The organism is Candidatus Competibacter phosphatis (assembly GCF_012939995.1).
In the GTDB taxonomy this organism is placed as follows: Bacteria; Pseudomonadota; Gammaproteobacteria; order Competibacterales; family Competibacteraceae; genus Competibacter; species Competibacter phosphatis.
In genome coordinates this window covers 1-51,510 of record NZ_SPMZ01000003.1, presented here as the reverse complement: position 1 = coordinate 51,510, position 51,510 = coordinate 1, and the positions used below count along the sequence as shown (strand labels likewise).

The 51,510-nt window shown below is 60.3% G+C and carries 34 protein-coding genes and 5 pseudogenes; 9 read left to right on the top strand and 30 right to left on the bottom strand.

The genetic code is table 11. From position 1 onward, the window contains the following. Positions 1-289: 289 nt before the first annotated feature. From E4P82_RS23445 to E4P82_RS00805, 21 genes and pseudogenes are all read right to left on the bottom strand, one after another. Positions 290-544 carry an antibiotic biosynthesis monooxygenase gene (locus tag E4P82_RS23445; protein ID WP_169247140.1) on the bottom strand — a complete coding sequence of 85 codons (255 nt, stop codon included), beginning with the start codon at positions 542-544 and terminating at the stop codon, positions 290-292. Between the two features lie 543 nt (positions 545-1,087). Then, positions 1,088-3,544 (bottom strand): tetratricopeptide repeat protein, encoded by a 2,457-nt coding sequence (locus E4P82_RS00895; protein WP_169247139.1) that lies wholly within the window; start codon positions 3,542-3,544, stop codon positions 1,088-1,090. Positions 3,545-3,851: 307 nt separating this feature from the next. After that, positions 3,852-4,142, bottom strand: coding sequence for a hypothetical protein (locus E4P82_RS21625; RefSeq protein ID WP_246327275.1), 291 nt, complete (start codon positions 4,140-4,142; stop codon positions 3,852-3,854). Between the two features lie 13 nt (positions 4,143-4,155). Then, positions 4,156-4,305, bottom strand: coding sequence for a hypothetical protein (locus E4P82_RS21620; RefSeq protein ID WP_246327274.1), 150 nt, complete (start codon positions 4,303-4,305; stop codon positions 4,156-4,158). Positions 4,306-4,461: 156 nt separating this feature from the next. Next, on the bottom strand, positions 4,462-5,466 hold the full coding sequence (locus E4P82_RS00885; protein ID WP_169247138.1) for an HAD family hydrolase: 1,005 nt from the start codon (positions 5,464-5,466) through the stop codon (positions 4,462-4,464). 264 nt (positions 5,467-5,730) lie between these two features. Then, the gene (locus E4P82_RS00880) at positions 5,731-6,579 is read right to left on the bottom strand and encodes a hypothetical protein (protein ID WP_246327273.1); all 849 of its coding nucleotides are present in this window, start codon (positions 6,577-6,579) and stop codon (positions 5,731-5,733) included. Between the two features lie 102 nt (positions 6,580-6,681). Further along, positions 6,682-8,316, bottom strand: coding sequence for an arylsulfatase (locus tag E4P82_RS00875; protein ID WP_211202982.1), 1,635 nt, complete (start codon positions 8,314-8,316; stop codon positions 6,682-6,684). Between the two features lie 372 nt (positions 8,317-8,688). Beyond that, the gene (locus E4P82_RS00870; RefSeq protein WP_246327272.1) at positions 8,689-9,156 is read right to left on the bottom strand and encodes a hypothetical protein; all 468 of its coding nucleotides are present in this window, start codon (positions 9,154-9,156) and stop codon (positions 8,689-8,691) included. Then, on the bottom strand, positions 9,122-9,754 hold the full coding sequence (locus E4P82_RS00865) for a hypothetical protein (RefSeq protein ID WP_169247135.1): 633 nt from the start codon (positions 9,752-9,754) through the stop codon (positions 9,122-9,124). The genes E4P82_RS00870 and E4P82_RS00865 overlap by 35 nt, the downstream gene beginning before the upstream one ends. Then, positions 9,751-10,458 (bottom strand): hypothetical protein, encoded by a 708-nt coding sequence (locus E4P82_RS00860; RefSeq protein WP_169247134.1) that lies wholly within the window; start codon positions 10,456-10,458, stop codon positions 9,751-9,753. Before E4P82_RS00860 ends, E4P82_RS00865 begins: the two co-directional genes overlap by 4 nt. Further along, on the bottom strand, positions 10,455-12,425 hold the full coding sequence (locus E4P82_RS00855) for a VWA domain-containing protein (protein WP_169247133.1): 1,971 nt from the start codon (positions 12,423-12,425) through the stop codon (positions 10,455-10,457). The genes E4P82_RS00860 and E4P82_RS00855 overlap by 4 nt, the downstream gene beginning before the upstream one ends. After that, positions 12,419-13,018, bottom strand: a complete 600-nt coding sequence (locus E4P82_RS00850) for a DUF4381 domain-containing protein (RefSeq protein WP_169247132.1) — start codon at positions 13,016-13,018, stop codon at positions 12,419-12,421. Before E4P82_RS00850 ends, E4P82_RS00855 begins: the two co-directional genes overlap by 7 nt. After that, positions 13,015-14,019: a DUF58 domain-containing protein gene (locus E4P82_RS00845; protein WP_246327271.1), complete on the bottom strand. Its 1,005-nt coding sequence runs from the start codon at positions 14,017-14,019 to the stop codon at positions 13,015-13,017. The genes E4P82_RS00850 and E4P82_RS00845 overlap by 4 nt, the downstream gene beginning before the upstream one ends. Further along, complete coding sequence (locus E4P82_RS00840; RefSeq protein ID WP_169247131.1) at positions 14,016-14,993, bottom strand: AAA family ATPase; 978 nt, start codon at positions 14,991-14,993, stop codon at positions 14,016-14,018. The genes E4P82_RS00845 and E4P82_RS00840 overlap by 4 nt, the downstream gene beginning before the upstream one ends. After that, entirely contained in the window at positions 14,990-17,527 is a 2,538-nt protein-coding gene (locus tag E4P82_RS00835; protein ID WP_169247130.1) for a fused MFS/spermidine synthase, read from the bottom strand. The genes E4P82_RS00840 and E4P82_RS00835 overlap by 4 nt, the downstream gene beginning before the upstream one ends. A gap of 82 nt (positions 17,528-17,609) precedes the next feature. Beyond that, positions 17,610-19,222 (bottom strand): annotated as a pseudogene (locus E4P82_RS00830) (arylsulfatase). 205 nt (positions 19,223-19,427) lie between these two features. Continuing rightward, positions 19,428-19,817 carry a response regulator gene (locus E4P82_RS00825; RefSeq protein ID WP_169247129.1) on the bottom strand — a complete coding sequence of 130 codons (390 nt, stop codon included), beginning with the start codon at positions 19,815-19,817 and terminating at the stop codon, positions 19,428-19,430. Between the two features lie 283 nt (positions 19,818-20,100). After that, the gene (locus tag E4P82_RS00820) at positions 20,101-20,721 is read right to left on the bottom strand and encodes a response regulator transcription factor (protein WP_169247128.1); all 621 of its coding nucleotides are present in this window, start codon (positions 20,719-20,721) and stop codon (positions 20,101-20,103) included. Then, positions 20,718-22,733 (bottom strand): sensor histidine kinase, encoded by a 2,016-nt coding sequence (locus E4P82_RS00815; RefSeq protein WP_169247127.1) that lies wholly within the window; start codon positions 22,731-22,733, stop codon positions 20,718-20,720. The genes E4P82_RS00820 and E4P82_RS00815 overlap by 4 nt, the downstream gene beginning before the upstream one ends. Before the next feature lie 607 nt (positions 22,734-23,340). Next, the gene (locus E4P82_RS00810) at positions 23,341-24,450 is read right to left on the bottom strand and encodes a hypothetical protein (RefSeq protein ID WP_169247126.1); all 1,110 of its coding nucleotides are present in this window, start codon (positions 24,448-24,450) and stop codon (positions 23,341-23,343) included. Positions 24,451-24,963: 513 nt separating this feature from the next. Further along, the gene (locus E4P82_RS00805; RefSeq protein WP_169247125.1) at positions 24,964-25,914 is read right to left on the bottom strand and encodes a complex I NDUFA9 subunit family protein; all 951 of its coding nucleotides are present in this window, start codon (positions 25,912-25,914) and stop codon (positions 24,964-24,966) included. 214 nt (positions 25,915-26,128) lie between these two features. On the opposite strand from E4P82_RS00805, the gene E4P82_RS00800 reads away from it, so the two are divergent. The 4 genes from E4P82_RS00800 (at position 26,129) to E4P82_RS00785 (ending at position 31,896) form a co-directional block, all read left to right on the top strand. Beyond that, a complete protein-coding gene (locus E4P82_RS00800; protein ID WP_281383624.1) occupies positions 26,129-26,929 on the top strand; it encodes a sulfite exporter TauE/SafE family protein in 801 nt (266 codons plus the stop codon). Between the two features lie 40 nt (positions 26,930-26,969). Continuing rightward, positions 26,970-27,650 (top strand): DUF554 domain-containing protein, encoded by a 681-nt coding sequence (locus E4P82_RS00795; protein ID WP_246327269.1) that lies wholly within the window; start codon positions 26,970-26,972, stop codon positions 27,648-27,650. A 121-nt stretch (positions 27,651-27,771) separates the two neighbouring features. Next, positions 27,772-28,767, top strand: coding sequence for an efflux RND transporter periplasmic adaptor subunit (locus E4P82_RS00790; protein ID WP_169247124.1), 996 nt, complete (start codon positions 27,772-27,774; stop codon positions 28,765-28,767). 6 nt (positions 28,768-28,773) lie between these two features. Continuing rightward, positions 28,774-31,896 carry an efflux RND transporter permease subunit gene (locus E4P82_RS00785; protein WP_169247123.1) on the top strand — a complete coding sequence of 1,041 codons (3,123 nt, stop codon included), beginning with the start codon at positions 28,774-28,776 and terminating at the stop codon, positions 31,894-31,896. A 193-nt stretch (positions 31,897-32,089) separates the two neighbouring features. Here E4P82_RS00785 and E4P82_RS23440 read toward each other — a convergent pair. The 7 genes and pseudogenes from E4P82_RS23440 to E4P82_RS23005 form a co-directional block, all read right to left on the bottom strand. Next, positions 32,090-32,554 (bottom strand): annotated as a pseudogene (locus tag E4P82_RS23440) (YfdX family protein); the annotation flags it as partial. 547 nt (positions 32,555-33,101) lie between these two features. After that, positions 33,102-34,110, bottom strand: a pseudogene (gene cydB / locus E4P82_RS00780) (cytochrome d ubiquinol oxidase subunit II). Next, positions 34,100-35,305 carry a cytochrome ubiquinol oxidase subunit I gene (locus E4P82_RS00775; RefSeq protein ID WP_312913709.1) on the bottom strand — a complete coding sequence of 402 codons (1,206 nt, stop codon included), beginning with the start codon at positions 35,303-35,305 and terminating at the stop codon, positions 34,100-34,102. Before E4P82_RS00775 ends, cydB begins: the two are co-directional and overlap by 11 nt. 94 nt (positions 35,306-35,399) lie before the next feature. Further along, positions 35,400-35,501 (bottom strand): annotated as a pseudogene (locus E4P82_RS23010) (cytochrome ubiquinol oxidase subunit I); the annotation flags it as partial. A gap of 95 nt (positions 35,502-35,596) precedes the next feature. Continuing rightward, positions 35,597-36,666 (bottom strand): annotated as a pseudogene (locus E4P82_RS00765) (chloride channel protein). Between the two features lie 363 nt (positions 36,667-37,029). Next, the gene (locus E4P82_RS00760) at positions 37,030-37,200 is read right to left on the bottom strand and encodes a hypothetical protein (protein ID WP_169247121.1); all 171 of its coding nucleotides are present in this window, start codon (positions 37,198-37,200) and stop codon (positions 37,030-37,032) included. Between the two features lie 204 nt (positions 37,201-37,404). Further along, positions 37,405-39,228, bottom strand: a complete 1,824-nt coding sequence (locus tag E4P82_RS23005; RefSeq protein ID WP_169247120.1) for a histidine kinase — start codon at positions 39,226-39,228, stop codon at positions 37,405-37,407. Between the two features lie 174 nt (positions 39,229-39,402). Between E4P82_RS23005 and E4P82_RS00750 the strand changes: the two genes are divergently transcribed. Further along, positions 39,403-40,257 (top strand): response regulator transcription factor, encoded by an 855-nt coding sequence (locus E4P82_RS00750; RefSeq protein WP_246327268.1) that lies wholly within the window; start codon positions 39,403-39,405, stop codon positions 40,255-40,257. 240 nt (positions 40,258-40,497) lie between these two features. Here E4P82_RS00750 and ppgK read toward each other — a convergent pair whose 3' ends face one another. Then, positions 40,498-41,247, bottom strand: coding sequence for a polyphosphate--glucose phosphotransferase (gene ppgK, locus E4P82_RS00745; protein WP_169247119.1), 750 nt, complete (start codon positions 41,245-41,247; stop codon positions 40,498-40,500). Positions 41,248-41,825: 578 nt separating this feature from the next. Here ppgK and E4P82_RS00740 point away from each other — a divergent pair. The 3 genes from E4P82_RS00740 to E4P82_RS00730 all read left to right on the top strand — a co-directional run bounded on the left by E4P82_RS00740 (position 41,826) and on the right by E4P82_RS00730 (position 50,187). Continuing rightward, entirely contained in the window at positions 41,826-44,690 is a 2,865-nt protein-coding gene (locus E4P82_RS00740) for a virulence factor SrfB (RefSeq protein ID WP_169247141.1), read from the top strand. 36 nt (positions 44,691-44,726) lie between these two features. Beyond that, positions 44,727-45,851: a DUF3592 domain-containing protein gene (locus tag E4P82_RS22995; protein ID WP_169247118.1), complete on the top strand. Its 1,125-nt coding sequence runs from the start codon at positions 44,727-44,729 to the stop codon at positions 45,849-45,851. Between the two features lie 79 nt (positions 45,852-45,930). Then, positions 45,931-50,187, top strand: a complete 4,257-nt coding sequence (locus tag E4P82_RS00730; protein ID WP_169247117.1) for a PAS domain S-box protein — start codon at positions 45,931-45,933, stop codon at positions 50,185-50,187. Between the two features lie 115 nt (positions 50,188-50,302). Here E4P82_RS00730 and E4P82_RS00725 read toward each other — a convergent pair whose 3' ends face one another. Beyond that, entirely contained in the window at positions 50,303-50,893 is a 591-nt protein-coding gene (locus E4P82_RS00725) for a hypothetical protein (RefSeq protein WP_169247116.1), read from the bottom strand. 471 nt (positions 50,894-51,364) lie between these two features. Between E4P82_RS00725 and E4P82_RS23435 the strand changes: the two genes are divergently transcribed. Then, on the top strand, positions 51,365-51,510 hold a 146-nt coding region (locus E4P82_RS23435), incomplete at its 3' end, for a transposase DNA-binding-containing protein (protein WP_169247115.1).

Here is a 51,510-nt window from a genome sequence, read left to right as displayed (position 1 = left end):
GAAGCGCCAAGCAGCCATGCGGATTGTAATCCGCCGCCCCGTAGTGCGGGCGCGAAGCGCCAAGCAGCCATGCGGATTGTAATCCGCCGCCCCGTAGTGCGGGCGCGAAGCGACCACAGTACGGGGGCAAATCATCCGCTCCAAAAAGGCAGAGCGCCGCAGCGGCGCTTTTTTGGAGTCGGCTGGATTTGCCTTGTTATGTGATTATTGAATGATAGCCATTCAATATTGGTATAGTAGTAGTGTAAATTATTTACATTGCACTAAAACAGTATGATCTTCTACTTCGTCAAAATGCATCTGCTGACAATCTTTCCGCTATTGCGTGCATATTCTGCATTTCCGTTCTTGACGGATCTTTCCAGAACGCTTGCCAGTCTTCAATCTTATCCCAACGGGCAATAGTTACGAACTCTGTAGGATCTTGATGGCTTTGAAGTAGAATACTTCCTCGCGCACCAACTGTGGACTCTCTTATCCTAGTTGTTGCCTTTGCCCATGCCGTCCGAAATTTTTTCTTCGTCGGTTTTTTCGCACTTTCCACCTATAGATCACTCTTATCATACCATTCTTCACTCCCAATACTTATCCATTATGAAGATCCCATTGACTCACATAACTAACGATTATATAGTTTCTATTTATCTACGATATTTTTATCGTAGTTGGCAAGAATAACTTGATCCACCTGGACTATTTTAGCGGCATAACATTCATAACAAGCCTTTCAACCCTGGAAACCGCAATATGCTCGCCGTTCCCCCCCCGAATGTACCAGGGCCGCAGTTGATGCGGCCCCACCAGTAACACGAATCCAAACTTGGTGAGCAAACCGCGAATTTGATTGCACAACGCCGTCTAACTGTTTACCAGCCCCGCTCGCGCCCGATGAATTGACAACATCGCCTGATGTTCGGCCGATTTGATGCTCACCACCGACATCTCCGGCCACCGGGCTGCCGCATCCGCCGCATGTTGTTATTGGCATCATCGTGCCGTCGCGGGTAATCCGCGTCCCTGTCATTAAAACTCCAAAGCGCACTCAAAACCCATCAATGCAACAGCGCCAATTGAACTCACTGGAGTTTTATCTCGTGGCCCCCACTTGCTGGAGCAGCGCCCGCACCTCGGGATTCTCCGGTTCCAACGCCGCCAGCCGGCGTGCGTAATCTCGCGCCGCGCCCAAATTCCCCGCGTTGCGTTGGAATGCCACCAATGCCATGAGCGTTTCACGGTCGTTGGGATGTTTGGCCAACACCGCCTCCAGTGCCTGAATCGCCTTCGACCCTTGGCCGGTACTGTTCAGCGCCACTGCGTACACATAGCCGTAACGCGGGTTGTCCTCACCCAAGTGGGCGGCTTCCGCCAAGGCGTTCAGGGCCTCTGGTAGGCGTTTCTGGCGAATCAGCAGCAAGCCCAGCGCATGGTGCGCGGTGGCGTTCCGTGGGTCGAGATCCAAGGCTTGGCGCAAGATTGTTTCGCCATCCCCATCGCGTCCCTGAATCCGGTACAGATCGGCGAGATTGACTGCCGCCTGCGTAAAGGCGGGTTGCAGCTTCAGGGCATCACGGTAGGCGGCTTCCGCCTGGTCGAACTGGCCCTGATCGATGTGGATCAACCCGATGTTGAGATACGACTCTGGACGGTCGGCGTTGGTCATTTCAGCGGCGATATATTCCGCCACGCCCCGCTGGAGCGCCTGGCGCTGGTTTTCGGTGAGCGTTTCCTTGGGCACGTTGGCCAAGCTCTGCGCCGCGTCGATCCGCACCAATCGCACGGGGTCGTCCAACAGCGGCGCCAGGTGTTGAACCTTCAGCTCCGGCGGCAACACCGCCAGCGCCCGCGCCGCCGCGCTCCGCAACAACGGATCGGGATCGGCCAACAGCGGGCGAAGTGCCTCGAACCCGGTGGGATCGAGACGCTCGCTCAGCAACATCGCCCCGCTGGCACGCGCGATATTCGGCTGCTCCGGATTTTTGACCAGCGCCAGCAGTAACTCCCGCGCCCCGGCAGCCTCGGTATGCCCGGCATGTAGCGCCTCGGCGAACTGTTGGTGACCCGGCACCGGTTGGCCGTACCACTTCTTGATCTGCTCCGCCGCCCACTGCGCCGATCGATCTTCATGACAACGATTGCAAGCATTGGGGACGCCCATTTTTACGGTCAAATCCGGACGGGGAATGCGGAAGCTGTGATCATGGCGCGGGTCCACCACCATGTAGGTGGTGGTCGGCGCGTGACAGGACACGCAATCCACGCCCTTGGCATCAATCGGGTGGAAATGGTGTTGCGGCGACTCGTATTTCGCCGCCAAGTGGCATTGCAAACAGACTTTGCTACCCGTCGCGCGCAATTGGCCGCTGTGGGGTTCGTGGCAATCGCCGCAACTCACCCCTCTCGCCTGCATCTTGCTTTGCAGGAAAGAACCATGATTGAACACTTCATCCTTCATCTGGCCGTCAGGGTAGTAGAGGTCCGGCGTCAACAGCGACAAACGGTGGGTATCCAGCAACGGTTGGCCAAAAACGTAATCCTCCCAGAATAGTCCGCGCCGCGAGTGACAGCGGGCGCACAACTCCAGTTCGCGGCCGGCCGAACGCTGTGCGGTTGCCGGAGCGCTGTCCGTGGCCGCCTGCGTGGCTGCCGTCCAGAGGACACTGGGCTTGGGGTTCAAGAAGGGGGTCGCGAGATCCAGCCCTTTCATGGCGAACGCGCGCAACTGAAACTGTAGGCCGTGCCGCTCGTCGAGGGCGATGGCCAGGCCTTTGGTGGAATTCAGCTTTTGCCAATCCCCCTCCTTCTTGGCCCAGGCGAGGTGATCGGCGCCGGGACCGTGACAAGCTTCGCAGGCGACGTTGATTTCGGACCAGGTGGTGTTGAAACGGTTGAGCTTTGGATCGTAATTCTTACGCAGGTTCGTGGAATGGCATTCGGCGCACATGTAGTTCCAGTTCTGCTGCAAACCGGTCCAGTGCAGAGGGTCTTTATGCGTCAGGTTTTGGTCGGGATAGAGATGGAACCAGCGCTGTCCGCCCTGCTCCTTCGGGCGGCTATCCCAGGCGATGCCCAGCGCCTGATAGCGGCCGTCGGGGAAACCGATCAAGTACTGTTGCAAGGGGTACACGCCGAAGGTATAGGCGATCTCGTAGTCTTGGAGGGTTCCGTCCGGTCCGTCGGTGCGAACCATGAATTTCCCGTCGCGGCGAAAGAAGGTGGAAGTAATGCCGGCATAGCTGAAGGAGACGTCGTGGAAATCACCGAGCACACTCGATTCGGTGGCGGGCTGCATGGCCTGCGCATGCTGGGAATCCTTCCAGTGCCGATATTCGGACGTATGGCATTCCGCACAGCTTTGCGCGCCAACGTAACCGCTGTTGGTGGAGGTGATGGGCGGATGGTGGTCCGGCAGCGCCACGGGCAGGGGTTCCATCGGTTCGCTAGCGGACCACGCCCAGCGGATGGACACGGCCAAACCGCCAAGCAAGATGAGCGACATCAGCAGCAGGGCTATCCCACTGGAAAGCCATCGAGCAAAGTAAGTCATGGTTTTTTTGAAAGGCTGGGTAAAAGTTTCGGACCATACTTCGAAGCAGGTTCCGTTTTGTTAATTCTGCTAACCACTAATATTTGACAGTGGTCAAATGGGGAGTTTTAGCACGGTCCGACATTATAACGATGGAACGAGAAACGGGCGATAAAACCGTTTATGAGCAAGCAGTTGGAAATGAGGAATTTTTGCGAGCCAGTCGCCCTAAACCCTATCACAACGGCTCCTTGCTATATCATCGCATGAACCGGAGAAACCGCCAGCCAGCATATAACTGGCGGCTCCTGCCAAATACATAATGAGGTTACTCCATCGTGATCGTAATACCACTGGAGGATCCCACATTCAATTGCAAGCCTTGGGTCCGCGATTCCAGGCGCATGATCACGCCATTCTCATTTTTGAGTCGCAATCCACCCACACCACCGCCCAACGCGATACCTACGTCCAGCTTGGTGTAGATGCCAGGAAATTTCGAGATATCTTTCAAATCGTACACTTCACCGGTAGCGCTCATCTTTGAAACACCCACATTGGCGCCTGCGGTGATGCCGCCAATCTTGAAGGGATATTCCTTGCCATGGAACGTCAGCATACCCCCGCCAACGCTACCGCCCAGAATGAAGGCGAATTGTGTTTCGTCGATCGAGACGGTCCCGGACGGCTTTTTTGGCGTCCGCCGCCAGCGCCAGCCCCCCTGCCAGAAGCGTGGCGGCCAGCACGACTGAACCGGTCATCTTGCGCATATTCTTCATCATCCTATTGCTCCTTACAGTTAAGTGGATCCGGAGTTTGGAGTCCCATGGGAAAACAGCATCCGCTAAGCGTATGCGGATGCAAGCGAAACTCTTTGATATGTCGATCTGGAAAACAAACGTCAGCGTATCGGCGGACGTAATGCCGAAATCAGCGCCTTATGGTTCAAAGGCGAAGATCCGCTTCCAGTCGTTCTTCATGCTGATGACGACCCAACTCTGCTGCTTCGCTTCGGCCATGAGCGCATCGCTGAACGTACCGATCTTCGACTCCGCGCCGTAGGCCCATTCGCGCTCGGCGTCGTCGTGGTGCACCAGCATCATCAGCCGCGCCCCGCCGCCGGCTTGCGTCCACTCCAGCATCTGCTGGTCGCCGACCGAGTTGCCGAACGCGGCGATGGGCCGACGGCCGATGTGCGAATTGATGCCGACCGGTTTGCCGGCCTTGTCGTCGATGAAGTTGATTTCAGGCAAGCGCACCAGCACCGGCTTGCCGTCGCGCAGTTCGTACTTCGTCTTGATGCTGCTGCCCACCACCTGTTCGGGCGGGATGCCATAGACTTTTTCGGTCCACGGCCGCATGAACTCGATGCCCCCACCGGACACGATGAAGGTTTTGAAATGGTTTTCACGTAGATAGGCGAGCAGCTCAAGCATCGGCTTGTACACCATCTCGGTATAAGGCCGGCCGGTCTTGGGATGTTTTGCCGTGGCGAGCCAGTCCTTCACCGTTTGTTCGAATTCCGCCGTGGTCATCCCGGCATGGGTGGCCATGACGATCTCGGCGATGGCTTTCTCGCCACCCTCCAGCACACCTTTCATATCGCCCTTGAGCAAGGAGGCGAACGGTTCCTGATCCTTCCACTCGGGATGCTGGGGCGCGAGCGCCTTCACGCGGTCGAGCGCGAACAGAAGCTGGAAATACATCGGTTGCTCGGCCCAGAGCGTGCCGTCGTTGTCGAACGTGGCGATGCGCTCGGGGATCGACACGAAGTCGGGTGAATGCTCCTTCGTCACCTTGGCGACAAATGCCACGATGGCTTGCTTGGCCGGTCCTTCCCGCCAGGAGGAAAGCGGGTCGGCGGCGCGAGCGGCCATCGCGGCAAAGGCGAGCACGCCAGCGACTATGTAGATCAAGATATGTTTATTGCTGCCTGGTTTCATGGATTCCTCTGATCTTATGAGCTTGCGGGCTACCCCGTGGAGGGAGTAACCCACGTCAACAACCGAAACGGACTGGATTCCACAGTCCCCGAAATCAATACGATACTTACTCATCCCTGACCCCTCTCCCGGTGGAAGAGGGGCATTGCGCGGCAATTCCTTGGCGCCCCAAAGTTGGCCTAGGTCATTGAAAATGGAGCGTTTCGAGAGTCGCACCTCTCAAGGCGCGAGATGGAAATGGGCGGGATGCCCATCCTTAAGCATCTAATCGAGAAATTGCATGTTGAAACCGACGAAGATCTGCCAGTCGGGCTGCCCCGGACCGCGATAGGCGACCGAGGCCTGGGGCTCGACGAAGAGATTGAAGACAGTCTTGCCCCGCTTGATGATCTGGCCGATGCCGAGCCCCAACGGGATGCTGTAGGCGTCGTTCTCGAAATTGTAGACCCAGATTGGGGTGGAGCGCAGATACAGACCCTGGCCGAGCTGGTAGAAGGCGAAGGGCTGGAAGGCGCCGGTATTGACGTCGGCGCTGTCGTCGCTGCCGGCGAAGCTGGCCTGCCAGGTGAGAAGATAACCGTATTGGAACTGCTTCGAACGCCCATCGAACAGCACGTTGGCAAAGCCGGCGGACCACTTTTCGGAGCCGAGCCGATCGTTGGGGGCGGTCGGCGCGGTGATCTGCGGTCCGATGCCGAAGCTCACCGCTGGGTTGCCGGTATCGAACAGATAGGCGGCGAAGACGTTCAGGTCGCCGACACCGGTTTCCAGGCCGCCGTCCGTCGCCACGGGAAAACTGTTGACCGGCAGGGAGGCACGCATCAGCCAGTTCGTGCCCGCCACCTCGAAGGGCTTGGCGAAACGCACCCAGAATTGGTTGCCGTCCTGGTCCGTCTCGGTGATCCGACCGATGTAGTAGTCCTGGAAGTTCAGGGCCGTCATGTTGGCCAAGGGGTTGTTGGCTTGCGCGGCGGCATCACCGCCACCTTCGGCCCCGACTGCGGACCCGGTCAACGCGACGGCGAACAGGATGCCCGCCGCGAGCCGTGACAGTATCCCTGCCGCGCAGGGCGCCAAATGTGAGGCTGTCCGGCGGGCTTGATGTTCGAGCATCGTGGATGATACCTGTCGTTTTCGGGGGTTGCGGGGGAACCGAACGAGCCCAACCGGCACCCCCAGGGGTTCCGGCCGGGCTCCCAGACGACTTCCTGACCTCTAGTTACCGGTCGGCAGCGGAATGCTGACTCCGTCCTTCTCCAGCTCCTCCCTCACCCACTTGAACCGCTGGTACTGCGTCAGTGTGATTGGACCCGAGTAGCTCTCGCTCTGCAGCTTGCGCGGCGGATACTGCACGTAGGTCTTCATCAGGTTCTTGATCGCTTCGCTGATGGTAACCATGGTCCAGGTGCGCTCGGTGTAGTTGTTCATGAAGATGTCATAGCGTTCCTGCGGATCGGCCCACAGGTCGAAGACCTGCGGTACCGTGGCGACGTACTTCTCCGCGCCCTTCCAGCCGAGGTTGCTGTCGACCGCGAGGCCACCGGTGGCCTGGCCATCGTCGCCGCGCAGGTTGAAGATGGCCTTGTAGTTGCCCACGCGCGCCGCGCCAGGGGTGAGCTCGTTCTCAGTGAAGTAGAACCACGAGGTACGCGGATCCTTGCCGGTGCCGAACAGCACGGGAGTGATATCGTAGCTATCGAAGATGATCGGTTGACCTTCGCGGTCCTTCTCAGGCAGCTTGATCCCCGCCACCGAGGCGAAGGTGGCCATCAGGTCCAGACCGCCGACGATGTCGTGGTTCTTGACCCCCGCCTTGATCTTGCCCGGCATGATCGCGATCGCCGGCACCCGGTTGCCACCCTCGCGAACTGTACCCTTGGTGCCGCGGAACGGTGTGTAGCCGGCGTCCGGATAGACGTCCTGCCAGGCACCGTTATCCGTGGTGTAGAAAACCAGCGTGTTCTGGTCGAGACCTAAAGCGCGTAGCTTGTCCATGATATGGCCAATCCGCGCGTCGAGCTCCACGATCGAGTCGGCATACTTGCTCTTGGACAGCGATTTGTGCTCGAACTCGGGCGCCGGCAAGTTCGGCTGGTGCACTTTCATGAAATTGACGTTGATGAAGAACGGCTTGCTGGGATCCTTCGCCGCTGTCTCCAGAAACTCGATTGCCGCTTTCTCCACGTAACCGTCGAAGAACGGGATTCCGACCACGCCATCGGGATAAGTGACGCCGTGGAGCGTGACGCTCTTGCCAGGCTCGTCGACATACTGCCCGTTGATCTTGAAATCCTCCTTTGCCTTCTCGCCCGCTTTGCCGGAAAGCGACCCGATGGTCACCTTGTTAAACATGGCCCGCAGTTCTGGATCCATATCCGGGAACCAGGTTGGGTCGCCGTAGGTGTAGGCGTTCAGGTGGTACAGGCCGACATACTTCATTTCGTCATAGCCCTGCGCGTTGGGTAGGGCGTAGTCGTCCTCACCCAGATGCCACTTGCCGGTGAAGTAGGTCTGGTAGCCACCCTGCTTGAGCACCGAAGCCAGGGTCCACTCCGCTTTCGGTAACCCACCGCCTTGGCCCTGGAAGGCCACCGTCGTCATGCCGCTGCGGTTCGGAATCCGGCCGGTTTGCATCGCCGCCCGGCCCGGCGTGCAACTCGGCTGGGCGTAGAATGAAAAGAATGTCATCCCCTCGGCCGCCATACGGTCGATATTGGGTGTGGGCATGCCGCGTCCTTCGCCGCCACCGTAGGGACCGAGGTCACCATAACCGGTGTCGTCGGACACGATGAAGAGAATATTGGGTTTCTTGCCTTCTGCGGCAACCGCGCTGCCGGTGGCGAGCCCCATTGCGGCGAACGTCGCGATACCCAGTAAAGCTGCCAGCCTCAATTTCAATTTCATTGGCGGACCTCACTCCTACTCGTTGGTTTACAGATAAAGGGCTATCAGTACACGGTATATTCGGGTATATCCGCTTTCAGCTTCCCATGGATCAGGTGACACACTGCTGTTTCGCAGGTACGCGCGCCGGTTTCGCCCCGACACCCATTACATAACAGTAGTTGGCAGGATCAAATGGTTCTACTCTGTTGACTACGTACGTAGCGTAAGTAGTCGGGCACCGGGCCAATGGGTCGCGCCCTTATCCCCTTCCACCGCGATCACTCGTTTGATACGTTCCAATAAGATAATGTTTGTATAAATAAGTCCTTATCATGGCTATTTCTGTTGTTGAGATCGTTCGGTGGGATTCAATGGCTGCAAATGCAATGGTCGAAACGGAGTGAACAAATCGGCCAAAACGTGGCGGAACCGGGCACTCTTACCCACGAGGAGAAGCAGAAGCGCTGCAACGGCCAGACCGGTTAGCATCCACCACGAAATGGAACGCGAAGCGGCGACAACACTTGCTGAGTCTGTACCGCTCGCTGTCGCCAACGCCGGATTTACCGCTACTTTCAAGGTTTGCCCTGGGAGCTCCGTCGTGCGAAGCTGCTGCGTTTCCAGGTCAAACCAGGTGTATTGAGTGGCGGGAATCGTGAACTCGCCGGCCCGCTTGCAGACATACGTGACGACATCGCGCCGTTCACCGCGCAATGAGCCGCCGTCGGTTTGATCGAGCAATTGTCGCTTGGTGTAGATGCCCAGACCGTCAATCTGTCCGGCGGGAAACGGTGGGAACACCATGCCGGGCACGTCCGGCGCGGTGAAGGTGATCGTGCGAGTGAACGCCGCGCCCGCCATCACGTTTTTCTTTTCCTGGCTCGGGCCGCCACGTCTCCTCGATCTTTAAATCCCGGGCGCTGATGACCTGCCCCAGGCTTTCAGCGCCCGGCGGCATCTTGACCGTGAACGGCATCGAGTCGGTCTTGAGCGTAGCCGCGATTGTATTGGTGTCCATTGGGGTGCGCGTGAATTCAAAGCGCACCGAAAAGGCGGGGACGGATTGCTCTCCCGCGCGCATCGGATAGGCCGACAACTCGTGCCGCTGTACCGTGTAGCTCGTGCCATCGATGGTTTCACTGCTCAGAAGGGGATGCCCCATGGGAGGCAAAAGCAGCACGCCTTGCGGGTCGGGCAGGTCAAACGAAGCGGCGCTGGAGAAGTATCCCGGCGCGAGCAGCTCGACCACGACCGTAACCTTCTGGCCGACCCAGATAGTGTCCTGGGTATCGAGACTCGTCCGCACCTTCGCTTCCTGCGCCAGTGAGTGGCCGCACAATAGCATCCCTGCGAGGCAGAGAAGACATCGAATAAAAGCACGTGAAACCGGCCGGGATTTCATGGTGTTCCTCCTGTCCCGGACGGTTGTCCCGCCGATGCCGCCTGGTAGGCAAACTTCGCCCGCAGAAAATCGCCTGGGGTCGTTTGCACGCGGCGCAGCCACAGGGCGCGCAGCTCGGCATCCGACATCTTTTCTCCGTTCATCTCCGTTGGCTTTCCCTCCTCCTTGTTCTCGCCCTTCAGATCGAATTTGATTTCCTGCGGTTTGTAGGCATTTGCGGACTCCTCAGCCCGGTGCTTGCTTGACTCGGCCAGCATCTCTTTACGCGCCATGGCCAATGCCTTGTTGTCCTCCGCCTCCTTCCAGCCGGAATGGAAGCCCAGGGCACGGTCATACCGCTCAATGGCCTCGTCGTATTTGCCGCGCATCAGCCACGCATTGCCCTGATCAAACGCGCCATCCGCGCCCGGCACGCGGGCAAAGGTTTTGGCCGCCGCCTCGAATTGCCCATCGCGATATTGCGCCATGCCGATGTGCCATGGATCGGCGTAAGCCTTGGCCGCTTCAGCATATTTTTTCTCGGCGAACAAGCGATCCCCGCGCTGGTCGGCCGTCAGCCAAAAGTGGGGATTACGCACCGTCCCGACAACAAGGACCAGCAAGAACAAGAGTCCGACGACCCAAGGAACAGATGAGCGCAAAGGCAGCGGGAGCTGTTTTCCTGCGCTTGTTTGGCGTCCGCGATTGCTTTGGTTGGAGGTCATCGTGTCATACCTCTTGGAACCGGAACCATCCATCCCTCACGAAAGAACAGCAGCAGGAGGGCCGCAATCATGGGCGTCAACCAGTAGCCGCTTTCCGCCCAGCGACGGTTTGTATCACCTCCGCTGGCGCTGGCAAACTTCGAAGCGCTGGCCAGTTCCCGAATATCGGTATCGTCCGCGGCAAGTCGAACGACGCTGGCATTCACGGTGCGGGCGCCTGTGATCACCGCATCCAGCTCGGGTCCCGGAAACAACGGAGGCAACAGGCGCACCGCTGTGCTGGAAGACTTCCTCCAGGACGACAAAGGCGCCTTCTGCTCCGCCGCAATGCTGTCGGTAATCCACAGAATCGACCCGCCGCCGGCCTCCACCAGGGCCTGATCCGCCAGCTTGAGGGCCTCCGCCGCCACATCGCCGACCACGGGCATGATCTTCGGGTCGAGCGCTCGGGCAAAGGTATCGATAATGCCGCTGTCCTTCGTGGGTGGCATGACCACATGGGCACTCCCCGCATAGGCAATCAGCGAAGTCTTTGCGGCGCCTCGTTCCTTGAGCAGGTCATGGATTTTATCGGTGGCGCGTGCCAGGCGACTGGGCTGCACGTCCTCCGTGGTCATCGAGGGCGAAACCTTCACCACGATGGCGATGGCGGCGACGTCATCCGCAAAAGGCGCGGGCTCCTGTTTCCAGGTCGGTCCGGCGATGGCGACCACCGTAAGCAGCCAACCGAGGCCAATGAATTCCAATGGGCCAAGGTGGGAGTTTTTCTCCTCTCCGCCCAACAGGTGTGTGAGCAGGTGCGGGGCAACGATGCCGCGCCACAGCTGCTTTGCGTCATTGCGTCGGCGCAGGAGCCACCACAGCAGCGCTGCGGGAGCGAGTGCAAGCAGCCAGGCCGGACGAATGAAATGGAAGGACAAGGGCCATAATGCGGCCAAGGAGAAGGGCGCGAAAGAAGCAAGGACACGACCAGGTGATTCTGCCTTCACCCTTCTTGAGATCTTTGGCCGCAGAAGCTGGCCAATATGGAGGAGCATCGAGACCATCAACGCCGCCGCCAGCGGCCACCAATAAATGTCGTGTCGGGGACGATGTGAGATCGTTTGCGCCTTGCGGGTTTCCAGTTTGTCGAGGTGGCTGTAAATCTCATCCAATTGCTGGGTGTCGGCGGCATGGGCGTAGAGCCCGCCGGTTGTCGAGGCGACCTGCTTGAGCGTGTTTTCGTCCAGCGCATCCTCACCCACCGCGCGAGGATCGCCAACGGCGACGGTGTGAATGGTGATGCCCTTGTCTTTCGCGATCTGGGCCGCCTTCAGGGGCGGCACCTGGCTGGCGGTGTCGTTACCGTCGGTGAGCACGATGAGCACGCGTTCCTTGGCCTCGCTGCGATCGAACAGATTGATGGCTAGGCCAATGGCGTCGCCGAATGCCGTTTGCGGCCCCGCCATGCTCACCTCCGCCTCGTCCATGAGCTGGCGGCAGACTTTCAAATCCTCGGTAAACGGCACCTGCACGAACGGAGCGCTGCCAAAGAAAATCAACGCCACGCGATCGCCCTGGCGCTTCGCCAGAAAGGCATCCAGCACTTCCTTCACGGCGGTGAGACGGTCCACCGTCTGGCCACTGGCATTCTTAAAGTCCTTCGTCGCCATCGAGCCGGACAAGTCCACGGCCAGAACCAGATCTCGCACGGGTATTTCCTTGGTGACCGGCGGCTCGATGATTTGGGGACGCGCCAGAGCGAACACGGCGCAGATCCAGCAAAAGCACACCGCTAGCCAGCGCCACCAGCCACCCCGAAGAATCACGGCGCCTTTCAGCGGGTGCTGGCCACTCTGCTCGGCCAAGCGCGCGAGGAAGGGAACGACCAACCCCTGTCGGGTTTCGCGACGTGCCGGCACGAGCCACCAGACCAGCAATGGCAACGGCAACAGGACGAGCAGCCATGGGTAGGCGAGCGTCAGCATGGGTCCTTCTCCGGCAATTGTCCGACAGAAGACCGCGCGGGCGTCGGCGGACCACCCGCTGGCTCATCGTCCGGCGTACCTCCTGCCTGCGGTTCAAGCCTAGTGTCGTGAAATTTGATCCAATGGCGAATTGCCTCCACCACGGAGTGGAGTTTCCGCGGATCGAGACTGTCGGCGGTGCGTGGATCGTAGATGGCGTTTTCCAACGTGGCGCCGAGCGCATCGCGGAAACGCGAGCCGCTTGCGGTGTGGTCGAGAAACTCAAACCATTTCGGCCCGGTCAGCGTGGCAACATCTTCGCGCGGGAATGCGGTCATCGCGGTACGCTTCAAAAGCTCGGCGCAATCCAACAGAACGCCAGGGCGTCGTTCAGGATTCTCCAGCGCCGCCTCCTGACGCGCCAGCTCGGCCAGAGCCTCGCGGCGATAGCGGTTGTGCTGCCAGCGCATGAGTCCTGTGATCAAGGTCGCCAGCAGTATGACGATCATCAGCCCCAGCACCCAATACCAGCCCGACGCAGGCGGCCACCAGGGGACGGGCGGGGCCACGATGATGTCGTGCAACCGATCGAGGCTGGTGGCGTTAGTATTCATCGCAAGCGTGCTCCCAATTGACGGCGGACTTGTTCGGCCACGTCTTCGCTGGTGCTCAACGGGAGCACCGGCGTTACCCGTTGCAGGAGAAATTTTCGTCCGGCGGCGCGTTCCTCGGCAAACGTAGCGCGGAAGCGTTCGCGAAAGCCGCGGTTGTTGGTGTCCACCTCCAGTTGCTGGCGGCCATCGCTGAACACCAACCGCCCGGCGGCAGGCAATTCCACCTCCAGGGGATCGTGGATGAAGGCGAACAGCACATCATTGTGCCAAGCGATGCGCGTGAGCAGTTGGCGCGACTGCTCATCGTGGCCGTAAGCGTCACTGATGATGCAAATGAGAACATCGTGCTTGGCCAGCCGGTCGCAATGCCGGAGCACCTCATTGAACATGCCGGGATTAGCCTGGGTACCGCCGGTCACGGAAAGCTCGTGGTTTTGTTCGACAATCGCGTGAAGAATCCGCATCACCGTAGCCTGGCTGCGCTGCGGGCGGATTTCCTCAATCTTTGAATCGTTGAACACCAGGGCGCCAACGCGGTCCTTCTGGGCCAGCACGCGCCACGCGCTGAGCGCGGCCGCTTCGGCGGCCGTGACGGATTTCATGTTCTTGACGCTGCCGAAAAACATCGTGATACGCTGATCCACGAGCAACAGCGTGGTGCGTTCCCGTTCCTCGGTAAAGACGCGGCTATGGGTCTTGCGCGTGCGCGCCGTGACCTTCCAGTCGATCTGGCGGATGTCGTCGCCCATCTGGTAGCGCCGGATTTCCTCGAAATTCAGCCCGCGTCCGCGCAGGCGCGAGGCGTGTCGCCCAGCGAGGAGTGAGTGAATCGGCTGGCGGGGCAGAAAGCTGAAACCACTGGCTCGACGCTGCGACGCGACCAGGTCCGGCAGGCTCGCATAGACGCCGGGCAAGGCAGTGCGAACGGCGGAACGATCGGAACGCGAGGGACCTGAATTCATCCCTTGGCGGTCTGTGCTGTTTTCTTCGAGCGTGCTCATACGACGGCAACTTGCTTCAGGATTTCGTCCAGCACGGTGTCCTTCGTGACGCCTTCAGCTTCGGCCTCGTAGGTCAGGATGAGGCGATGGCGGAGGCAGGCGTGGGCAACCGCTTTCACGTCGTCGGGCGTAGCGGTGTCTCGACCATCCAGCCAAGCGCGGGCACGCGCACCGCGATCCAGGGCCAGGGTGCCGCGCGGGCTCGCGCCGATTTTGATCCACTTGGAAAACGGCGCATCCTTGAAATCCCCTGGACGACGCGTGGCCGCAATCACGGCGACAATGTATTTCTCCACAGCCTCGGCCACTTGCACGGCAAGGACTTCCTTCCGCGCGTCAAAAACGATTTGCTCGGCGAGCTTGCCGTCTTCCTTGTCCTTCAAACCGGCGTCTTCGCCACGGACAAGTCTCAGGATCTTCCGTTCATCGTCGTCGCTTGAATAGCCTACGAAGACATGGAGAAGGAAGCGATCCATCTGCGCCTCCGGCAGCGGATACGTGCCTTCCTGCTCAATGGGGTTTTGCGTGGCGAGAACCAGAAAAAGCTCGGGCAGCTTGTACGTTTTTCCTGAAACCGTGACCTGGCGCTCCTCCATGGCTTCCAGCAAGGCCGACTGCGCCTTAGCCGGTGCGCGATTGATCTCGTCGGCCAGGATCAAATTCCCGAAAACGGGCCCTTGCTGGAACTGGAACTTGTCGCCTTCAGCTTCGCCCACATAAATCTCCGTCCCGGTGATATCGCTGGGAAGCAGGTCGGGAGTGAACTGGATGCGGCGAAACTCGCTTTCCAGATTGGCGGCCAGCTTCTTGATGGTGCGCGTCTTCGCCAGGCCGGGCAATCCTTCCATGAGGACATGGCCATTGGCCAACAAAGCGATGAGCAATTGTTCGATAACATGCTCCTGGCCAATGATGGCCTTGGCCATGCGATTCTTTAGATCGAGTATTTGGTTGTGAGTATTCGTAGTGTTCATGCGTCCGACGCTCCAATGAACCATAGGTAGTAGGGGTTTTCTGGATCTTGGGTGAGCAGCCACCTCATGGTTTCCTGCCATCGCAACCGATCCCGTTGGTAGGCGTAAATCCCGGCTTCGTAAAAGGCGAAGAGCTTCTGATGCTCGGTTGAGATTTCTCTCTCCGGAATGGCGTCCGCATTGACCAGGGGCGGCGCTGTGCGCAGATCGTTCAGCGCTTGCAATGTTGAGATGAATTCGCCCGGCATCACCCATGCGCCGTATTCAATGCGCGGCCGGTTGTCGGTAGTCGGTTGGGCGTTTGCCGCGTAACGTTCCAATCCGGCGCGGTCGGTCACCCAGGTGGCCAGCAGGGCGGCGGGCGAGGCGATGCCCACCTCGCGCAACGCAGCGGCAACCTCCGGTTGATTGAAACGGGCGGCGATACGGGCGGCGTCGAGCTCGATGGGGTCGAGTGACCCGACGAGCAGCATTTCGTGCAGCTCCGTCGTCCACAAGGTGGCGTAGGGAAAGACGTCGAGAAAGCTGCGGACCAGCGAGCGCGTGTCGCTGTCGGTCTGGGTGGGCAGAGGCAACCACTGGGCCATAAGGCCGTTGGTATGCAAACGGGTGGCTGCCAGTCGGTAAAAGTCCGTGGAGTACAGGTTGACCACGCCAGCGGCCGATGGCGGAGGAGGCTCAAGCGTGATGAGATCATAGCCGTCGTTGCTGCGCAGCAGTTCCCGCCGGCCATCGCGCAATCGAACGTCAATGCGCGGATCGGTGGCGACGCCATCATTGCCTTCAAACAGGGCCGCGCCACGGACCACGGCGGGCAACAACTCCGCGCAAACCCGCCGTTCCAATCCTGGATAGCGCAGAAGGCTGCCGGTGGTGATTCCCGTGCCAAGACCGATCACCAGGACGTCGCGAGGTGTACCGCGATGAATGATCAAGGGCAGCAAGGCCTGCAAGCGCATATAGCGCAAGGAGGTCATCGAATCGCCGGAATTCGAGACGCCCTGGATATACAGTCGCCGGAAGCGATTCCGTCCTGAACCTTGTTCGATGATGGCCACCGTGCCAGCGGCGCTGGCCTCGTGAAACAGCAAGCGACCATGGCGTGCCTCGGCCAAAAGGCGGGCCAGATGATCAGGCCCCAGACCGATTCCCATCGCGACAACCAAGCCGCCGCAAGCGAAAGTGGCCCACTGCAATCGTCGGGAAACCGATGTTCCTTTGACCACCGCGACGATTCCCACCGTCGCCGCGACGGCGGACATCAGCACCAGGCTACGTTCCAAACCAAGCCTGGGAACGAGGACGAACCCTGCCAGCAGAGTGCCAGCAATGCCGCCGAGCGTATTCAGCGCAAGCACTCTCCCCGTGTCCCGGCCGGAACTGGCGGGTTCGGCAGTCAAACGCAGCGCCGCCGGGAAGGCCGCGCCCAGCAGAAAAGTGGGAACGAGCACAATCCAGCCCGCCGCGACCACGAATCGCGCGGCCATGGCCAAAGACTCCTGCTGCGTCAGGTGGAACATCCAGGTCGCTGCCTTGACTTGGACGGACGAGAGCCAGTGGCCGGCAAACAGGACACCCACCAGGCCAGAAAGCCCGACCGCTGCGATGAGTAGTCCCAAACTCCCCCACGGGTCGGTGGTTCGATCCGCGCGGCGCGCATACCAGGCGCTGCCGAGAACGATTCCAACCAGGTAGGTGGCCAGGACGACCGCGAAAGCAAAACCGCGGGTGCTCGTCCATTGCACGATGGCTTGCGACCAGATCACTTCGTAGCCCAATGCCAGACCGCCGATGATGGAATACAAGCCCAAAGCGAGGCGGTTGCGGCGCGAAACCTCGGGTAAGGCGGAAGCCGTTTGGACAGAAACCCGAGCCTCGCGGGAGCGCGCAACGAACAGGGCGATGAGTGCCACGGCGACGTTGATTGTTGCGGCGACAAATGCCGAACCAAGGACGCCAAACAGCGGAATCCACAGGAAGGGGGCGAGCAATACGCCCAGAATCGCCCCTGCGGTATTGGCGGCGTAGAGACGTCCTCCGACAGCGGCCACGCGCGCGGCGGCGGGCGCAACGACACGCATCATCAGCGGAACCGTACCGCCCATCAGGACGGCGGGCAAACCGACCAGCACGAACGGAAGTGCCCAGGCGACCGGGCCGGTGTGAGTTTCCAACCACACGAACCACGGCGCGGATTGGCTGATCAGCAAAGTTGCCAATACGCCCAGGACGCCAATGCCAATTTCCACGAGAGCGTAAAGACGAAGCGGGCGGGCAAGGCGATCCGCGCGTTTGCCAAAGCAATAACCGCCAATGGCCAAGCCCGCGAAAAATGCACTGACGGCCGTCGTCACGGCGAAGACGTCGGCGCCGACCACCAGGGATAGCTGCTTTACCCATAGCAACTGATAGATGAGCCCGGCGATGCCGGACATCACCAACAGCAAGACAGCGACCAGAGTTACGTCACCGGTTGCCTCGCGCACGGCGATGCTGCGAGTGACTTTAAGCGTGGGCCGCTTCTTTTTTGCCATCGCTTCGAACCTGCCAAACTTAGAGCGCAACACAACTCGCCGGCCGCAAGGGCCGGCGAGTCCATGGTCAAACACTGCGACCCTATTTCTTCTCTTTCTGCTGTTGCAGTTCCATTTTGAGCTTTTCGACTGCCTTGTCGATCGAGAAGGAGGCTGAACTCTGGCTCGGTGGATATTCGACGAAGGTCTTCAGGAATTCCGACGCTCGCCGAATTCCCTCGAAGATCAGGTAGACGTTCTGCGTGTTCCACTCATTCCAGTTGTTGGTCGGACCGATGTCGCCGCGCTCGTAGGGATCCATGCGCAGGTTGTAAATCTTGGGTGTGCGCAGGCTGGTGAACGGGTTTCTCCAGATGTCGAACCCTCCGACCGCGCGTTGCTCGGCGAAAACGAGCTTCCAGGCGGTCGGATTGGCCGCGTCCGGCAGGACGACATCGTAGCGCATCGACACGAGTTCCCCGTCGTCGTCGAAGTAGTAGTACTCCTCGCGCGCCGACTTGTCGGTCTGACCAGTCAGCAGCGGCAACTGGTTGTAGCCGTCCAAGTGGACCTTGAAGGTCTTGTCGCCGATCTGGGCGCCCTTCAGCAGCCGCTCCTTGATGGTCGTGTCCCCGGCCGCAGCCATCAGCGTCGGGAACCAGTCCAGCCCAGAAAACATCCCGTTGACGATCTCACCAGGCTTGATGTGACCCGGCCATTTGACTATCGCCGGCACCCGGAAGGCGCCTTCCCAGTTGGAGTCTTTCTCGCTGCGGAACGGCGAGCTGGCGGCATCAGGCCAAGTGAAGAGGTTCGGCCCGTTGTCGGTGGTGAACACCACAATGGTGTTGTCGGCGATCTTCAGGTCGTCGAGTTGCTTGAGCAACTTGCCGACGTTCTGGTCCATCTCCCACATGCCGTCGGCGTACTCGTTACCCCGGCCCATACCCCCCCTTGCCGCGGTACGCCTCGCGGACGTGGGTGAAAATGTGCATCCGCGTGAAGTTCATCCACACGAAGAAAGGCTTTTGCGCCTTGACCTGGCGATCAATGAAATCCATGCAGGCGGCCGTGGTTTCATCGTCAATGGTTTCCATCCGCTTTTTTGTTGAGCGGGCCAGTGTCCGTGATCTTGCCATCGGCAAAACTGTGAATCACCCCGCGCGGGTTGTAGGACTTGAGGAAGTCGGGGTTGTTACTCATCCAGTACGGACGCTCCGGCTCCTCCTCGGCGTTCAGATGGTAGAGGTTGCCGAAGAATTCGTCGAAGCCGTGGTTCGTCGGCAGGAACTCGTCCCGATCGCCCAGGTGGTTTTTGCCGAACTGACCCGTGGCATAGCCGAGGGGCTTGATCGCCTGTGCGATGGTGATGTCGCGGGCCTGAAGGCCGATCGGGGCGCCCGGCACCCCGACCTTCGTCAAGCCGGTCCGGAACGCGGACTGCCCGGTGATGAACGTCGCACGCCCCGCAGTGCAACTGTTCTCGGCGTAGTAGTCGGTGAACAATATGCCTTCCTTGGCAATGCGGTCGATGTTCGGTGTCTTGTAGCCGACCAATCCATGCGTGTAGGCACTAAGGTTGGATTGACCAATATCGTCACCAAAGATGACCAGGATGTTGGGCTTTTTTTCCTCGGCAGCGACTGCGCTACCGGCAGCGAGCCCCATTGCGGCGAGTGCTGCGATACTCAGCAGGGCTGCCAGTTTCACTTTCATTTTCACTTGCGGACCTCCTTCTACTCGCTTACAGAATTAAATGCGGTGCTACACGGTCTATCCGCTTTCAGCTTCCCACAGGTCAAGTAGCGCATGGCCGCTTCGCAGCGGTGTGCACTGAATGTCATTCTGACGTTTTAGTTATAGTGGGTAGGGTCAAACGGTTCTACGCTGTTGACTACGTACGTAGCTGTCGGGCACGGGGTCAACGGGTCGCGCCCTCGTCTCCTCCCTCCACGACCGCCTGTTTGATGCGTTCCAATAGGATTTCGACGCGGAGAGGCTTTTGTAACACGTCCATCGCACCGTGCTTGAGCGCTTGCACCGCCGTCTGCACGGCGCCTCGGTGGACCAACACTACAACCGGTATCCTGGCGCACGCCCAAGCGAACTCCGCGAGTCGCTCCGGCTCGACCAAGTCGCCTACGCTTGCATCCAGCACCAAGCAATCCGGAAGCTCTGGCACGGTAGTTTCGAACCACATTTCCATGGAGGGCAGCGCTTCGGCGCGCAGTCCCGCCGCCACAACAAGCCCCGATAGCAAATCACGGATTGCGGGGTCCTCGCTGACAATGAAGACCGTCTTATCTGCCATGGAAGCCTCAGACTTGCCTTGGCGTAAGAAAGAAAGGAAAGGAAGGGCTCTAGCGCGTGCCCGCACGATGGGCGCTTGGAACAACGATCGCCTTCACGGCGTCTCCTTTGACGATCAAAGTGCTGATGACTTTAACCGACAAGTGGAGCGGGAAGTATTCGGCTAACCACCGAGTCTACGTACGTAGTCGAGTCGGTCATGGAGGATGGTTTTCAAAGATCCGAGCCACCACGCCGGGCGGGGAATCGGCTCGCAAAATCGATCGGTGATTCTCTTGCAAACCCTAGCGGCTTCGCTCCCGAGGAACCAGATGAAGCATCAGTTCCTTGACGGTACCAATTCCCAACTTACGCAAGAGGTTCTGACGGTGCGCCTCCACGGTCCGTGGGCTGACACTCAACTCGCGGGCAATCTCCTTGCTGGTCGAGCCCGTGAGAGTCTGATTGAGCACCTCCCGTTCTCGTTCCGTCAAGGTGGCAAGCTGGTGTTCGAGAGACTCCGCCGCATTGGACAAGTGTCTGGCGGTGGCATCCAAAACCAAGGCGGCGTTGATGCTATCCAACAAGGCTTGGTCCCGGTAGGGCTTCTGAATGAAATCGACGGCACCGGCCTTCATCGCCTGAACCGCCATCGGAACGTCACCGTGACCGGTCAGCATGATGACCGGAATTCTGAACCCCAACTCGTTCAGCCTCTCTTGCAGGGCCAGACCACTCATTGCGGCCATCCGCACGTCGAGCACCAGACAACCCGAGTACTGCGGCTGAAAGTCATCCAGAAACGCGAACGCCGAGGCGTAACCCTCCACCCGCAGACCCACGGATTCGACCAACTCCTGGATCGAATCACGCACTGCGGTATCGTCATCGACGATGAATACCATTTGCTCCCGTGCGTTCCTCATGAACCGGATCTCCGCAAGGTGAATCGGAAAATGGCGCCGCCAGTCGGGTTCGGTTCGTACCAGAGCCGCCCTCCATGGGCTTCTTCAATGATCGCTTTGGAAATGGCAAGTCCCATGCCCATGCCACCGCTGGTACCGGAATAGAGGGGCTCGAAGATGTCCGCGACTCGATCCGGCGGAACGCCATGACCCTGATCCGTCACGCTGACCTGGACTTCCCGATCATCAATCGCGTCCATGTTAACAAACACCTGTTTGTCGTATCGTTCGTTCGAGCAAATACTCCGCATCGAGTTTTGCAAAAGGTTGACCAGGACAAGCTGAATTTGCAAAGAGTCGGCAAGAACCACGGGAAAGTCGCCTGCGAACTGGCGGATGATGCGACACCCCCGGCGTTCGGTCTCCGGTTCCATCATCCGGATCACCTCTTCGACCAAGGGACAAAGAGGCACAGGCAGCAACCGCACATCGCTCGTGCCGACCAGCGACCGAACGCGTTGAGTGATGGCTCCCGCCCGCTCTGCCTGCTCCTCGATCTTCGCGAAAAGCTCAACGAGTTTTGGTTTGTCGTCAACCTTGTTCTGAAGGCGTCGCTTGACTGCCTGCGCATAGTTCTGAATCGCAATCAGGGGCTGATTGATCTCGTGGGAGATCGAGGTAGCCATGGCACCCAGGCTGCGCTCCTTGCTGAATCGTGCCAACCTTTCGCGTAATCGGGCCGCCAGCCCCTCCGCCCGCGTGCGTCGAGCATACTCGTCCGCCAAGGTGGTTTGAGCCCGCCGGAGTCTCCGACGGTTCAACATGAGCGCAACGATCAAGGTGGTCTGCGCCAAAATCACGGTCAACGCAGTGAGTATCTGCCAATAATAGTGATCCCAGGCCGTAAGTTCCTTGAATCGAATCTCACAGTTCGCTGGCAACAGACTCTCAGCGATGCCCCAGCGGCGTAATTGTTGCCAGTCGGCGATGCAATGAGACGTGACCGGCGTCTGGACGCCAATGACGGAGGAGTCTTCTCCGTTCAGCACCTTGACGACGAGCTCGCCCGCGCGCCGTCCCTGCTCGGCATAGCTCGCGATTGAGCCGGCGACAATGCCATGGCCGAGATACGTTTCGTATACGCCGAAGACGGGCGCGCGCGAGACCGCGACGACCCGCGCCAGCACGTCGCGTGGTACCAGCGGTACGCCGTCGCCGTCACGAAACATCGTTAAATAGAGCACTATTGCGTCCGAGGAAAGATCACCCACCGCCGCGATCGTCTTGGCGAGCGTGAGACCGACGAGGTACTGGATCTCCAGTTTTCCCACGTAATGTTCGAGCAATGCCCGAACGACCGACAAGTGCCCCTTGTCCGGCTCGGCAATGCCGGCGACGACGACGACTCGTCGCGTCGCGGGCCGTAAACGCAATGCGAGATCGAGCGTCTGTCCAAATTCGAGCCGGACCGGAACGCCGATCGTGTGCGGATCGAGGTCACGTTTTTCCAGTGAGGCGGCCGGCACGCTGTGAAAAACGATTGCCGCGCCCGGCCAGATTTCCGCACGATAGCGCTGGGCGAAATCGAACGCGATCGACCCGGCCGCGACGACCACATCCACCTTCAGGTCGTGATATTTTTTGCGTAGCAGCGCAATTACATCTTCCGCGAGCAACGTCCGCGGGAAACGAAACATATCGAGCGTTTCGGCGTAGAGTTCGGCGGGCACTCCGTGCTCCGCGCGGGTGATGGCCTCACGCAAACCGCGATCCAGCGCGAGGAACGCCGGCAGATAGGGGTCGGCTGTGTTCAGGATGACGACGCGATGCGATGCACCTTCGCCGTCCCGTTCCTGCGCGGATACTATCGTGGGTACGATCAACAGTGCGATCATCATGACACACCTGACGATGGCCGCACTCTTGAGTCTAGCAAACCCCCGCCCCCACCACCAAGGAACCAACGTAGAGCGGCTCGGCATGAGCGCGGCGCTTATCGATCCCCACACGCCATTAATCACGATCGCGGCCATGATCTCCGTCCTGTATCGTCCCAGGCCGATAGTTGGTGATAGCGTGGCCGCGTGTCCGTGGGCAATCGATCCTCATCGATGTTCCGAGGTCGGCTGGCAATAGTGGATGCCAATGAGAGCAACTGTCGATGATTTAAGATTGATAAAAACGCCATTCAAACACGGTGGGTGACAAGTAACCGGTATATTTCAGACTTTGATATTAAATCGAGACTCCGCGTTCATATCGATCAATAAAGAAGTCGATAACAATCGTCGAGCCTGGAAAACCAGGCGTTTTCCGAACTAATCGATTAACGCGCACCCATAGAGTCAAGAGTTTTCATCCGATCTTCTGGATATGCATTTTACTCACCCCACCGCCCAGCCATTGAGGTGACTCCATCAGTCATTTTTGAGGCTAAAAGAACAACCCCCCACCCACAAATGGGGGAGGGGTTTGGTGGAGAGAGCCACTCCAGTCAAATGCTTCAATGATCTCAGCTCGAAGCAAGCGTTTTCCCGGAATGCCTTGTTTCAGCTTCAGCCCAAGGAGCGAGTACCAAGCTCGGCGGTGTCTTGGATTCTGAAACATCCCATATTGCTCAAGGCGGTTTATCTCGGGTGGCTATTTCACTCCACGCTCGTGGGCCAGGATCGTCTGCACCTGCTCGGAATTACCGGGCGTGCTGAAGCGGATCAGCGCAAAGGCCACCCCGGCACTGTCGGGACCCTCGAAACCACCGGCGTTACTGTCCGACACTTCGGGCATCTGCACCCGTACAAAGCCGGCAGTGGCATTGTTGGGCCGCGCCAAGGTCGAAGGATCGATCACGTTGAGTATCCTGCTCAGATTCATAGCCCCGGCCACGGAGAGGCGATCAGTATCGAAGGTCGTCACCGGGATATTGCGTCGATCGCAGCCGTCGGCACCACCGCGACAATTTCGGCCCAGCCAGACCACCAACTCGGTGGAACTGTTGAGGCTAGGGTCCAAGAAGTAGCGCATATCGAAGCGCACTATGCTATTCGTATTTCCATCATCGTCGTCCAAGGCCATGCCACTGCTCAGCGGCGCATAAGCCGTCGGTTCGCCACCAGTGTACACGATCTCGTTATTGCCCTGCAGCATTACGTTCGTGGCATCGTCCGTCAAAGGCAAAGTGGGAATGTAGGCGGCTGACTGCCAGTTGCCGCGAATCACCATGGTATCGGCGTACATAGCAAAGAGTGGAGGGTTCGCGCCACTGGTCGCCACATTATTCGCCAACACCATATATCCCAACATCCCATCGAGCGAGGGAATGCCGGAACTGCCGACGATGCTTCCCCAGTCCACCGCCACGAAGTCATCGCAGCCGGTGACCAGCGTGCCCTTGTGCTTAAGGGCGCCGATGTCGTCAAAGAACCACCAACTGATCACTCCGGTTTCACCGGTGTTGTTGGGCGCACCGGTGAGTCCGCAATCATTGTTGCGCTGGCTATGAGCCGTGGTATAACCAGGATCAGGGTTCGCAAACCCCCCTATCTCGATCTGGGTGGGGTCGTTGCCCAGCGTCGAAGGTATGGTGATACCCGTTAAGGTATTGATACCTTTAGCTGAATCATACAGCATGTAAGGAATCAGTATGGCCTCTCCAGGTTCGGCTTGGCTGATGGCCTGCACGGAGCCCGCGTAACTTGCGGCGAACAGGGCGCCAGCGATCAACAGCTTATTCTGTTGCATGGTCTTCAGCATTATCCATTCTCCTCGATGTGATGGTCGATTAGCACCATTGCCAATGAGAGGCATTATCAATGCCAATTAAAAAAAGTTTTTTTGTAATTATCAGCTTATATCGTCATGAGCGATCAACGACAATGAAACGGCTATCAAGAAGCGGGTCATAGTGGCCCGATGGGGTTCAATCCGGTCCAAATCTTTCTTATTTGTATAGTTCAAGCATATTGATAAACAAGGCCAAGTGCCCAAATCGGATGGATTAGTCACCGGATAATAGCGTAGAGACGTTGATAAACAACAAGTTTATTTTATATCTTTTAGCTGGTGAAATGAATCTGACTCAAGAGCCTTGCGCTCGGCCGATTGATCATGATACGCATTACCGAACACTCATTCCCACCGGATTTTTATGTCCAGCTTTATGCTGAAATCGATTCAATTCATTGAGGCGGGAATCCGACATCGTTGAAATTCGAAATTCCCCGCCCCAACAGGACGGGGATGGGTCATTACCGCCGCCGCCCGACTCTATCCGCGCCGAGCGGTTCTACGGAAAGCATCGTAGCGGCGACGCTGGGTTTGCTGCGCAAAATACATCGGCATGATGCTCTCGACCGAACGAGGGACGATGCCGATCGCTTCCATCCCGTTGCGGGAGCAGACGCTGTCCACCTGCAGGGAAAGAAAATTGTCGGTGGTGAAAATCTTCACCGGCATCAGACCGAGAATCTTGCCCTGCAACCGGGCCAGCGAATCCGGCAGGCCGACGACCCGCCGCTTCAGTTCCAGCATCCGGGCGATGTCCTCGACCAGTTCCTTGAAGGTATAGACGCGCGGTCCGCACAATTCGTAGCTCTGGCCGATGGTCGCGTCGTTTTCCAACGCCGTTTCGAACGCTTGCGCCACGTCGCCGACATAGACCGGCGCAAAACGGGAGTTCGGGCAGGCCAACGGCAGCACGCGGGCCAGCCTGAGCATGTTGGCGAACTGGTTGAAGAAATTGTCGTCCGGCCCGAAGATGATCGAGGGCTTGAAAACGGTCACGGCCAGATCCTTGGCCTGCATGACTCTCTGTTCACCCTCGCCCTTGCTGAACAGATACTGGCTCGGCCCCTTGGCGGCGTCGGCACCCAGCGCGCTCATGTGCAGCAGGCGCTTGACCCCGGCCGCGTGGCAGGCTTCCGCCACTTTGCCGGGCAGTTCGACATGAACGGCGCGGAAGCTTTGCCGCGAGTATTCGTGCAGAACGCCCACCAGGTTGATGACGACGTTACAGCCCGCGAAGTGTTGTTGAAGCACTGTGGGATCATGCACGTCCGCCTCGACCAGCTCCGCGCCGGGCAACACCTCGATTTCCCGATGTCGGTGTGGATAGCGCGTCAGGACCTTGACCGGATACCCTCGATTGGCCAGCCGCGCGACCAGATGCCGGCCGACGAAACCCGTGCCACCCAACACGCAGATTTTTTGAACTTTCATGCCTGTGCCTGCTCCTCACTGTTCTTATGCCGCCCGCAGCGGATGGGCGCCACGGAATGATCGTTGTTGGGGCGGGGACATGCCCGGTGATTCGCCCTTACAATAGCGCCGCGCATTTAATGTGGGTTCGGCGGCCGATTCGAGGCAAAATTTAGCATAGATCGGCGACGCGCTCCTCCTCGGCAATTATTGATGCAACAAGGATAACCCGATCTTGGAAGCGATCCTGTCGACGCTGTTGTTCTACCTGACGCTGGGCCTGTTCGCCGGCGTCATGGCCGGCCTGCTCGGCGTGGGCGGCGGATTGATCATCGTGCCGGCCCTGGCCTGGATTTTCCATCACCAGCAGGTCGACGACGCCATCGTCATGCATCTGGCTATCGGTACTTCGCTGGCGACTATCGTCGTCACCTCGATTTCCTCGGTGCGCGCCCATCACCGACGGGGCGCGGTGCTATGGCCGATCTTCTGGCGACTGACGCCGGGCATCGTCGTGGGTGCCTGGCTGGGGGCGGCCATCGCCGACGCCCTGCCCAGCGCGGTGTTGAGCAAAGTATTCGCCGTGTTCGTGTTGACGGTGGCGGCGCAGATGGGTTTCGGCGCCAAGCCGGCGCCGCATCGCGAGCTGCCCGGCACGGCCGGCATGCTGACCGCCGGCGGTGTGATCGGCGCGGTTTCGGCCATCGTCGGCATCGGCGGCGGCTCGCTGACCGTGCCCTTCCTGACCTGGTGCAATATCGCGATCCGCCAGGCGGTGGCCACCTCTTCCGCCTGCGGTCTGCCGATCGCGCTGGCCGGCGCGCTGGGCTTCGTCGTCACTGGGCTGAACGCCGCCGGCCGGCCCGATTGGAGCCTGGGTTACGTCTACGGCCCGGCGCTGGTCGGGATCACGCTGACCAGCATGTTGTCGGCGCCGCTGGGCGCGAAGCTGGCCCATACCCTACCCACCGAAATGCTAAAGAAGGTGTTCGCCGCGTTTCTGACGCTGGTGGGTGTCAAGATGCTGCTGGGTTGAAGGCGGTGCTCAAACACTCGCGGGCAACCTGGGAGAACAGATGATGATTGGCACCCTGGTGAACACCGGCGCGGTGGTGGCGGGCAGTGCCATCGGCTTGGCGGCCGGAACGCGACTGCCGGAACGCATCAAGATCGTGTTGATGCAGGCGCTGGGGCTGGCCGTGGTCGCCATCGGCCTGCGCATGGCGCTGGAGGCTCAACACACCCTGCTGGCGATCGGTTGCTTGTTGCTAGGCGGCGTCACCGGCGAACTGCTGCGCATCGAACAGCGGCTGGATAACCTAGCCGAAACCCTGAGCCGGACCTTGCGTTCCAACTCCAGCCGCTTCGTCGAAGGCTTCGTCACCGCCACCCTGCTATATCTGACCGGCGCCATGACCATCGTCGGCTCGATTCAGGACGGCACCATCGGCGACCCCAGCGTGCTGCTGGTCAAATCCTTGCTGGATGGCGTCGCCTCGGTGGCGCTGGCTTCGTCGCTGGGAGTCGGGGTGATGTTCTCCGCCTTGCCGGTGCTGCTGGTACAGGGCGGCATCACCCTGCTGGCGGCGCAATTGGCGTTCCTGTCGCAACCGGCGGTGCTGGATACCGTCAACGCCACCGGCGGGCTGCTGATTCTCGGCATTGGGATCAATTTATTGGAAATCGGCCGGATTCATGTGGGCAACCTGCTGCCAGCGTTGCTATATGCCATCGTTGGCGCGTTGTTATTTCCCTAGACTTCGCGCCGCATCCACTCTCACAGGCATCCAAGGCGAAAAAACCGTCATGCACATTAGGTTGAAACGGGTGGTGTTAGGCACCGCCTTCGTTATTGTTTCGATGAGCCCTCTCGCGGTCTTGGCCCAGACGAAGGCCATGCCACCGTTGCCGGTCAAGGCCGCGCCGGCAACCCATGCCACGCTGAATGTCGAAGTCACGGCGGTCGGCACCTTGCGCGCCGACGAAACCGTGATGGTTCGCCCAGAGATCGCGGGTCGGGTGGAAACCATTCATTTCCGGGAAGGCCAAAAAGTACGCCAAGGCGAACCGCTGGTGACTTTGGATCAGGAGGAATACCAGGCGCAACTGGCCAGCAGCACCGCGCAACTCGCCTTGGAGCAAAGCAGTTACCGACGTTTGCAGGACATGGATCGCCAGCAACTCACCAGTCAGCAGAATCTCGATGAAGCCAAGGCCAAACTGGATACGGCGCGCGCTCAGCAGGAACTCAATCGGGTGCGCCTGAGCAAGACCGTGATTCGGGCACCGTTCGATGGCATGATCGGTCTGCGCAAGATCAGCCCCGGCGCCTACGTCAAGCCGGGCGACGATATCGTCGCGCTGGAAAGCCTCGGCGCGATGAAGCTGGATTTCCGGGTGCCCGAAACCTACCTGGCACGGCTGGCGGTTGACCAGCGGCTGGCGGCGCGGGTGGATGCCTATCCCGAGCAAAGATTCGAAGGCACCATTTACGCCATCGAACCGGCCCTGGACGAGGAAACCCGCACCGTGCTGCTGCGGGCACGGTTGCCCAACCCAGACAATAAGCTGCGGCCGGGCCTGTTCGCCCGAGTCAGCCTGATTCTGGAGCGGCGGGAGAACGCCTTGGTCGTACCGGAACAGGCCATTGTGCCGGTGGGCCAGACCACTTTCGTTTACCGGGTGGTGGACGGCAAGGCGGTCATGACGCCCGTCAAACTGGGGCTGCGCCGGCCCGGCTTGGTGGAAATCCTGGAAGGTCTAAGCGCCGGCGATCTGGTGGTGACCGACGGACAGTTGAAGATCCGCGACGGCGCGGCGGTACAGGTACTACCGCCAACGGAGACTCAACCCGCCCCTACCACAAAGGGCTAGTTCGCCATGTTCCTTCCCGAACTTTGCATCAAGCGCCCGGTGCTGGCCACGGTCATGAGCCTGGCCATCGTGCTGATCGGCGTGATTTCCTTTCAACGGCTACCGGTGCGCGAATATCCCAACATCGATGCGCCGGTGGTATCGGTGCGCACCGTGTATTCGGGTGCCAGCGCCGAGATCATGGAAAGTCAAGTCACTCAGCCGCTGGAGGATTCGCTGGCGGGTATCGAGGGTATCCGCACCATCAAGTCGGTAAGCCGCGAGGAAGTCAGCCAGATCACGATCGAATTTCTGCTGGAGCGGGACGTGGACGCCGCCGCCAACGACGTGCGCGACCGGGTGGCGCGAGTGCGCGGCCAATTGCCGGACGAAACCGATGATCCGGTGGTGGCCAAGATCGAGGCCGATGCCCAAGCCATCATGTGGCTGGCCTTTTCCAGCGACCGACACAGCGCCCTGGAAATCACCGATTACGCCGACCGCACCATCGTCGATCGCTTGCAGGCTTTACCGGGAGTGGCCAGCGTCATCATCGCCGGCGAACGGCGCTATGCCATGCGCCTGTGGCTGGATCGCGACCGCATGGCGGCCTACGGACTCACCCCGCAGGACGTGGAAGACGCCCTGAAGCAGCAAAACGTCGAATTACCTTCCGGCCGCATCGAATCGCATCAGCGCGAGTTCTCGGTGCTGACCGAATCGGACTTGCGTACCCCGGAGCAGTTCAATGACCTGATTCTCAAGGAATCCAAAGGCTATCCCATTCGCTTGCGCGATATCGGTTACGCGGAAATCGGTGCGGCGGACGACCGCAACGCGGTGCGGGTCAACGGCAATCCCTCGGTCGGGCTGGGCGTGGTCAAGCAGTCCACCGCCAATACGCTCAGCGTGGCGCGGTCGGTGCGGGAACTGCTGCCGGACATTACCGCCAACCTGCCGGAAGGCATGAAGATCAGGATCGCTTACGACGGATCGATCTTCATCGAAAAATCCATCGAAGCGGTTTATCACACCATGGCCGAAGCGCTGGTGCTGGTGGTGGCGGTGATCTTCCTGTTCCTGCGCAATTGGCGGGCAACCCTGATCCCCTTCGTGACCATCCCGGTCTCGCTGATCGGCTCCTTCGTGTTCCTCTATGCCTTGGGCTTCACCATCAACACCCTGACCCTGCTGGGATTGGTGCTGGCCATCGGTTTGGTGGTGGACGATGCCATCGTGATGTTGGAAAACATTCACCGCCACGTCGAAAACGGTCTGCATCCCTTCAAGGCGGCCCTGCGCGGCGCCAAGGAAATCGCCTTCGCCATCGTCGCCATGACCCTGACCCTGGCGGCGGTGTTCGCGCCGCTGGCGTTCATGACCGGCAACACCGGGCGGTTGTTCACCGAGTTCGCCTTCACCGTGGCGGCGGCGGTCATCGTTTCCGGCTTCACCGCGCTGACCCTGACGCCGATGATGTGTTCGAAGCTGCTGCATCACGAAAACCGGCACAACTGGCTGTTCAGATTGAGCGAACGCTTTTTCGAGGCGATGAACGGTGGGTACCGCTACGCGTTGATCCAGGCCCTCAGGATGCGCTGGGTGATCGTGCTGGTATTCTTCGCCACCGGAGCGGGGGCCGGCTGGCTGTTCCTGCATCTCAAGTCGGAGCTCTCACCGCTGGAAGATCGCGGGGTGTTCATTGGCGTGATCGTCGCTCCAGAAGGCTCGACCCTGGAATACACCGACAGCTATGCCCGGCAACTGGAACAGTTCTACAAGAACATTCCCGAGGTGGTTTCTTACTTCTCCTTCGTCGCGCCAGGGCTGGAGAAACCGAATCCGGTCACCAGTGCCTTGTCGTTCGTGCGTCTGAAACCCTGGGAAGAACGCCAGCGCAAGCAACAGGACATTACCAAGGAACTGGCGCCGAAGATGTTCGGCGGACTGCCGGGAGTCTTGGCGTTTCCGATCAATCCACCTTCATTGGGACAAAGCTTCCGCAATCCGGCGGTGCAGTTCGTGATCCAGGCCACCACCTACGCCGAATTGCAGAAACTGGTGGACGCGATGATGAACAAGGTCCGCACCTATCCCGGCATGATCAATCCGGATACCGACCTGCGCTTGAATAAACCGCAACTGTCGGTCGTGCTCAAGCGCGACAAGATTGCCGCCGTCGGCGCGGACGTGGAGGAAATCGGCCGCACCCTGGAAACCTTGCTCGGTGGTCGGCAGGTGACCCGTTTCAAACGCGAAGGTCAGCAATACGACGTGATGGTGAAGCTCAAGGACCAGGACCGCGAGCAACCGACCGATCTGACCGCGATCTTCGTGCGTGGCAAGGATGGACGTTTGGTGCAACTTTCGAATCTGGTCGAAGTGCGGGAAACCGTCGCGCCCAAGGAGCTGAACCATTTCAATCGGCAGCGCGCGGCGATGATCTCCGCCAACATCACCCCCGGCTATACCCTGGGTGAAGCCCTGGACTTCATGGATCAGACGGCCAAGGACGTGTTGGGGGAACACGCCCGGACCGAGTTGGACGGCCAGTCTCGTGAATTCCGTGAATCCGGCGCGACGCTGTATGTGACTTTCGTGTTGGCCCTGATCTTCATCTATCTGGTGCTGTCGGCCCAGTTCGAGAGTTTCATCTCACCCTTCGTGATCATGTTGACCGTACCGCTGGCGATGACTGGGGCTTTGCTGGCACTGTTCCTGACCGGCGGCACTCTGAACGTCTACAGTCAGATCGGTCTGGTCATGCTGGTCGGACTGATCACCAAGAACGGCATCCTGATCGTGGAATTCGCCAACCAATTGCGACTGACCGGATTGGATCGACAGGCAGCGGTACTGGAAGCGGCGACCCTGCGGCTACGCCCGATCTTGATGACCACGCTGGCGACGGTGCTGGGTGCGATTCCCTTGGCGCTGGCGGTGGGCGCGGGGGCGGAAAGCCGTCAGCAGATCGGTTGGGTGATCGTCGGTGGCTTGCTGCTGGGGACGCTGCTGACCTTGTCGGTGGTGCCGGTGGCTTATACGCTGCTGGTGCGCAAGACCCACCACACCGCGGAGGAAGCGGCGGAGCTGGCGGAGCGGAAGGCAACGATGACTGAACCGGTGGAGATCTCCAAGGCCAACGCATGAAATGCGTCTGGAGATATTTGGAGTTGTACCCCTCCCGGCGGGAGGGGTTCGAGAAAAGCAACGCTGGTCGCTCGGTTACTTTTCCGATTTTTTTCGATGCGGTTTCCGAGGAGCTTGCGGGCGCGGCATGGGCCGTTCCCTTACCGGAATCCGGTAATTTTTCCAAATAGTCCACAAAGCTCTGGGAGTCGGTCACCCAGCTATCCTCGGCTTTCTTGAGCGCCAGGTTAGCTTCGTAATATTTGTCGTCGGCCAATAGCTTTCCGGCCTGATCCACCGCCTTGGCGGTCGGGTCGAGCGGCATGAATAAAGAGGTCAGAGTCAACTGCACATCGATCGGACGCAGCACTTCGAGGGCTTTCTTGGTTTCACCCTTTTTCAGATGCTCGTTCACCTTATCGATTTCAGCCTTCTTTTCGGGTGTCAGAGTATAGACATCCGCCATCGTGAGCCGGGCATCAATAGGGACCATTGGTCCTAGATCGTCGTGCTTCGGCGCTTTGATCGCCAGTTTATCGGCATCCTTGGCGGCGGCACCCAGCGCGGTTTTCGCCTGTTCCACCAGGGTCTTCGCCTCTTGGGTTTGCCCGTCGAAAATGGCCACGCGCGCCAGCGAGATGGTACGGGCGGCCTTGGAACCATCTTCCGACAACCGCATGAACGCGCGCTCGTTGGTACTATGTTCCACGGCCAGCGCGGTGAGCGATAAAGAAACAAAGGCAACGCCTGTAACGGTGAGCAATGTCTTGCGAATGTTCATCATGGCCTCCGTCGTTGAGGATGAATGATCAAGAGTCGGAATGACTCGATGCGTCAGAGAGTTCCGGGATGGGTCCGCGCATCGGCGCTACCGACGGTTTCCAGTACGTCACGGGCTCGTTGAACGGTGTCAGCTCCGCCGTGGACGATCACCAGGAATTTGGAAGCGCTCCTTGGTCGGTTGCGATGATTGACGAAGATTCCCAGCGACCGTCGTTGAGCGCACTTTAAGAGACCATCGCGGTTTCCAACAGTGGCGACGGTCACGACGTGGTCATGCCATTCTCCGCTCCGTGCAGTGACAAAGATCATTCAGAACAAGGCGATGACTTCAGTGTGCGGATCGTCACCATGAGTCCCGAGCCTGCATCCCGTTCATGCCCAGCAGACCCGCCTTCCAGGACTCGGAGGCCACATGAACCACGCGAAAACCGCTCGATTGCGATTCAACCGTAGCCGTCGCTGGTCGACACCTTGCCGCGAAAGACCCAGTACGACCACGCCGTGTAGCCCAGGATGATCGGCAGCAACGGCAAGGTGCCAATCAGTAGAAAAGCCTGACTTCGAGGATTTGCGGCGGCCTGCCACAAGGTGATTTCGTGCGGGACCACATACGGGAACAAGCTCACGGTTAGCCCGGCGTAACATAGGGCGAAAATACCCATCGCGGCCACGAACGGCCCCGCTTGCGAGTGCCCGCGCCGCAAGGCCGCATCCGCCGCCCAAAACAAAGCCAGCGTCGCCAACGGCAAGGGCGCCAGCCACAGCCAATGTTCCGCGTCGAACCACCGCGCGTAAATGCGCGGGTGCGCGAACGGCGAATACAAGCTGACGACGACGATGAAGAGCCCAGTGATGGCCAGTGCTCGCCGCGCCTGACGGCGTGCCCAAACTTGCAGGTCGCCTTCGGTTTTCAACACCAGCCAAGTCGCTCCGAGCAATGCATAGCCCGCCGCCACCCCCAAGCCCGTGAACAACGCGAACGGATGCACCCAGTCCCAACTCGTACCGGCGAACTGGCCGTTCGCGATCCGAAATCCATTGATGTAGTTACCGAGAATGATGCCCTGCGCGAACGCGGCTGCGAACGAGCCCCCGAAAAAACGCCGCCGACCAGACCGCGCGTTTGTGCGGGGCCTTGAGACGGAACTCGAAGGCCACACCGCGACAGATCAACCCCAGCAGCATGAGCAATATCGGGAAATACAAGGCGGGCATCAGGATCGAGAACGCGCGCGGGAACGCCGCCAGCAATCCCGCTCCCCCCATGACGAGCCAGGTTTCGTTGCCGTCCCAGATCGGCGCCACCGAAGCCATCATCAGGGTGCGGTCCCGCTCCGAGGGAGCCAGCGGATAGAGAATGCCCACGCCGAGATCGAAGCCGTCGAGCAGGACGTACATGAAAATCGCGAGCGCCATGATCGCGATCCAAACCGGCACCAGATCAATGGCCATGACGAACCTCGCTTTCCAAGGGGATGGATGATGCCGACAATGGCCGGGTGGGCCGCGCGGTGACGTCGGGTAGCGGTTCGGCGTCAGGACCCTGCTGGATCAGTCGCAGCAGATAGTATCCAGCCGCCGCGTACACCGTGAGATAGACAACCTGATAAAACAACAGCGACAGAAACACGTCCAAACCGGTCAGGGTTGGGCTCACGCTCTCGGCGGTGCGTAGCAAACCGTAGACGGTCCAGGGTTGCCGACCCATCTCCGTGACGACCCAACCCGCCAGCACGGCGATAAAGCCGCTGGGACCCATCCATTGCGCGATTCGCAAAAAGCGTGGCGAATGTTCCAATTTGCCGCGCCAGGCCAGCCATGCCCCCCACCAGGCGACCAGCAGCATCAGCATGCCGATGCCCACCATCACCCGAAACGCGAAAAAGACCGGCAATACCGGCGGCTGGTCTTCGCGCGCAAATGCCTTGAGGCCAGTCACTTGGCCATCCCGGGAATGAGTCAGATACAGGCTGGCCAATTGCGGCACCGCGACTTCGAAACGATTGGCCTGCGCGTCCTGATCGGGAATCGCGAACAGCACCGACGGCGCGGGCGCGCTGGTCTCCCACAAACCCTCCATCGCCGCGATCTTGGCCGGCTGGTGTTGCAAGGTATTCAAACCGTGCGCGTCGCCGAGCAGGATTTGCAGCGGCATCATCACCGCGAGGAAAAACACCGTCATGCGCGCCATCAACAGGGCGGTTTCCCGATGACGCCCGCGCGCCAGGTAATACGCCGACACACCCAACACCACAAAGCCCGTGGTGTTGTAGAACGCGCTCACCGTATGCGCCAGCCGGTAGGGAAACGAAGGATTGAAGAGGATGGCGCTGAAACTCGACGGCATGAAGCGGCCCCCTTCCATCACGAAACCGGCGGGCGTTTGCAACCAGCTATTGAAGGCCAAGATCCAGAACGACGAAAACAACGTACCGACCGCCACCAGAACCGCCGCGCCGAAATGTGCCCACTGCGGCACCCGGCCTCGTCCGAACAGCAGCACGCCCAGGAAGGTCGCTTCCAGAAAGAACGCCGTCAATCCTTCGTAAGCCAGCAGTGGACCGACGACGTTCGCTACTTGGTCGGAGAGGCGTGCCCAGTTGGTACCGAACTGGAACGGCATCACGATCCCCGAAACCACACCCATGCCGAAAGCAACCGCGAAAATACGCAATAAAAAACTTGGACGCCCGCAGATAACGCGCGTCGCCCCGCGCCAGATACAAACCTTCGAGCACGGCGATATAGCTCGCCAACCCGACCGTGAAGGCCGGAAAGATGATGTGGGATGCGATGACGAAGGCAAATTGCAATCGCGACAGAATCAGTGGATTGCCGAACATGGCGGAACTCCAGATCTAGGCTGCGGATAAGCGTATTGCACTATTCGATCCAGCGCCCGGCCAGTGCCGACGATCACACCCGCTGGTGATTCCGGTCACGACTCGGGTTCTTCGGTCGGCGCGCGCAAACCGTAAATCGAGCGCGGATGCAGACGCTGGGAAACCAAGGTCGTCACCACGCAAGCCGGCAGGAATACGACGAGCAAGCTGTATTGGCCGGTCATTTCAGCCACCATCAACGCGGCCATCACGGGCGCGTGCGTGGTGCCGGCCAGCAAGGTGGCCATCCCCAACACCGCATACACCGGCTCGGCCGCCCCGGTGTAACCGAGCGCGGCTAGCGCGGCCGAGAGCAGCGCGCCGAAAGCGGCGCCGACAAACAGCGTCGGCGTGAACACGCCGCCTGGCGCTCCCGATCCGGTGGTCGCCGCCACCGCCAGCAGCTTGAAAGCCAGCACCAACGCCACGGTTTGCCAAGGCCACAGCCCGTCGATCTGCTGGCGGACGCCGCTATCGCCGTTACCCCAGACTTCCGGTCGCCACAACGACAGTACTCCGACCACCAGACCGCCCAGCACCAACGGCAAGGGTAAGGGTAAGGCGAGCTTGGTAAACGACCGCGCGCCAGTTCCAGCCAATACAGCAAGGCAGCGCCCGCGATTCCGCTGATCGGCGCGAACGCCAGCATGACCATGGCTTGCGACGCTCCAAGCGTGGGAACGGTTGCCATGGGAAATCGGATACCGGGACCAACCAGCGCGATGGTGATGCCGTGCGACACCACCGCCGCCACCACGACCGGCCCGAGCTGCGCCAATACCAGCGATCCCAGCAAGATTTCGGCGACGAAAACCGCCCCGGCCAGCGGCGTGTGATAGGCTGCCGCCAGTCCCGCCGCCGCCCCGCAGCTCACCATCAGCCGCAGTTCCAATGTCTCGCCGGCCAGCCGGCCGATCCAGGATGCGGCCATGGCGGAAAACAGAATCATGGCGCCCTCGCGACCCACGGCGCCGCCGGTGCTGACCACCACCAGCGAAGCCAGGATCTTGAGCACGCCGCCGCGCAGGTCGAGCCGGCCGTTGCCAATGGCGACCGCTTCGATGTAATCGCCTCTGAAGCGAGAGAGCTTGGTCGAATGCGCGCCCTCGGCCAACCACAACAACATCCCCACGGCCGGCCCGCCGATCGCTGGCACCAGCAAGCGAATCTCAGGTTCCAGTTCGCGGGCGGCTGGCACCAGATGCCCGTCATGCGCGCCGACCAAGCCCATTTCCAGCGCGAACAGGACCGTGCGGAACGCTTCCACGGCCAGCGCGCCCAACACGCCCACCCCCCATGGCGACCAGGAGATTGCGCCAAGGACTATCCAACGCGAACAACACGCGCCGGACGTCTCGTAAGGCAGTACGAGAGATCACAGCGATTCAGAAACCCGTTGACCACCACCGGCGCCGCGCGATGCGCGGGGTCGGTAGGTCTCCACCGAACGGGTCACCACCATCCGCTGGGATTTCATCGTCGCGGGCGTTTATTTGGCGTCGCCCTTCCAGTGGAAATACACATCGCGACCGGTGTCGCCGTCCAGCGTGACTTCCCGCGTTTCGGACCGGCCCCTGAACTGAGCCGTGTTCCGGTACTTGCCAGCCGGCAGCATGGCATAGGTCATTGAACCGGCATCGCTGAGTTGCAAGTAGGGCATGCAGCGCGCATCAATCTCACGTCGTTTCTCCCGTGCGGTTCGATGGACGGTGGATCGCGCGGCGCCTCGCTGACTCCGCGATCCGCGCAACCCGCTGACCGACACTGTAGGAGAGCCGCCCCGTCCTCCCCAGTACCGCCGGTCACGCATGGGACAGGTCATTCGTCACGGTTTTTCGAGCGCGCGAAAGGACTCCGCTCCGCCTTATGCCTCGAACTCCAGAACGAGGCAGGTGCCGGCTCCGGGTTGGCTACGCGGTTCGAAGCGTGCCCGGATCAGTTCCGCCTGCTCGCGAATGCCGCGCAGGCCGTAGTGGCCGGGACATGGCGTCGCCGGATCGAAGCCGACGCCGTCGTCGGCGACTTCGATGCGCACGCGGGTCGAATCGTCGGGACTCCAGCGCGGCGATTCGGCGGATTGGGATTCGGTCCACCGTAAGGCAACGCGCACCGTTTGGGCGTTGGCGTGTCGTTCGACGTTGTTCAACGCTTCCTCGACGATGCGAAATACCGTTTCCGCTCGTTCGTCGGCCATGCCGGCGGCTTGGGTATCGGCGTCCAGCACGGCATCGACACCCGAGCGCTCCTCGAAGCGGCTCAGCAGTTCCTGCAAGGCCGCGCCGAGACCCGCATCGCACACATCGTTATGGCGCATTTGGGTGATCGCGGCCCGCGCCTCGGCCAAACCGGTGGCGGCCACTTCCTCGGCTCGCGCCAGTTCCGCGTCCAATTCGGCGGGATCAAGGCGGTCGCGGAGTTTGCGAATCAGCCGAATCTGCGTCAGCAAAGCCATCAGCGAATGCGCCAACGTATCATGGAGCGTGCGCGCCAAACGCAGCCGCTCACGCGTGATCGCGGCATGGCGCGCTTCCTTGGCCATTCGTTCGATACGCGCGGTCCGCTCGGCCACGCGGGCGTCCAGCTCGGCATTCAGGGTCGCCAGCGTCTGCTTTTCTTGCTGGAGGTGTCCCACTAAATTGGAGAGGGTGGCCCCGATACGGCCGATTTCGTCGGCTCCGACGGGAACCGATAGGTTTTTTCGCAGGCCCTGGCGAACCCTTTGCGCCTGATCGGCCAGCACGGTCAGACGGAGAGTCAACGCGCGAGTGACGAAGACGGCGGCGATCGCCGAAGCCAGGCCCGCCAAAAACACCACCAGAAATACCGCTTGGCGAGTCGTTCGGGCGTGTGCCAGCGCGGTGTCGGCATCCTGGCGCAGGATCACGGTCCAATCCACTCCTTCTTTCTGTTCGGTGGGCACGACGTGCCGACCGACCATGTAAGCCCCGTTTTCGCTGAGATCGGTATTCGCCGCCAGCGCGCGACCGAGCCAGTTGCGCGGGCCAATCAACACCAGGTTATCCTCGACGGTCAGCAACAGCTCCAGCGGGCGGTCGGTTTCCAGCCCGCGCAACAAGCCATCCTGGTGGCGTTCGACCCAAGTCCAGGAAAGGCGTGCGCCGAGGACGCCGACCAGGCGCCCCGAAGGTTGCGAAATCGGCACGGCGAGCACGAATCCCGGGGTCTGGCTGGTTGGGGTGGAAGACGGCGAACCCTCACCCTCAACCAAGGGAATGTGACGGGCATCGCCAACGAACGAATGCCGTCGTCCTTCCTGAAACCAGGGTTGCGCGGCAACATTCTCGCCGTGGTGGCCGCCACCGGTGGCGGCCACCACCCGGCCGTGCTCATCCGCCACCCCGAGCCAGGTGAACTCGGGAAATTGTGCCTGCACGGCTTCGATATGGTGGCGGAGCGCATCGGTCCCCCGATCGCCAGAAGCGGCGATCTGAGCGGCGGTCGCCTGGAGGATGGATCGCCGCGTTTCCAGGCCCATGTCGAGCGCATGGCGGATTTGGGTGGCGAACTGGGTCAGCAAGCGTTCGGCATCGGCGCGGGCGCGGTGTTCGGCTTTCTTGGCGGCCAGATTCGCTCCCACCAGCGCCGCCAACAGGATGATGGCGAATACTGACCAGCCGATAGCGGCGGCGAGCCGCAATCTCGGGTCGAACCGCTGTAGGATGCTCACGAGTGTTTCCTCGGCGTCCATCGATCCGGGTCGGGTGAAATCGTGACCACGGATATGCCTTTCGTTACTGTGAGGGTTAAGGGGACATTGGCTAAAATCGCCATCACGATCCTTTTCTCCGTGCTGATTTTGCCCTGAAAACCCGACGACTCGGGTCATGACAGGCGTTCGACCATGATAGACGAACTGATTCAGACGATGGCTTGCGCCGCGAGTCCGCCGCCGGAGCAAGCCATCGCCACCGGGGTAAGACGAATGACCGTGACCGCAAATAACGCCGATCCTACTCTTCTACGGCTGCTGATCGTGGACGATCAGCCACTGATTCGTCGCGGGTTGGCGATGATGCTCGCAACCGAACCTGACATCGAAATCGTGGGTCAGGCGGCCGATGGTTTCGAAGCCATCGAACAAGCCTTGGCCACTAGGCCGGATGTTGTGGTGATGGACTTACAGATGCCCCGCGTCAGCGGGATCGTGGCCACCCGCGAGATTACGGCGAAATTGCCCGGGACCCGAGTGGTGGTGCTGACCACTTACGATTACGACGAGTTGGTGTTTGAGGCCATTTGCGCGGGCGCGCAGGCTTATTTGCTGAAGGATGCGTCCGAGGCGGATGTATTGGAGACGCTGCGAGCGATGCAGCGCGGCGAATCGCGCCTGTCGCCGGCCATCGCCGGCAAGGTATTGGAGCAATTTCGAGCTTGTGCCCGCCGCGTTTCGCAAGCTGACACCCATCCCATGCCCATCGCCAGCCCCAAGGAAGACGTGGGCGCCCATTCTTCGCCACTCGTGACGCCGCCGCCCGCGCCGAAATCGACAGCCTCGAATTTGTTCGATGAGCCGTTGACCGACAAGGAAGAGCGCATCCTCGATTTACTCGCTCACGGTAACAGCAACAAGCAAATTGCCGCCACGGTGTTCTTGGCCGAGGGTACGGTCAAAAATTACGTGAGCCGAATCATGGATAAGCTGCACGCGCGCAACCGCATCGAACTGGCGATGCGCGCCGTCAAGCGACACAGATGAAGATTGAAGCTCTTGCGCCATGGAGATGCCCGTCAGGCAATGCGGCGACTGGGTTGGCGACCTCGGCACGGCAGCTTTGTCGACGCAGCGGCAACCGACTTTGAAACCTGGCGGGTTTATCAGAACTACCGCCAGCAAAGCGTGTAGCAGTCGAATCACTTCATCTTGAGGCTGACGCGGCCATCACGCCTTCGGCGCGAGGGGCACCACGGCGCAAGTGACACTCCATCCCGCACGAGGTTATCCCGCTCCCAGTTTTTCCTCGGCGAACAGCGCCGCGCCGATCATGCCGGCCAGATTGAGAAAGCGGGCGGGCACGACAGGTGCCTGCACAGTAATCCTCGGGGCAAACTTATGCAGCTTTTTGCTGGCGCCGCCACCGAGCACGATCAGGTCCGGCCAGAACAATTTTTCCATGGTCACCAAGTAACGGTTGAGTCGATCGCCCCAGTCTTTCCATTTGAGCTGCTGGGTGTCGCGCACAGCTTCCGAAGCATAGCGTTCGGCCACCAAGCCGTTATCGAGCATGATATGGCCCAACTCAGTATTCGGCAGCAGATGGCCGTCGCTGAACAAGGCCGTTCCAAGACCGGTACCAATCGTGACAACCAGCACTACCCCGGCCGTATCCTTGGCGGCGCCGAACCGCATCTCGGCCAATCCGGCAACGTCGGCATCGTTTGCGACTTGGACCGGGCAACCGGTTTGCCTCGAAAAGTAATCGGCCACCGGCAATCCGATAAAAGCAGGGTCGATGTTAGCCGCGGTACGGGCAACGCCGTGCTGGATCGCGGCTGGAAATCCGATACCGATGGGTCCGGACCAATGATGTTGATCGATGAGCGCTTGGACTGTGATGCCAACAGCTTCGGGGGTCGCCGGACGGGGCGACTCGATACGAATTCGCTCGCTCAGCAATTCCCCGGTCGTGGTCTCGATCACGGCGCCCTTGATCCCCGCCCCGCCCACGTCGATACCCAGGATTTTCATAATGATTCCCCTTAACTTCCGGTTTCGCTCTTTCAGTTCACCTCGGCTTCCTCAACCGCACGCTGACGATGCAAGTCCACCGTGATCGTGGGCAGCGCCGCGCCATACTCGATCGAATCAAGGCCGTATCTTATGCAGTCTGCTTTCCCCTCCCCTACCGTCGGGCTGGTCCACACATTGGTCCCATGCCCGAGACCTCACAATCTCGGGCATGGGACTACGAGGGCAGTATACGTCCATCGCGTGTTCTGGTCGGTTTCAGTGGCTTCAACCGCGCGTAACAAATCGTTAGGAATCCATGGGCATGTCCCGAACGACACCGAAGCGGTCAGGCGTTGTTGGCGCTTGGCACGATGGCGACCGTTATTCAACGATGTCGCCTGTCGGGTCAACTCGATTCACCGGCCAGCGGTGCCGATGGCCTCCTCCGCCCACCTTTTCCGGGGAGAACGCGAAAATGCAGCTAAAATGGCGGCAACCGATCCCGACGGAAAACGCAGCGCGAAGGTGGGAACCATGCTGGCGAAGCTCAAGAATTACGGCCCGCTGATCAATCTGATACCCAATACCGCCATCCAATTTCTGGATTTCGGTTTCAATCTCAACGAAACCCGGGTGTCGCGGGCGTTTCTGACCGAAGCCGGCGCCGACGGCCGCCCGCTGCTGACCGCGCTGTATGCCGACGATGCCAGCGGCCAGTTCGTCACCCAAGACGGCCGGACCGCCCAACCGGAACAAGTCTTTTCCTTCAACGCTGCCAAGCCGCCGCGCTGTTCGACGGCGTCTGGCTGCCGCTGCCGTTCCCGCGCATCCGCGAGCCCCACCCCGACGGTCACCATCTGTTCGACAAGGGACCGGTCAACTGGGCGCGGGCGCGGCTGCTGGAGCTGCCGACCCCCGACGCCGACGGCAATACCCATCGCGTCACCCTGGCGTTCGATACCCAGTTACTGCCGACCCGCGAAGGCCGGCCCTATCTCGCTCCCAGTCCGCTGGACATGCAGTCCGGCGAGGAATTCGCCCTGAGCGACGCCGAGGCCGACACCGGCTGGTTTCTGGAACAGGAATGGGTGCGCGAATGGCTGCATCAGCGGTTTTACGCCTACGAGCGGCGCCGCCGCGCCCCGCGCCGGGTGGACGAAACCGAGTTGCGCGCTAGCCCGGACGCGCCGGCCGCCTGGCTCACCGTGCTGACCTTGCTGCAACGAGCGGTGCGGCCGCCACGGCTGCGCTTCACCTTCGTGGACAGCGAGCCGACCGCCCGGCTCAACCGGCCGGTGGACGTGGATCTGGTGCTGGATATCGGCAATTCCCGCACCTGCGGCATGCTGATGGAAAGCAGCGGCGACGATCCGGTGGACATGAACGACAGCTACCGCCTGGAATTGCGCGACCTGAGCCAACCGGAGCAGGTCTACGACGAACCGTTCCCCAGTCGGGTCGAATTTGTGCGCGGCGGGTTCGGCGACGAAAAGCTGTCGCGGCGCAGCGGGCGCAGCGCCTTCCTCTGGCCGACGGTGACGCGGGTTGGCTTCGAGGCGCAGGCGCTGTCCTATTTCAGCCACGGCACCGAAGGCAACACCGGCCTGTCCAGCCCCAAGCGCTATCTGTGGGACACCGACCCCCGCCATCACGCCTGGCGCTTCAACCCCGGACCGGACGGAGTCGGCGGCGACAGCGGCCCGGTCACCACCGGCCCGTTCGTCGGCCAATTGCGCGAGGACGGCGAGGAACTGACGCCCGGCGAGCCGCCGGCGGTGACCGCCTTATTCTCGCGCGGCGCGCTGATGAGCTTTTTCGTGGCCGAGGTGCTGCTGCAAGCCTTCGTGCAGATCAACTCGCCTGGCCGCCGCTACGAACGGGCCTATTCCGACGCCCCGCGCCGTCTGCGACGGGCGATCCTGACCCTGCCCACCGCCATGCCGCTGGCCGAACGCAAGCTATTCGCCCGCCGGGTCAATACGGCGATCCGCTTGACCTGGCGGGCATTGGGATTGGAAGAGGATCAAGCGCCGGAACCGTTCCTGCAATGGGACGAGGCGACCGGCACCCAGATCGTGTTCCTCTACAACGAGATCAAGCACAATTTCCAGGGCGACGCCGCGCTGTTCTTCCAGGTGTTCGGGCGGGTGCGGGAAAGCTATGGCGAGGCGCCCTGCCTGCGGCTGGCCAGCATCGACATCGGCGGTGGCACTACCGACCTCATCATCACCACCTACCAGTTGGAAGGTGGCACGGCGGTCAAGCCCACCCAGGAGTTTCGCGAGGGCTTCAACATCGCCGGCGACGACGTGTTGTGCGGACTGATCGAGCGCAACGTGCTGCCGGCGCTGCTGGAGGCGATTCGCCACAGCGGCGCGGCCAACCCCGAGGAACTGCTGGCGCGGCTGCTGGGCGCCAATCGCGGCGATCAGGCCGAGCGTGACCGCACCCTGCGCCGCCAGTTCGCCAATCAGGTCGCGTTGCCCTTGGCGCTGGAACTGCTGCACCGCTACGAAAATACCGATCTCAGCACCAGCAACGAAGCGTTGACCCTGAAACTGGCCGACGTCTACCCGCCGGGCGGCGGACCGCACGAACAGGTGGTGGCGTTTCTGGAGGAAGCGGTGCGCGCCGCCGGCGGTCAAAACTTCCAATTGGCCGAAGTGGCGATCGCCACCACCATGCTGGCGCTAGACACCACCGTGCGCCGCATTCTCGGTCAGGTGCTCAGCGATCTGTGCGAAGTGGTCCATCTGTACGATTGCGACTACCTGCTGATTTCCGGGCGACCCTGCCGGCTGCCGGCGGTGCGGGCGGCGATTCTGGCCAAGCTGCCGGCGCCGCCGGACCGCATCGTCAGCCTGCACGCCTACCGGGTTGGTGACTGGTATCCGTTCCGCTCGGTCGGCGGTCGACTGACCGACCCCAAAACCACGGCGGCGGTCGGGGCCATGGTGTGCGCGCTGTCGGAAGGACAGTTGTACAAGTTCAATCTGCGCAGCCGCGATCTGGGCATGAAGTCCACCGCCCGCTTCATCGGTGTGTTGGAGCAGACCGGTCGGCTCAAGCAGGAGAACGTGCTGTTCGCCAATCTGGAGCTGGAGGATCGCAAGACCCGGCTACCGGAAGCGACCTTCGATTTCTACGCGCCGGTGTTCCTGGGGTTTCGGCAACTGAACGTCGAGCGCTGGCCGGCTTCTCCCCTGTACCGGATCACCTTCGCCCACCCGCAGGATGCCCGCTCCAAGGCGCTGCCGCTCAAGGTGACGCTGGAACGCTCCACCGACGAGAACGTCGATCTGGATTTCAAGGTGCTCGACGTGAGCGACGCCGCCGGCAACCAGCAACCGAGCGGCGTGGTGCTGTTGAAACTGCAAACCCTCAAGGACGAATACGGCTACTGGCTGGATACCGGCATCTTCTCGATTTCCGCGCGGACCGGCGACGCGCCGCGTCATTGATCGCTCGCTCCATCACCCCCCGGAGTCACGACCCTCGTGAGTGCAATCCCCCCGCATCCCAGCCTGCAAAAACTGGCCGCCGCGAACCGCCGCCGCCTGCGTTTGCTGGGTTTGTTGTTCTTCATGGTCATGGCCGGCGTTCTGGTATTCATGATGACCGTCGCCCTGACCCACCGCGATATGGTCAACCTGCTGATTTTTGCGGTTGCGGGTCTGGTGATGTTACCGACCATGGCGCTGGTGGGTGGTTTGCTGTGGCATCTGGAACGCCGGCAAACGCGGCGCCTGAGCGCGGCCGACCGGGTACTGCGGGAAAGTGCGCCGATGAACGCCCGGCTGGCGCCGACCGGCTTGGCCAACCGTGTCGGGACACTGGTGGCGGTGCAGCCCGAAACACGAACCAGACCACCGTCGATCGGGCCGATTTTTGCGCTACTCGACCCGGTCCAACGTTGGGATCGCGCGTCGCGGCCCGAACTGACGGTCCAGTTGTATTGCGCCCAGTTGGAGCCTGGTCAGGAACTGGTCGCGCTTCAAGACAATGGCGACACCTTGCTGGGCAAGCTGGTCGCTCTGGACAGCTACCGTCGCCAGACGACATGGATGACGGCGGCGGCATTGGGCCTGATCGTACTCGGAATGGTGGTGCTGGCGGTGCTGGCGGCCGGCGACTATCGGGAATATCAACGGCTCGACCAGGCCCGGCGATTCGCCGTGGCCAGCGAAAACTGGCCGCCAACGACGGGTACGGTGCGCGACGCTTCGGTGGTCACCCTGCGGATTCCCCGGGGAAAGACTTCGGTGACCGGCTATCGGGCGCGAATCGAGTTCGAGTACGTGGTGGCGGGAACCGCCTATCGCGGCGACCACCTGAGTTTCTGTCAGCCGCCCAGCCTGGAAAAGCAAGCGGCGGAAACGCGGCTGACCCCGTATCCGACCGGAACGCGGATCGAGGTCCGTTACGATCCGACCGATCCGACCCGCGGCGTGCTGGAACCCGGTCGCGCCGAGGCGTGCGAACCGCTGTTGGCAGCGGCGTGGCGAGAGATGCTGCTGTCGCTCGGGTTGCTCGGGTTGCTGGCGCTGATCGGCGTGGCGGCGGTTTGGGAGTTCCTCAGGCAACGACGGGCGTTTCGCGTCTGGGCGACCTCTGCCGAATAACCGGCCGTCAACCCTGAAAATCACACTGAAATAACTTAGAATGCTTTGTATTCATTAACTTGGGTTGAGACAAATCCGTATGCAACATGGAACTCAACCAGGTCTTCTCGGCCGAAATTCGACGCTCGCACCGCATCGCCTGAGCCTCGCCTTCAAATTCCCGCTGTTCGTGCTGGCGCTGTTGCTCGCAGTCATCTGGGGGTTGGCTCTTTTTGCCGATTATTCCCTTAAACATCATCTGGAACACCTCCTGGCTGCCCATCAGCTTGCGGCCGTTTCGGTGATCGGGGAAAGCCTTGACCAGGAAATCCATCTTCGCCTTCAGTCGATCAACGATCTGGCTCAAGCAGCCGGTAAACGAGATCCCTATGCTTCGCCGGCGCAACTGAAGGCCTTTCTGCAAGACCACCCAGCCATCGCCGCGCTGTTCAACGGCGGTCTGCTCGCGCTCGATGCCGGCGGCGTCGTATTGGCCGACGCGCCGGTCGTGCCCGGCCGGGTCGGCCGGAGCCTCGCCGACCGCAACGATGTCGCCACCGTGCTGGCACGGGGCGAACCGGTCGTCAGCACGCTGCTGACGGGCACACCCTCCATGCGTCCGTCGGTGACCGTCGCCGCGCCGGTCGTGGCGACCTCCGGGCAAACGGTGGGGATATTGATGGGCATCACCAACCTTGATGTCGCCAGCTTCATCAGCCGGATTATCGGGATCTACGGCGGCAAGCACGGCAGCATTCTGATCATCGATCCCAAAAACAGGCGATTCGTGGCGGCGACTGACCCGACCCGCGTTCTCCAACCGATCCCCGCGCCCGGCATCAACCGGATGCATGATCGCCATATGGCGGGCCATGAAGATTCCGGCATCGCGGTCAGCTCCCGGGGTGTCGAGGAACTCTCCTCCAGTCGCCGCATTCCCACGACCGGCTGGTTGGCCGTGGGAGTACTGCCGACCGCCGAAGCGTTCGCACCGGTGCGGACCATTCAAAACACCATCCTGGGCGCGGCGCTGATCCTGTCCTTGGCCGTGCCGCTGCTGGCCGTGTGGGTAACCGGCCGATGGCTGAAACCGCTGCGGGACGCCACCGCCGCGCTGGGCGAGATGACTCGCGGCGAACGCCCCCTGGAACCGCTGCCGGTGCGGACACGCAACGAAATCGGCCAGCTCATCGACAGCTTCAACCAGCTTCAGGCCCGGCTTCGCACGCACGAGGATTTATTGCGCGCACACCATGCCCGCCTGCAAATCGCACTGGACGCCGCCCGGATGCGGTTCTTCGAGTGGTCGGTCACGGAGGAGGAACCGGTTGCCACCGATCTACTAGCGCTGATGTGCCGGGAGGATAGCGAGCGAGTGACGAGAATCATCAAGCAGGCGGGCACGGCGCGCGGACGGTTCTTGGCCGAGTTTCGCAGCCCCGACTCGGATGATGGCGGCACGGTGTGGTACATGGTACGCGGGCAAGCGTTTCAGCAAGATGCCGGGGTCGGCATCATCGCCATTGTCTGGGATATCACCGAATTCAAGTCGGCGGAACTGGCGCTCTACGAAAATGAAGAACGATTCGAGGCTATCGTCGATTCGCTCAACGATGCCGTATTCCTCCAGGACGGCCAAACCGGAGAGATCCTGTATGCCAACAGCGGCGCGAGCGACATGTTCGGCCATGGCCGAAGCGCTTTTCGGTGTCTGAGCTTTAGCGCCCTTTGCACGGAGGACGAACCCACCCAGCATGAGGTACGCGACCGGCTAGTGCGCGCCTTCGAACACAACGAGCCGCAGTGCTTCGAATGCCGTGCCCAAGACACCGGCGGTTGCCAGTTCTGGATCGAGACCAGCGTCCACGCCGCCCAGATTGGCAATGCGCGGCGCTTGGTGATGGTGGCACGCGATATCGACGACCGTAAGACGGCCGCGCAATCCCTACTGGGCAGTGAACAGCGCTATCGCATGTTGCTGGATTTAACACCGGACGCCATTTTTGTGCATCGCGACGGCGTCATGACGATGGCCAATCGTTCCGCGCTACGCCTGTTAGGTGCCGAAGGCGGACAACTACCGTTGGGCTTACCGTGGACGGAGTGGATTCACCCCGATTATCACGAGGCGGTGGCGCAACGCTTGCGGACGTTACGGAGCTCCGACCAACCGATCACATTGCCCCTCATGGAGCAACGCTATCTGCGGGTGGACGGTTCCCCGATCGAGGTCGAGGTGATGTCAAGCAGCATCATGCTGGCCGAAGGGCGGGTGGTGCTATCGGTCGTCCGCGACATTACCCAACGCAAGCAGGATGAAGCGCGCCTCAAATCCCTACTGGCGCAACAGGAAGCCATTCTCGACAACGCCCTGGTCGGCATCGTGCTGCTCAGGCAGCGCGTGATCATCCAGTGCAATCGCCGTTTCGAGGAGCTGTTCGGCTACGCGGAAGGCGAAATGATCGGCCATTCGACTCGAATCCTGTATCCGACCGAAGAGGATTTCCGGGCGACCGGCGAACGCGCCTACAGTGCCCTGGCGCATGGCGAGACTTATGTGGAGGAACTGTGGCTGAAACGCAAGGACAGCGGCCTGTTCTGGGGTTGCCTGAGCGGCCGGGCGCTGGATTCGAGCCAACCCCAGGAAGGGAGTGTCTGGATCTACAGCGACCTGACCGCGCAAAAGCAAGGACGCGAGCGGCTGCGGCTGGTGACGAGCGTGTTCGAAAGCGCCGCCGAGGGGATCGTGATCACCGATCCCGATCAAGTCATTTTGGCGATCAATCCGGCGTTCAGCGAGATCACCGGTTATTCCGCCGAGGAAGCGCTCGGTCAGAAACCCAATCTCATCCAGTCCGGCCGGCACGACGCGGCGTTTTTCCAAGAGATATGGCAGGCACTCGAACAGGAGGGTAAATGGCACGGCGAGATCTGGAATCGCCGCAAGAACGGCGAGGTATACCCTGAACTGCTCTCCATCAGCGCGGTGAAGGACCAGGCCGGTTGCGTCACCCACTATGTCGGCGTTTTCACCGACATCACGGCAATCAAGGACTTCGAGCGGCAACTCATTTTCCTCGCCCATCACGATCCGTTGACCGAACTACCGAACCGGATCCTGTTCAACGACCGCCTGACTCAGGGCATTCTGCACGCGGCCCGCCACAATACCCGCCTGGCCGTGCTGTTCATCGATCTGGACCACTTCAAGAATATCAACGATACCTTGGGCCATCAGCTTGGCGATCAACTACTGAAAATGGTGGCCGAGGAATTACGTAAGACGATTCGCGCCTGCGACACGCTGGCACGGCTGGGCGGCGATGAGTTCATCCTGCTGATCGAGGATCTCGGCGGCAATCAGGATGCCACCATGGTGGCTTGCAAGCTGTTGGCCGTCTTCGAAAAAGCGTTTTTCCTCGCGGAACACGAAATCCATATCTCCGCCAGCATTGGCATCAGCTATTACCCAGCCGACGGCCAGGATTGCGACGAGTTGGTGAAAAACGCCGACGCCGCCATGTATGAAGCCAAGGCCAAGGGCCGGAATAACTACCACCGGTACGCCAAGGAAATGACCGCTCACGCTCTCGACCGCTTGCATCTGGAAGCGATGCTGCGGCGTTCGGTGAAAAACGACGAGTTGCTCGTCCATTTTCAACCGCAGGTGGACATGGCCCACGGCACATTGATCGGCGCCGAAGCGCTGGTCCGCTGGAACCACCCAATACTGGGCCTGATTCCGCCCGGAAAATTCATTCCCCTCGCCGAGGAAACCGGCTTCATCGTCACGCTGGGAGAGTGGGTGCTGCGGAAATCCTGCGCGAAACTGCAAGCGTGGCACGCGGCCGGTTATCGCATCGACAGCATTTCCGTCAATTTTTCGATCCGGCAATTCGAATGCGGTGATATGACCGGTCTGATCGAGGCGGTCCTCGCCGAAAACGGATTGCCGCCCGAATGTCTGGAAATGGAAATTACCGAGTCGTTCATCATCAAGGCCGAGGATGCGTTTCGTTTTCTCGAAGATCTCCGTGCTCTCGGCGTCCATTTGGCGGTGGACGATTTCGGTACCGGCTATTCCTCGCTGATGTATCTGAAGCGTCTACCGATTCAACGACTCAAAATCGATCGATCCTTCGTGGCGGACATCGGCCGTGACGCCAACAACGAAGCCATCATCCGCGCCATCATCATGCTGGCCAAGAACCTGGGGCTATCGGTGATCGCCGAGGGCGTCGAAACCGAAGCGCAGGCGGCTTTCCTGCTGCGCGAGGGCTGTTCCCACGCTCAGGGCTATTATTTCGGCCGGCCGTTGCCGGAAGACGAGTTCGTCGCGCGCTGGTTGTCCGTTTGAACTCTCATCAACCGCGGCACCATGGCCGATTCCGGGAACCGGATACTTTTCGAATCCGTTGCCGGGTAATAACGGCATCGGCATTGGCGTCGATGATGGCTGGAAGTGTTGGGTGTCACCATAGTTTCCACCACGCTTTGATTTGCGACGAAGATGATTGGGTTTTGAATACTTCGAAACTGTCATTTCCGAGTCCATCATCGTCGTCGTGCTTGAATCCGACCATGCTTTTTGCCGTTTGCAATGGTATGTCGAAAAAGGCATCGACGTCAGTATGGTTGCCGCCGGCTTGTTCTTGCATCTCCGCGCACTGTCTTTGGATTGTGGCGTAGCCATCTGGCAAAGCACCAAAGCTGCTGAGGTGGTCGATGCTTTCTTGCGCGTCGTGTTCGATGCGCCAAATTTGCTGGCCGTCGCGCCAGAACTCCGAAGTGCTTACCATCACATGCTCTTCCACAGAGCAGGCAACAAGATCACAGTTGCTTGACAGTGCAGACAGCGACCTTGGTTTTATGAATTTGTGCTCGCATCGATTGAACACCAAAAGAAACCATCCGCTCGGCAATGTACGGCCCGTATATGGTTCCTGTCCATAATCGGCCATTACCCCTGTACGCAAAAGCCCAAGCTTTTGAAGCAAGATCTCGGGAGCTTTCCTTTTTACCGTGACCCAGGATATCGAGTAGCCCATGATGATGACACCCATACCACCTCATGATCGCAGGCACTTCGTGACAAAAACATCAACTCCACATCATCCATTTTCTTTGAGTCCCTCGTAGAAACCATATCATTCCGTTCTAACATGCTGGTACGAGATTAAGTGCCGCTATGGATTTTTGCACATCTTCAGGCCAAATCCACAAGCGATAGGGTTCCGGTATAGCCATATACTCTTCAGGCCCCAACAATTTTCGGTCACGCATGTCCGCACAATATCTTGATCTCCAGCCAAGTTGTTGTGCATAGCTCAGTGAGTCTCCACCGATCAGTTTCTTAGTGATATCGTACAGTTTTTTCGCACATACGATATTCATAACCAGGCATGGACAATGGATTCTGATATTGCCCTCTTTTTTTGCTCCATGGCATCAACCTATCCATTACACAGATCTTGATAGCGAGGGTAGCGGCCTCCATTTTGAGGGAGCGAACAAGCGGCACAAGGTGAAGAATCATGGAGACGGTGGAGGTGGGTTGGGCGGCGGCGGAACGTGGGGGGAGCGGGATTTGGGTGATGCCCGGTTGGAATCGACGACTGGTGCGGGTGGCGGAACGGTTAGGGGCGCAACCGAATGCCAGCATTCCGGTCGCCTGCAATGC

Bases quoted from the DNA above. Each gene is read 5' to 3' on its own strand.
- E4P82_RS00860 (WP_169247134.1), bottom strand. From the start codon at position 10,458: ATGACCTCCAACCAAAGCAATCGCGGACGCCAAACAAGCGCAGGAAAA.
- E4P82_RS00775 (WP_312913709.1), bottom strand. From the start codon at position 35,305: ATGGGTGTGGTTTCGGGGATCGTGATGCCGTTCCAGTTCGGTACCAAC.
- E4P82_RS00850 (WP_169247132.1), bottom strand. From the start codon at position 13,018: ATGAATACTAACGCCACCAGCCTCGATCGGTTGCACGACATCATCGTG.
- E4P82_RS00880 (WP_246327273.1), bottom strand. From the start codon at position 6,579: ATGCTCGAACATCAAGCCCGCCGGACAGCCTCACATTTGGCGCCCTGC.
- E4P82_RS00795 (WP_246327269.1), top strand. From the start codon at position 26,970: ATGATGATTGGCACCCTGGTGAACACCGGCGCGGTGGTGGCGGGCAGT.
- E4P82_RS00875 (WP_211202982.1), bottom strand. From the start codon at position 8,316: ATGGGGCTCGCCACCGGCAGCGCGGTTGCCGCAGAAGGCAAGAAACCC.
- E4P82_RS00760 (WP_169247121.1), bottom strand. From the start codon at position 37,200: ATGCCCTACTTGCAACTCAGCGATGCCGGTTCAATGACCTATGCCATG.
- E4P82_RS00730 (WP_169247117.1), top strand. From the start codon at position 45,931: ATGCAACATGGAACTCAACCAGGTCTTCTCGGCCGAAATTCGACGCTC.
- E4P82_RS00805 (WP_169247125.1), bottom strand. From the start codon at position 25,914: ATGAAAGTTCAAAAAATCTGCGTGTTGGGTGGCACGGGTTTCGTCGGC.
- E4P82_RS00810 (WP_169247126.1), bottom strand. From the start codon at position 24,450: ATGCTGAAGACCATGCAACAGAATAAGCTGTTGATCGCTGGCGCCCTG.
- E4P82_RS00835 (WP_169247130.1), bottom strand. From the start codon at position 17,527: ATGGCAAAAAAGAAGCGGCCCACGCTTAAAGTCACTCGCAGCATCGCC.
- E4P82_RS00865 (WP_169247135.1), bottom strand. From the start codon at position 9,754: ATGAAATCCCGGCCGGTTTCACGTGCTTTTATTCGATGTCTTCTCTGC.
- E4P82_RS00845 (WP_246327271.1), bottom strand. From the start codon at position 14,019: ATGAGCACGCTCGAAGAAAACAGCACAGACCGCCAAGGGATGAATTCA.
- ppgK (WP_169247119.1), bottom strand. From the start codon at position 41,247: ATGAAAATCCTGGGTATCGACGTGGGCGGGGCGGGGATCAAGGGCGCC.
- E4P82_RS00855 (WP_169247133.1), bottom strand. From the start codon at position 12,425: ATGCTGACGCTCGCCTACCCATGGCTGCTCGTCCTGTTGCCGTTGCCA.
- E4P82_RS21625 (WP_246327275.1), bottom strand. From the start codon at position 4,142: ATGCTGACGTTCCATGGCAAGGAATATCCCTTCAAGATTGGCGGCATC.
- E4P82_RS00885 (WP_169247138.1), bottom strand. From the start codon at position 5,466: ATGAAACCAGGCAGCAATAAACATATCTTGATCTACATAGTCGCTGGC.
- E4P82_RS00895 (WP_169247139.1), bottom strand. From the start codon at position 3,544: ATGACTTACTTTGCTCGATGGCTTTCCAGTGGGATAGCCCTGCTGCTG.
- E4P82_RS00870 (WP_246327272.1), bottom strand. From the start codon at position 9,156: ATGGTGTTCCCACCGTTTCCCGCCGGACAGATTGACGGTCTGGGCATC.
- E4P82_RS00785 (WP_169247123.1), top strand. From the start codon at position 28,774: ATGTTCCTTCCCGAACTTTGCATCAAGCGCCCGGTGCTGGCCACGGTC.
- E4P82_RS00750 (WP_246327268.1), top strand. From the start codon at position 39,403: ATGATAGACGAACTGATTCAGACGATGGCTTGCGCCGCGAGTCCGCCG.
- E4P82_RS00820 (WP_169247128.1), bottom strand. From the start codon at position 20,721: ATGAGGAACGCACGGGAGCAAATGGTATTCATCGTCGATGACGATACC.
- E4P82_RS00840 (WP_169247131.1), bottom strand. From the start codon at position 14,993: ATGAACACTACGAATACTCACAACCAAATACTCGATCTAAAGAATCGC.
- E4P82_RS00815 (WP_169247127.1), bottom strand. From the start codon at position 22,733: ATGGCCGCGATCGTGATTAATGGCGTGTGGGGATCGATAAGCGCCGCG.
- E4P82_RS00725 (WP_169247116.1), bottom strand. From the start codon at position 50,893: ATGGGTGTCATCATCATGGGCTACTCGATATCCTGGGTCACGGTAAAA.
- E4P82_RS00825 (WP_169247129.1), bottom strand. From the start codon at position 19,817: ATGGCAGATAAGACGGTCTTCATTGTCAGCGAGGACCCCGCAATCCGT.
- E4P82_RS21620 (WP_246327274.1), bottom strand. From the start codon at position 4,305: ATGATGAAGAATATGCGCAAGATGACCGGTTCAGTCGTGCTGGCCGCC.